We start from the raw sequence: 57,671 nt of genomic DNA on the forward strand, positions 1-57,671 counted from the left end.
ACGAAAACGCCCGCCTTTTTTCGGAAATCAATATGGGAGCAACGGCTATCGGCACGGGCATAAACAGCGAGCCGGGTTATGTTGAAAAAGTAACCGCGCACTTAAAAAACATTACGGGTATGCCCCTTGTTTCATCGCCCAACCTTATCGAAGCCACGCAGGACACCGGCTCCTTTGTTATGTATTCGGCTTCGGTAAAGCGGCTTGCCCTAAAACTTTCCAAAATCTGCAACGATTTACGGCTTTTGTCGTCGGGGCCGCGCTGCGGCATAAACGAAATAAATTTGCCGCCCGTGCAGCCGGGTTCGTCCATTATGCCCGGAAAGGTGAATCCGGTTATTCCCGAAGCGGTTAACCAAACCGCCTTTAAGGTTATCGGAAACGATTTAAGCGTAACCCTCGCCTCGGAAGCCGGACAATTGGAATTAAACGTGTTCGAGCCCATCATAGCATTCAGCCTGTTTCAATCGCAGGATATGCTGTGCCGCGCTATGGAAACCCTGCGCACACGCTGTATAGACGGCATTACGGCAAACGCCGAGCTGTGCCGCGATATGGTCTACAAGAGCATAGGCTTGGTAACCGCCGTAAATCCGTTTATAGGCTACGAAGCGGCTACCGAAATCGCCAAAACCGCCCTTAAAACGGGACGCTCCGTATACGAGCTTGTATTGGAACAGGGTTTATTGACGCGAACGCAGCTTGACGATATTTTGAATCCCGAAAACATGACCCACCCGCGGAAGATACAAAAGTAAAAGGGCGCGGCGGGGAAAGAGCGGCGTTCACCAAGATGAATAGTATCGAATTGCAAAAAAATAAGCCGGACTCCGTTATACCCTCACGCGGCTCAACTCATCCATCATTGCGGGACGATTTTTATACTTGATACGGAACTCTTCCAAAATACCTTTTACGATTTCTTTTCCGCCGGAATAGGACTTCATCCGCTTTAAATAACCGGCAATTTCCCCGTAGACGGCTCTTCCCGAAACCGGCTCAGCCATTGAGCGTATTACGGCTTCATATTTTTTCAGTATCCCTTCGGGATCCAAATCCCTTATTTTATCCTCATAGTATATAATATAATAGAGTCCATCCTGATGTAAGGCTTTATCCAAAATCCTTTCGTAAAGCCCCTCATAGTCATAGAGTGTATACACATTTCTTGCGCAGGCAAAAATCTTTTCGCGTTCGTTTTCCCATTCATCTTCGGTATACAGAATTTTCAGTTCTTTATATATTTCAAAATCACCCCTAGCATATTTCAGCACCAGATTCCATAATTCCCGTTTATAATCTTCCGCTCGATTTGTTTTTAAATACAGGTCTTTTAATATGTAACTGTACTTATGCACAATGCCCGGAAGATTTTTAAATAGCTCTTTGCCCTCATCAAGAAGCACGATCGCTTCATCAAGGCGCTCTGTCCTTATACATTCTTCAATATAGTATGTTCTTATATCGGTAAAACCGATATATTGCTTACAATATGCATCTATATCCTCTTGCGCAAACAAAAGTTGTTTCATCACCTGAATACGATACTGAACCCATTTGGAAATATTGTAATCATCCGTAGAAAACAATGACTCGATATATGAGGCACGCTCATTTTGAGAATCACTGCTTGGTTCCGATAAAAGACGTATATGTGTGTCGCATAAAATCAGTTTATCATGTAAAAAGTCATTTTCGGAAAAATTATCAAACAACACTCTCTCGATATACTCTTCCATGTAATCGGGAATATCTTTTTCAAGTATTTTTTTTATCTGTTTATACATCGCTTGCTTTAAATCCGTACCGCAAAGCAAAAATAAATCACGCCACAAATCAGCACAAACCAAAGCCAAAGAGGAGAGAACACCGTCCGAATCGTCAATATTAACACTGCATAATTTCATAAAAGAGTAGCGGATAAGTTCAAAAGCGGGATTATATGCCCCCCTTTGAATCAAAGCCCCCACCTTCTCTTCCAAAAATTCATACAATTCCCGCTCAAAATACCGTGCATCACTATATGAAATAAAACCGTGCCTGTCGGCATTGCGCTTACAAACGGAATTTATTTCTTTTTTTAGGATTTTAACATCGATATCGGAGATATCGGGATTACACAGTATTTTAAATTTTTCACGCAGCATTTCATTTTTTTTTAAAACATCAATTACAAAGCGTTTTACCGTTTCGGCATCGGCATTTTCCACAAGGGTTTTGACGGAATCGTTTTTTGCAACAGACGGAGTATCAGTAGAAGGAGTATCATCAAAGGGATTCTCATCCGCACGGTATAAAACCGCCGCCATGTGTTTGCACGTGTGTCCTTCGGATGCATAGGGACAGGAGCAATACATATTGCTTATGCGGCCGCAGGATAAGATAATTTCAACATCATAAACCTCATTGCCGACAACGGAAGCGGTAATGGTATTGCCTTCTTTTTTAAATTTTTCTACTGCTCCTGCATTATAATAATCAAATCCGCGTGCCGTTACTTTATCGGAAAATAAGTTTTGCCAATCCATATAACCCTCACATTATAATTATAAAAATCTGAATAAATGTGAGTTCATAGCTCATTTTTATTCCGATATCGCTTAATGAAAAATTTTTGTTCATAAAAGGACTCCTAATATTCTTACAAAAAAACCGCACTAAAACCCACTCCATAATAACGGCTTTTATATTTTAGCACCTTAGGCTTATGGCTAATCATTTTTTTTAAAAATAATCTGTTGTTCCTTCAGAGAGGATATCAACATACTGTCTATATACATATTGTTTATACCTCTGCTTATCTTCAACCAATTCTAAAATTTTAAGTTCCGTTAAAGTTTCCAACAGTTTATTTACAGTCGGTTTACTTAAACTTAATAAGTGTCTAATATCTTCCGTTTTTACAAAGGGATGTTTCAACACATAATCATATACTGAAAGAAGATTTGAAACACTACCCTTTTGTATGGTACGAATTTTTTCCGTATCGTCATTTTTTAATTTTATAATCTTTTGTATTGAGAAAATTGCATTTTCAGATACTTCGCATATTCCTTGCATAAAAAACTTAATCCATGCTTCAAACTCTCCCTTTGTACGGACATTGTTAAGGAGTTCATAGTATCTATTTCTATTGTTTTTAAAAAAGTAGCTCAAATATAAAACAGGATATTCTATAAGTTTTTCCTTTTTTAAAAACAATATGATGAGCAATCGTCCCATTCTTCCGTTTCCGTCTAAAAAGGGATGGATGGTTTCAAATTGATAATGGATTAATGCAATTTTTATTAGAGCGGAAATTAAATTATCCTCATACATGTATTTTTCCAAATCATTCAGTGAAGCATTCATCTCATCAGGGGAAGGAGGAACAAAACTTGCAGCGGTTAATGTACATCCTGCAGAACCAATCCAATTTTGAGATTTTCTAAACTCTCCCGGTGCTTTTTCTTTGCCTCGCACATTCGATAAAAGAATAGCATGAGTTTCCTTGATTAAGCGCATGCACAAAGGTAATTCCGCCAATCGTTGGAATGCATAATGTGCGGCTTTTATATAATTGACTATTTCTTCCGTTTCTTTTATTTTTTCGCTATTCCTGTTTTTTTGCAAAACATCAATAAGCGAAGCTTGCGTTCCTTCAATTTGTGAGCTGATAACCGCTTCTTTTTGCACATACATGGATACAAACAGGTCTATATCAGGTATGGTAATAGCCATACCGTCCAATCTTCCTAAAAGAAGATGGGCTCTATTTATCAAAAAATTCATTTCATCATCTATATCAATTTTTATATTTTTTAAATTATGAGGAATAAAACATTCATAATCGGTTTGTGTTCTTTTTAATTTTCCTGCTCTGTTTGTTTCCAATTTCATGATTTTTACCTTTTAAGTAAAATTCTCTTTACTTAGAACAAGTATACCAACTCTAAGTAAAATAATCAATCATTTTTTTTACTTAAAATAAATTTTTTTTATAATATGCCGGCCCGTTCCGGTGAAAAACCGCATAAGCAAACCGGCACGTCTATCAGGATAAGATAGACCTGTATAAGTTCCATATATTTTTTACCTTTTATTAAGGTATCTTTAATACGAAAAGCTCATGCGCTGGATGGGAGAGGGGCCGATTTCGCGGCAGATTTTGCGGTGTAAGGAGGTAGGATAGCCCTTGTGTTTTTCGTAGCCGTATGCGGGGTACAGTTGTGCGTAGGCGCACATAATGCGGTCGCGCTCGGTTTTTGCCAAAATAGAGGCGGCCATAACGGCGGGGATTTCGGCGTCGGCTTTAACGCGCGCTTCGCATACGATGTCGATATGTGCCCCGTCCGTATGTACACCGGTTAGCTTTATAGAACCTATATCCGGCCGGGCATTGCCGTCGGCTATACAAAGGACTGAAAAATCGCAGGCAGGAACGCCCGTATAAGAGGGCGCACACAATTTTGTATACAGTTTTTCAAGGGCCTGCTCAAAGGCCTGTTTCATTGCGAGTAAGCTTGCCTGCAAAATATTGATGCGGTCTATTTCTTTTTCGCCGACCGAAGCGACGGCCCAGGCAAGAGCTTTTTCTTTTATAAGGACTTCGGCGGCAGAACGCTTTTTTTCGGACAGTTTTTTTGAATCGTTTAAAATTCCAAGGGGAAAATCGTCGGGAAGAAAAACCGCCGCAGCGGTTACCGGTCCTGCAAGGGGTCCTCTTCCCGCTTCATCCAAGCCGCACACAAAGTTCATAGGCTTTTTTTAACCATAACATGCAGAGAAGTGTTTTTATCGTATTCTTCCCGTTCGTTTAAAAAAAAGGCACAAACGATATAGTACAGTGCTTTATCCGAAAAATGCATTTTTACTTGCGGCTTATCGGAAACATAGTCGATGCTGACGGCTTGCAAAACACCGTCATCGGAAAATACCGCTGCAAAAGCAGGAGCGGCCAGCCATTTTCCTTTAGGCGTACACAAACCTGCCGTATATACCCCCTGTTCGTCAGGACTGAAAACCGTAAAACATACCAATGCCTTGTCGGTCAAAACGGCGGGCACCGCTTCGGGATTTTCGGCGTCAAAAAGCAATGCCGGCACGGGTAAAGCAAAGGTTTGCGAGGAACGAAGCCATTCGGAGGTTTTTTCACGTATAAGATCGGCGGCTTGTACGGAAGGGCTAAAAAGCGTTTTGACGTCAATGCTTTCTTTTACATTTAAAAAATCGGCTTTGTCGGAATGCCGGTTTTCAAAACGTACTTCATATAAAGAGCTGTTTTTCCCTCGAAAAATAAACACACCGTTTTTAACGGCCGCCTCGCCGGACGGATATACGGGCGACTGCAACGATTGTAACACCTTTCCCGTCTTTATATCCAACACGATTAAAGAAGGACGGGCATCCATAAACACAATCGAATCGGAAAATAAACAGGGCGGACACAGTATCGGATATTCCGAATTATATGTCCATGAAGAATCGGCATATATTTTTCCGTCATAGTGAGCATCCAACCGTTCAAACATACCGGTACACACAAGGCGGTAAAAATCATCGCTGAGCGAAAAACGAAGTTCATGCCGTTCAAAAAACGGCTGCATAGAAAAAAGAGTTGCACCGTTGTCGGTACAGGGATAAAAATAAGGCGTATAAGATGCAATTGGCGGTTCTTCTATACGCAAAGGCGGTAAAGAAGGTAAATCAGCGATTTTTTCTTTGTGCCCGATATGCCGTACAAAAAAAACGATTAAAACTGAAAAAATCAAAACACACACCGTTATCAAAAAAACCGCAGCTTTATTTTTCTTTTTACTCATCTTTTCCGCCTAAAGGATTTTTTGTACATCGCCCCGATACGCCAGTGCATTGATACGGGATACATATAAAAATCCGCATACGCTCACATAATTCAAAAATCGGTTTAACCGGTCAAGATCGTTTAAGGGTAAACTTTGTACGGCAACGGGAGCATTTTTCACATATGCGTATAAACAGCCGATTTTGGAAGGAAGCAGTTTCTCCGGATTAAAACCGTATAAACGCCCTTCGTATTCGCTCCGTTCGACCAAAAAGCGGCTTGTATATACGGCGCGCGAATGCGGTTTTATATCGCGGCTTACGGGATTGCCGAAAACCGTACCGTATTCATCGATTGTACTTTGCCATTTTTTTTCCGCTTCCTCATATGTATCGAAATTGCATAATACGTAAACGGCGGCCGGATTGTCCGAAAATTCTATTATATTTTTTATTGAAGGCCCGCCGGCTTTTATCAAACGTTCGACGCAAAAAAAAGCATGAAGGAGCAAAGAACGCTGCTCTCCCTGCGAGGGAATTTCAAAAACCGCTTCCGTTTGCTCGGTTTGCTCGGTTTGCTCGGATTGCTCGGACTGTTCTGACTGTTTATTTTGTAAAAACGAAAATAATGCGCGCGCCGTATCGGAAAGCGGAACTTCCTTCATACACAGTATACGGGAATATGTTTTTAAAAAACCGCTAAAATCTTCATCCGCAGGAATATTTAAATACGTGTTTTTTTGTACAAAATCCGTATAAAATAAAATCTCGCTTACGATAAAGGGGATAAGATGCGTATTTTCAGTTTGCGGCATGCGGACATATGTTTCAATTGCGGAACGCAGCTTTGTTTTATACGTGTTTAAAGCCGAAAGCGCTTTTTCCGTTTTCAATCCGGAATCCGTCCGGTATATATCGAAAAAAGAATTCCATAAATTATGCAATTCATAAAAAACGGCGATATCGGAAAAATCGTTCAATTCCGCCGAAAAAACCGATTCGGACAGCAACCGGGAGCAGTCGCTAAGGCCAAAAGACGGCACGAATTCGAATCCTTTTTTTTCACCCTCAGCGATATCGTCGGCAATATCGTCGGCGGACACTGTAAAAAAAACGAGTACAAAAAAGAATATGTAAAAAAAGCAGTACTTCAATCTTTTTTTCATAACAACTCCGCTTTAAAATCCGTTTTTGTTTTTTTAATTTTTCGCTTTTTAATACAGAGAAGAAAAACCGCTGTATGTATTTTCTTCCGAAACTTTTTTTTCGTCGGCCGTTATGCCGTAGTCGGACATTCCCGAAGATATATTGTCCCATACGGCGGCAATGCCTTTCATGTTTTTTTCGGAAATAAAATTATTATTATCGAGCGTAAAATTCGAATCGACAAACTCAAGGGCACGTACGAGCTTACCGGAAAGCCTAAACGAAGAATCCTTAATCGAAATTGAACTTTGTACACTTTTTAAGCCGATCCCCGTTTGTGCAATAATCAAGCTGCGTACATTATGCAAATTGACTGTCGATTGTTCGGCACTTACCGCATCCGCATATACGGAAGCTTCGACGGTAATTCCGCATTTTTCCATATCCGCCGATGAAGCGCTCAAGTTTAAACACGAAGCCGTATTCGGATCTTTACAAATAAGTTCGCTTCCGGAAAAAGAAAGAACGGCACATTCGGCGCTTATAAGATGATTTTGAAAAACATCGCTTATGCCGCCGTAATTTTGTTCGAGGGTACAATCTTTGAGAGAAAAAAAAGCATTGCGCACAATAAGGGATGCGCCTTTTTCAAACTGAAGTCTGGTTTTGCCGTTTCCGCAAATTTCCGTATCCCGTTCTATAAGCAAGGACTGTATACCGCTGAAAGTTCCGTCCGCTAGACAACGAATAAAGGGAGCATCCGATTTTTGTACGGCGCCGTACAGTGATAAAAAAGTATCGAACGGTTTATCGGGCGAACCGTCGGCTTTTTCCGTACTGCGGTCGGGAAGAAGGCGGTCGGAAACATAATAATTGACGGTATCTACGACGGTTTGAAAGCGCACCGTTTCACTTTTATTACCGGCGGCGTCAAGACTGTATGCATATACGGTGTATAAAAGAGCTTCCGTCCGGGAAGAAGGCAGCGTAAGGATTTCACCGTCGAATCGTTTAAAATCGGCGGGGTTTACAGGCGTTACGGATTTATCCAAAGTTTCAATATCGGAACGGAAAAAACCTTTTTGTGATTGTATCGGAGGCGGAATATAATAATAAATAAGGGCCCCGCCTTGGATATCCAGATTGACGTTTTTCCGTGCGTAAAAATCGCTTTCGGAAGCAACAAAAACGGGTTGTCGAGGCGGAATCTTGTCTATTATAAAAGAAGGACGTACGCTTCCGTATTTTACGCCCTTATACAGTACGTCTATATCTTGCGAAAAACCGAACGCATCCCCTTCCAAAGCCTCTACGGTAAAAACGGGGGAATACAGGATACGCCCGTCTTTTGTTTTGACGCAAAATAAAAAATCTTCATTGCCGAAAGACAATTCCACAGTCGTATTTACGGCGGGAAATTTCGGCAGCCCCTTTAGGTCGAAATGTACGGGAACGGAAGCATCGAAAACGGTATCGCCGGTTTCGGCGGTCTCGGCGGCAAGACTTCCGCCGTCCCCTCCGGTATGTAATACATAGCGGTAAGGAATCTCACCGTCATAAACGATAAGCGGCACGTAGCGTTCGAATACCGTCGGCGAACTTAGGGCAAGACGCTTGCCGGAAAACGGCACGCCCGTATCCCCGAGCGTATACGAAATCTCCTGCGGTATATCAAGATATGAAGACGAATCGATTCGTATAAACGGATGTATGCCATTTAAAGTGCCTGTTCCGTTTACCGTACTTAGCCCGCTTGCTGCCGACGAAAAAGTATGGGCGGCTTCAATATAAGCGGGTGTTTCTTTAAGCACTACCGTATAGTTAATTTTCGAAAAACTTCGTTTACCGTTACGGTCTATCGTTGCAACCGAAAGCTGCACGTTGCCGGCAATGTTCAGTACAACCGGTCCGTCGTAAGCCAGTCCCGAAACGGACGGATCTTCTCCGTTAAAAGAATAAAAAGCTTCGGTTCCTTCGGGCAAATCAAGCACTAAGCTTTGGTAATTTGCCCATACACCCGCAGCGGGATTTAAAATACGTATGCCGGACTGAGCGGAAACGGGAATAAAAAAAAAGGCGTTTAAAAAAAACGAGTATACGAAAAAACGTAAACGGAAAAAGGGGCTGTGGTTCATAGTCTTTCTCCCTGTACCGTACTCAAGTTGATGTGCTTTGCTCCGCAAACAAAGGCTCCAACACTTCGCGCAATTCCGGATCCGAAGCGTAATAATATTGTTCGCGTTCTTCGGCCGTTAAGCCTACCAATTCATGGCTCAAATAATGCAGCCAGCCGTCTTTTTCGCGGTTGGTTAGGGTAAATTTGCGGCACCAATAATCGGGCTGAATGGGAAGCTGTTCTTCATCCGTAAAATACTTGTAATCGTGAACGGCAACCTTTATGTCTTTGCGCGGAATTCCTTTTTCAAGCAAAATTTCCACTAAGTGATTGATTGTTCGGCCGCTGTCGAAAATATCGTCCACCAACAAAATACGGTCTCCGTGTCGCAAATGTTCCGGAGAATACGTCCACCCGTCAACCATAACACGGCTGTGGCAGCGTATATCCGAATAAGAACGGGCAACGACGGCGGCATATAAAACCGGATGCACATCTTTGCGGGCAAGTTTAAAATATTCGCTTAACACATTGGCAACATAGGCTCCGCCGCGAAGCGAAACATAGATAACATCGGGTATAAATCCGTCCTGAACGATACGATGAGCCAATTTTAACGCATTATTACGTATCATATCGGACGATACAAATTCTTTCATTAAATCATACTCCTGTACCTATCATACCACAGTAAACCCTGTTTCGGCAAGATGAAAGTCCGTACTCACTGGAAATAGGACACAAGCGAATTTTTTTGTGTATAAAACATAGCCTCAAATTGTTTTGGAGTCAAGAAATCCAATCCTTCATGTGGGCGTTGGTTCTCATACTTAAAAATCCACTCGTCAATGCTTTCCTGCAACTCGTGCACATTCATCGGTTCGCAATGATAATCCGGGCACTCAGTCTGTAGCGTTCCGATGAACCGCTGCCTGATTTTCTGTAAGGCTGTTTTTCCTGCTGCAGAAGAACAGTTGCTCGATACATGCACGACAGGACGTCGGGTATATTGGCCGATTCCGCACATTGATTTAAGCCGATACCAATCTATGATTTTAAGCCTCTGCTGTACCTCTTTTGACAGCCTATAATTTCCGGCTGCCAGTTGCTTTTGGTACGCTATTCGTGTTACCCTGTGTATGGACATCCTGTGTGCATGTGTGCCTCCGTGTGAATATTTTTTGCCTTAAAACATTCTACCATGGAAGCTCTTTTTTTGCTTTAGGGTGTCCTATTTCTTTGTGAAATCGGACAGAACACAGGCTTCCCATCCCCCTTCTTTTTCACCGCCGGCACGGACGCCGGTTAAAGCCTCACATCCCCGATTGTTAGGCGGTGTAGCCGTCTAATAATCGTTGCTGAAAAGCGCACAGAATATAAGCTTGCAATCCCCCGTCTCTTTCACCGCCGGCACGGATGCCGGTTAAAGCCTCATATCCCCGAGTTTTGTACTTTGTACAAAACTCGTTGCATACAATCGGACAGGAAGTCCGATTGTATGCCCTTTACCCTTTCCGCAATCTATGGTACAATATCGCAGTATTTGCAAGACTTTACATACAAATCAAATATAAAAGAGATACTATGGACTTTAGCGAATTGAATTTAGATACCGCTCTGATGGAGGGTATACAAAAAGCGGGGTATGTAACCTGCACGCCCGTTCAGGAACGGGTATTAACGGGCGCCTTTGAAGGTGCGGACTTATATGTCCAATCGCAAACGGGCACGGGAAAAACCGCAGCCTATTTAATTACCGTTATTCAGCAAATGCTCGCCAATCCCAAAATGACCGGCAAAAAAGCCCTTGTTATGGTTCCCACGCGCGAGCTTACGGTGCAAGTGGAAGAAGAAGCGAAAAACCTTTTATCGGCGACAAAACTGAAGGCCGCAAGTTTTTACGGCGGTGTCGGTTACACCAAACAGACAGCCCTTTTAAAAAAAGGCGTAGACATCATTATCGGAACTCCCGGCCGTCTTATAGACTTGCAGGAATCGGGCATTATGGATTTGAGCACGGTGGGTTTTTTGGTTGTCGATGAAGCCGACCGTATGTTCGACATGGGCTTTTACCCCGATTTACGAAAACTCATCAAAGTGCTGCCTAAAACCGAAGAGCGGCAAACCATGCTTTTCAGTGCGACTTTAAACACCTATGTAAAAAATCTTGCATGGGAATACACGGACAACGCTCAGGAAATTACAATAGAAGCCGAACACATTACGGTTGACGAAATCGACCAAATGCTCTTGCACGTTTCAAGCGACGATAAAATCAAACTTTTGCTGGGCATCTTAAAAAAAGAAAAAGCCGAAAGCGTGCTGATTTTTTGCAATACAAAACGAAGCTGCGAAGTGATTGCCAAGCGCTTGGGCCTTAACGGCATAGAGTCCGAATTTATCATAGGCGACTTACCGCAGTCCAAACGCCTGCAAGTACTCAACTCGTTTAAAAGCGGCTCTCTTACCTGTTTGGTGGCAACCGATGTTGCGGCCCGCGGTATAGATGTCAACGACCTTGCTATGGTAATCAACTTCGATTTACCGAACGAAGCGGAAAACTACGTACACCGCATAGGAAGAACCGCCCGCGCGGGAAAAAGCGGCAAAGCTTACACCTTTTGCTCCGAGCAGGACGTATACAATTTGCCGGCTATCGAGCGCTATTTGGGAAATCCGATTCCCTCCTCCGTTGCCGGCGAAGAACAGTTTGCCGAAGATAAAAGCGCCGGCGTATATATTAAAACCGGCTTTTACCGTGAAGACGGCGATTACGAAGGCGGCCGCGGCGGAAGGCGTGCCAAAGGACCGGGTTCAAAATCGGGACGCTTTGAACGCTCATCTTCCGGACGCTCTCAAGGACGCTTCGGAAAAAGAGGCGGCGATTTTGCAGGCGGATTCAAAGAAGGCAAAAAACATTCGAAAACGGATTCGCATTACGCCGGCACGTCCGCAGCCGACAAGTCCTACAAATCGGCACGGGATATCAGCAGCCTTTCGTTTGAAGAGCGCATGAAGTTTTACCGCGAAAAATACGGCGGCGAAGGCGGCGCTTACAAAGCGGACGAAAACCGCACAAGCTTTGATGAGCGCGGTAAAAAGAAGGGTAAAGCTCAAGGCGGTTTTAAACGCAAGGGCGGAAAAAGCGAACGCTTTACCAAAAAGCGCGACGGAAAAAATTACGCAGGTGCCGACAGTGCCGCGGCAAAGGCCGCATATTCGGGCAATGCGGATAAAAGAGCCAAAACACCGGCAAAGGGCGCTCAAACTAAAGCCGGGACTCCCGCCAAAAAAGGACTTTTTGCAGCTATCAAAGGCTTATTCGGCAAAAAAAAATAAAGCGGTAATCGGTACTGAAAAAACGGCGGCGCTCATAAAACCGTATATAAATCGGCACAGGAGAAAGTATGTTACACGTAAGTGATATCAGTTTAAAATTCGGGGAACGTTCCCTTTTTAAAGACGTAAATCTTAAATTCACACCGGGCAACTGCTACGGTATTATCGGCGCAAACGGCGCGGGAAAATCCACCTTTTTAAAAATCCTTTCGGGCGAACTCGAACACGATTCGGGTCAAATCATTATGACACCCGGCGAGCGCATGGCGGTTCTCAAGCAGGACCACTTTGCCTTTGACGGGTTTTCGGTAAAGGACACGGTAATGTCGGGCTTCCCGAAACTGTACGAATGTGCCAAAGCACGCGAAGCAATTTACGCAAAAGAGGACTTCAGCGAAGAAGACGGCATCCGCGCAAGCGAACTTGAAGCCGAATTTGCCGAATTGGGCGGCTGGGAAGCCGAAAACCAAATCGAGCAAATGCTTTCGGGTTTGGGACTTGAAGAAGAATACCACAACCGCATGATGAGCGAGCTTGACGAAAGCCAAAAGGTGCGCGTTTTGCTTGCCCAAGCCATTTTCGGAGAGCCGGATATCCTCCTTTTGGACGAACCGACCAACGGTTTGGATTTGGAATCCATTACCTGGCTTGAAGATTTTTTAATCGATTTTCCGAACACCGTCATTGTCGTCAGCCACGACCGCCACTTTTTGAATTCGGTATGTACCTCTATTTGCGACATCGATTACGGTAAAATCAGCCAGTTTACGGGTAACTACGACTTTTGGTATCAAATGAGCCAAATTATGCAGCGCCAGGCAAAGGATCAGGCTAAAAAGCGCGAAGAAAAAATGAAGGATTTGCGCGAGTTTATTTTGCGCTTTGCCTCAAACGCCGCAAAAAGCCGTCAGGCGACAAGCCGCAAAAAAATATACGACAAGCTGGCCTTGGAAGAATTGCAGGTTACAAGCCGCAAATTTCCCTATGTAAACTTTAAGCCCTCGCGCGACATCGGCAACAATGTGCTGCGTGTCGAAAAACTGAATTACGCTCACGAGGGAATCACCCTTTTAAAGGACTTCAGTTTGGTTGTCAATAAAACCGATAAAATAGCCTTTGTCGGTTTGGAACACAAGTCAAAATCCGCCTTTTTCGACATTATAAGCGAAACGATTAAGCCGGATTCGGGAGACGTCTATTGGGGGCAAACCTGTACCCACGCCTACCTTTCGATAGACAACTCCGAACATTTTGAAAACGATTTGAATATCACCGATTGGCTTCGCCAATATTCGCCCGAACAGGACGACGCATACGTGCGCGGATTTTTAGGGCGCATGCTTTTTACCGGAGACGAATCCTTAAAGCCCGTTCGCGTATTGTCGGGAGGCGAAAAGGTGCGCTGTATGCTGTCAAAGCTTATGCTTTCCGGCGCCAACGTATTGATTTTGGACGAACCGACCAATCACTTGGACTTGGAAGCCATCACCAGCTTAAACGAAGCTTTAACCGATTTTCCCGGCGTTATACTGTTTAACAGCCACGACCACGAGTTTATAAGTTCGGTTGCAAACCGCATTATAGAAATCACCCCCGCAGGCATTATCGACCGCATGATGAACTTTGACGACTACCTTGCCGACGAGCAGGTAAAAGAACTGCGGAGCGAATACTATAAAGACAGCGGCAAAAAGGTGAAGTTTAATATATAAGCCATATTTTAACCGCTTTTATATTTTCAAATGTTTCCCGTGCGTATATATTCTTCTATAAATTTTGACGCACAAGCACCGTCGGCACAAGCATTTACAATTTGACGCAGAGGTTTGGTACGGACATCCCCTACGGCAAACACACCGGGAATATCGGTACGGGTTGTTTCATCTGCAATAATATAACCGCTTGCATCCGTTTTGAGAACATCTTTAACCAATTCCGTATTCGGAATGCGGCCTACCGCAACAAAGACACCGTCACAGGCAATATCGGAAAGTTTTCCGCTTACCGTATCTTCAACGGTAATACCCGTTACGACATTTTCATGTAAAACTTTTTTTACAACCGCATTCCATACAATCTCTATGCGTTCTGCTTTTTCCAAAGCGGAGCCGTATACGGAAGCGGCGCGCAATTCATTGCGGCGGTGAATAAGATATACCTTTTTACATATATTGCTTAAATATAAAGCATCTTCTACTGCGGAATTTCCGCCGCCGATAACGGCAACCGTTTTATTTTTAAAAAACATACCGTCACAGGTAGCACAATAGGCAATTCCTCTGCCGGCAAGAGAATCTTCTTCTTTTAATCCCAATTTTCGCGGTGAAGCCCCCGTTGCGATTACTACGGTTTTCGCTTCAAATACACCTTCAGAACTTTCAATCTTTTTTATATCCGATTTTAAATCCACCGAAAACACTTGTGCAAGCAGGGTTTTTGCACCGAAACGGTCTGCACAAGCTTTCATTTTTTGTCCCAAATCGAATCCGTCTATACCGTTTTCAAATCCCGGATAATTATCGATAACTGAAGTAACCGCCATTTGACCGCCCGGCGACAGTTTTTCGAGTAAAAGTGCGCTCAATCCGGCACGCACGCAGTACAGGGCAGCGGTATAACCTCCCGGACCGCCGCCGATAATAACAACATCGTATATCATTGAAGTTCTCCTTTGAGCCACTGATCGATTTCATTTTTGGACGAAGGTTCGGTGATTCGTGAACCGTGGGTTCCGTTTTTAAAAACAAGCAAAGTCGGCAGCGCTTTTACCGCATAAGTTTCCGATAGAGCGGGAGCCTTGTCGGTATTAACTTTTATTATATCAAAACGCTCCGCATTGGCTTCGGCAATTGCATCCAAAGCCGGCATAATACGGCGGCAATCTCCGCACCAAGGCGCATAAAAATCGACAAGAACCGGTTTTGTCGATTTAAGTACTTCTTTTTCAAACATATCCGCACTTATTTCTTTAACAGCCATAAATTCTCCTTAGGATAAATTCAATATATCGGGGAGCTTATTGTAAAAGTTTATCGCGTTTTGAACAAGAGGTATATCAAGCGATATCGGGATACCCGAATATCAAAGGCAAGCATACGGCGCTAGCCCTTCACTATTTACCTTTTTTGCTTTATACTTAAAGGGATGGAATACGGATTTTTCAGGGTTGCCTGTGCAAGCCCGCGCCTTAAAATTGCGGATTGTAAGCACAATGCGGATGAAATTGTCAAGCTGCTCAAAAGGGCCGAAAAAGACGGCGCTGAATGTACGGTGTTTCCGGAATTGTCGATTACGGGAGCAACCTGTGCGGACTTGTTTTTTCAAACAAACTTAATACACAGTGTCTGCCGTACCCTGACGGAACTTGCGGAGCGCACAAAGGACTGTCCGATTCTCTATGCGGTAGGCGCTCCCCTTCTTTCAGGCGGTGCGCTTTTTAATTGTGCGGTTTTTATATACCGGGGGCGCATTTTAGCGGCGGTGCCTAAAACGCATATCGGCGGCCGAAGCTTTTACAACGAACGGCGGTATTTTACCTGCGGTTCGGCGGCCGCCCCCGGTTTTCCCGCCGGGCACGGCCAAGTTATCAGTATCGGCTCCCATACCGGCATTCCCTTCGGAACGGATATCCTTATACGGATGTCCTGCGGTACAAGCGGAATAAACGGAAGCGGAGAACGGGACATATATATCGGAGTCCTAATCGGAGAAGACGTGTATGGAGCAGGTATCAGCGCCCTTCAAAGCCGCGTGTACGCACATGCCGGTTTAACGGCTGCGCACATTATACTGAACCCGGCGGCCGAGCCCTTTATTGTAGGAAGCGCAAAGCGGAAAGCATGTGCCCTGTGCGCCCTGTCCGAACGGTGTGCCTCTGTGTGCGTTTGTGCCAATGCGGGAAGCGGAGAATCGGCAACCGATTTTGTGTTCCGCGCCCACAACGGTATTTTTGAAAACGGCACGGTTCTTGCACAAAGCGATTTTCGAGCCGATTTCCGGGCAAACGGGAATGGGCGCAATAACGACAAAACGGGCGCACTCGGCGAAGCGGACGGCTATCTTGTGCAGGATGTCGACATAGAACTTCTTGAAAATGAACGGCTTCGCCGTTCTGCCGAATACGGGCGCCTTTCGGCTTCGCAAATACCTAACATGCACATTATCGAAGCCGCTGCGCCCGAACCCGCAAACGGTACGGATAAGGATGTGCAAAACCGCAAAAACAAAACGGCCGTAAAACAGGGACTGAAGCGGCACATTTCGCGGCTTCCCTTTGTTCCCGAAAATCCTGCGGAACGAAAAGAGCGCTGCGAAGAAGTGTTGTCCATTCAAGCTTCGGGTTTGGCCGAGCGGCTTAAAAACACGGGTATAAAGAAAGCGGTTATAGGTCTTTCGGGCGGTTTGGATTCAACCCTTGCACTCCTTGCCGCAGTCGATGCATTTAAAATCTGCGGCCTTTCCCCCTCGGCAATACACGCTTTTTCGATGCCCTGCTTCGGCACAAGCTCTCGGACAAAAAACAATGCCGAAAGGCTTGCTTCCGTTTTAGGCGTAAGCTTTAAAGAAATCGATATACAAACGGCCGTAAGGGCGCACCTAAACGATATAGGCGCAAGCGAGGACGTGCACGACAGCGTGTACGAAAATGCTCAAGCGCGCGAACGCACGCAAATACTTATGGACAGCGCAAACAAGACAGGCGGCCTTGTTATCGGTACGGGAGACCTTTCCGAATCGGCGCTCGGCTGGTCAACCTATAACGGAGATCATATGTCGATGTACAATGTAAACGCTTCGATTCCCAAAACACTTGCGCGGGAACTTGTGCTGTATGCGGCCGAACTTGCAGCAGCGAAGTTGGCGGCAATCCTTACAGACATTGTGCAAACGCCCGTAAGCCCCGAACTTTTGCCCGCCGAAAACGGACACATTGCGCAAAAAACCGAAGATATACTGGGTCCCTATGAGCTGCATGATTTCTTTTTGTACTATGTTGTAAGGCGGAACTTTTCGCCGCGCAAAATACTGTTTTTAGCCGAATGCGCTTTTCAAGGTGAATACAAAGCCGGCTATATAAAAGAAAAACTTGCACTTTTTTACCGGCGTTTTTTTACAAACCAATTTAAACGCTCGTGCATGAGCGACGGTATATCGGTCGGAACGGTATCGCTTTCGCCGCGCACAAGTTTTTCCATGCCCAGCGACGCACAGGCTTCGTTGTGGCTTAAAGAACTTGAAAATCCGACTTGACAAAAGTCGGACACCATTTATTTCGGCGGTAAAAAAACAATCGCCCGATAGGAGGAATATAATGAACAATTTTAATTATTGGACACCCACAAAGGTAATTTTCGGAAAAGATGCCGAAAAACAAACGGGTGCGCTCGTTAAAGCGCAAAACTGCAAAAAAGTACTCGTACACTTCGGAGGCGGAAGTGCAAAGCGTTCGGGCCTTTTGGACAGAATATGCGATTCTTTAAAAGCCGAACACATCGACTATGTACTTCTCGGCGGCGTTGTGCCGAACCCCCGCCTTTCTTTGGTGCGCGAAGGTATAGCCTTATGCAAAAAAGAAGGGGTTGACTTTATTTTGGCCGTCGGAGGCGGAAGCGTTTTGGACTCGGCAAAGGCTATCGGCTACGGAGTTGTAACAAAAGGAGACGTGTGGGACATTTTCCTCAAAAAAGTAGAGCCTGCAGGCTGTCTTCCCGTCGGTTCGGTACTGACGATTGCGGCGGCCGGAAGCGAAATGAGCGATTCTTCGGTTATTACAAACGAAGACGGATGGCTCAAACGCGGTTACAGTTCCGAATACGGACGCTGCCGTTTTGCCGTTATGAATCCCGAATTGACGGCAACCCTCGACGAATGGCAAACGATGAGCGGCTGTACCGACATCATTATGCACACCCTTGAGCGCTATTTTTACCCTGCACATGAAGTATCCGGCGAAAATATGATTACCGACAGCATTGCCGAAAGCATAATCAAAACCGTTATAAAAAATGCCCTGATTTTAAAAGACAAACCGAAAGATTATAACGCGCGTGCTCAAATTATGTGGGCGGGAAGCCTTTCTCACAACGGATTAACCGGCTGCGGCAACGGAACCGGCGACTGGGCAACCCATCAAATCGAACACGAATTAGGCGGTATGTTCGACATTACCCACGGTGCGGGTCTTGCCGCAGTATGGGGAAGCTGGGCACGCTACGTCTACAAAGAAAACCCCGAGCGCTTTGCGCAGCTTGCACGCAATGTCTTCGGCATAAGCGACACCGGCAGCGAAAAAGCGGCCTTAAAAGGCATCGAAGCTATGGAAAACTTTTTCCGTTCAATCAATATGCCCGTTTCGGTAAAGGAAATGAACATCGATTTAACGGAAGAACAAATCGAAACCCTGTCCTTGAAATGCTGTTTCGGAAAAACAAGAACGGTCGGCTCTTTTAAAAAACTGCAATATGAAGACCTTGCAGCAATTTACAAGGCTGCGGCAAAATAACGGATAGACACTGACAAAGGAATTTGTAACAAACATGCATATTTTGGTTATTGACGGACAGGGCGGCGGCATCGGAAAGCAGCTTGTAGAAGAGATCCGTAAAGCCCTGCCCGAAGTATCTATAACGGCGGTAGGAACAAACAGTATTGCAACCTCGGCAATGATTAAGGCGGGAGCCGATAACGGGGCTACCGGTGAAAACGCAGTCATTGTCGGCTGCCGCAGTGCGGACATTATCGCAGGGCCGATGGGAATCGTTATAGCCGATTCTTTGCTCGGTGAGATAACTCCTGCAATGGCGGCTGCCGTCGGACAAAGTCCTGCCCTGCGTATTTTACTGCCGGTCAACCGCTGTAAAAATTCGATTATCGGTATTGCCGATATGGATATTGCAACAATGATAAAAAAAGCGGTTGAAGAAATAAAAAAAACCGCACAAAACTGATATGCCGTATTTCGGTTCAAAGCGCAGGGCGCTGCTTGACTTTTTCCGTACTCATCCTAAGGCCGCCCTCGCCTTTTCAGGCGGTACGGATTCGGCATATCTTTTATATGCGGCGCTCAAAAACGGAGCGGACATTCAGCCCTATTTTATAAAAAGCCCCTTTCAGCCGCAGTTTGAATTGGAGGATGCACAGCGTTTGTGCGCGCTGTGCGGCATAGGCTTAAAAATTGTCGAAGCCGATACGCTGTCGGATGCCTTAATTGCCGAAAATACGGACAAGCGCTGTTATCATTGTAAAAAACTGTTGTTTTCGCTTCTCAAAAAACGGGCGGGCGAAGACGGTTATACCTTGGTTATCGACGGTACAAATGCTTCGGATCTGGCATCCGACAGGCCGGGTATAAAAGCTTTGGAAGAGCTGGGTATAGTGTCCCCCTTACGCGAATGCGGCATTACAAAGGCGGACGTGCGCGTACTTTCAAAAAAAGCGCATTTGTTTACGTGGAATAAAAGCTCGTATGCATGTTTGGCGACTCGCATTCCCTGCGGAACGCCCATACGGGAAGAAAAACTGCGCCTTATGGAAAAATCGGAAAGCAAGCTCGCCCGCTTGGGTTTCAGTGATTTCAGAATCCGCCTTGACGGAAACACGGCGCGTATAGAGGTGCGCGAGAGCCAAATGAAAAAGGTAGTGCGCGAAAGGGAAACGATACGCTCACTTTTGGCGGACGATTTTTCCGCAGTTGTGTTGGATTTAAAAGGACGGTAAAGGAATTTATATGGCAGCACAGGATATTTTGGCGATTTTGGAGCAGGTTGAATCGGGAAAGCTTTCTGCAAAGGATGCTCATCTTTTATTAAAGAAAAAACCCTTTGACGATTTAAATTTTGCAAAGCCCGATCATCACCGTGCAATAAGACAGGGAGAAGCCGAAGTTATTTACGGCGAAGGGAAGACTGCGGAACAAATCGCTTTTATAGCCGACTCTCTTTGTGCAAACGGTGAGACCTCTGTGCTTATAACGCGCTTATCCGAAGAAAAGGCCGCAGTACTGCAAAAAACGCATAAAATGCACTACGATACAATCAGCCGGCTGGGCATTATCGGTACCATGCCCGAAGCCGAGGGAAAAGGCAATATCGTAGTAGCTTCGGCCGGGACGAGCGATATGAGCGTTGCCGAAGAAGCCGCCCGTACCGCCGAATTTTTCGGCAACAGGGTTGTGCGCCTCTACGATGTCGGAGTTGCCGGCTTACACCGCCTGCTTTCCAACCTCGACTGCATTATGAGTGCGCGCGTTATTATCGCCGTTGCCGGTATGGAAGGAGCCCTTGCAAGCGTTATAGGAGGTTTGGCCGATTGCCCGGTTATCGCGGTTCCGACAAGTGTCGGCTACGGCGCTTCGTTTAACGGTTTGGCAGCCCTTTTGGCCATGCTCAACTCCTGCGCAAGCGGAGTCAGCGTAGTAAATATAGACAACGGATTCGGGGCCGGTTATCTTGCCGGTATGATAAACCGTATGAGTCAATAGGAGAAATCGATGAAAACCTTATACCTTGAATGCGCGATGGGAGCTTCGGGCGATATGCTTGCAGGCGCCCTTTTGGAATTGATTCCGGACAGCGCGGAATTTTGTACAAAACTGAATGACATCGGCCTGGAAGAAGTCCGTTTTTCGGCCGAAAAAAACATAAAATGCGGCATAACCGGAACAAAATTCAAGGTATGCGTAAACGGTGAAGAAGAAAAAAGTATCGATGCCCCCGGCCATACACATACACATGAACACACACACAACCACGAGTACTCTCACAATCATGAGCATCCGCACGGCCATGAGCATATACATCCGCACGACCACTGTCATGAACATTCGCACGAACACGGACACTCTCACAATCATGAGCATCCGCACGACCATGAGCACACGCACAGCCATTCGTCCTTTGCCGATATAAAAAAACGCATTGCCGCCTTACAAGTAAGCAATAAAGTTAAAGCCGATATTGAAGCGGTATACGCTTTAATTGCCGAAGCCGAAAGTTATGTTCATAATACAAGTATCGACAACATTCATTTTCACGAAGTGGGAACTGCCGATGCATTGGCCGATATAACCGCCGTTTGTATGCTTATCGATGAACTTTCCCCCGATACAATAATCGCTTCTCCGGTTAATGTCGGAAGCGGACATGTGCACTGCGCACACGGTATCCTGCCCGTCCCGGCCCCCGCTACAGCCCGCATTTTACGCGGTATTCCTGCATATGCCGGAACGGTTCAAGGCGAATTATGTACGCCGACGGGAGCCGCCCTGCTCGCTCATTTTGCGGCAAGTTTTGAGAGGCTTCCCGGAATGAAGATTTCGGCAATCGGTTACGGCATGGGGACAAAGGATTTTCCGCAGGCAAACTGCCTTCGAGCCTTTTGGGGAACGGTTTGCAAAGACGCAGCCCCGCAAAATACGGAAGCGGCCGAACATACCGAAAATGCCGAAAACACGGAACGGATAATAGAGCTTTCCTGTAATATAGACGATATGACGGGCGAAGCCCTTGCTTTTGCCGCGGAAATCTTATTCGAAAACGGTGCCTTGGACGTATTTACAACTCCGATCGGTATGAAAAAATCACGGCCTGCAGTAATGCTTACCTGTCTTTGTCTGCCTGCCGAAAGCTCGCGCATGGCGGATCTTATACTCCGTCATACCGGTACGCTGGGCGTACGCGAAAAATCCTGTCTGCGCCGTATGCTTCCCCGAAGCGAAAAAACGGTACAAACGCCCTACGGCAGTGTGCGCATAAAAACCGCTCAAAGCGGCAGCATACAAAAAAGCAAAATCGAATATGAGGATGCCGCCCGTATTGCGCGAAGTCAAAACATTCCCCTTGCCGACGTATATACGGAAATAGAAAAAACTGTAAACCGGCAGTAAAAACCGATTATACTTTTTTCCGCCGAAATATCGGCACCCGCCGGAAAAACGTCATAAAAGCCGTTTTTCCGGATATTAAAAAAATCCTTACACCTTTGACGGCCTGTTTTTTCCCTTATCGGGCGACAAAACGGATTCGACAAAACGCAGCGGTTTTTTTGCGGTAATAACCAATTTGCGCTTTATCGCATGTTTTACAACTGAGGGGCGTAAATCCTTTAACTCGACGGCTCCCCTATCGTATTTTTTAACGAGGGAAATCGCGTCGAATTTACAGCGGGTTACGCACTGGCCGCAGCCGACGCATATATATTCGTCGGTAACGGTCGCGCCGCAGCCCAAACAGCGTTCCGTTTCTTTTTTGATTTGCTCTTCGGTAAAAACGCCGCGCGTATCTTTAAACTTGCTTGAAGAAGCCGTTTCTGCGGGCTTTTGCCGGGGCAAGCGGTCGTAGCCTTCAAGCTTTAAGTTTTCTTTGTCGAGCGGGCGGTAATCGCGCTTAATGCGTCCTAAAACCAAACTTTGACCGGGCTGCACAAAGCGGTGAATCGAAATCGCCCCTTCCTTTCCGACCGCAATGGCGTCAATAGCGAATTTCGGGCCGGTTAAAGCATCGCCGCCTGCAAAGATATCGCTTTCAGCCGTTTGGAAGGTTTGCGCATCGGCTTTGACGGTATTGTTGCGGTTTAATTCAACCTTACTTCCCTTAAGCAAATCGCCCCACTCTATCGCCTGTCCGACGGACAAAAGCACAAAATCGGCTTTAACCGTTTTCGTTTGATTTTCGTCGAATACGGGATTAAATCGCTTGTCTTTATCGAAAACCGAAACGCATTTTTTAAACTCGACTCCCGCAACGCGGCCGTTTTCGACGATAATGCGTTTAGGCCCCCATGAGTTATTGATTGCAATATGCTCGGCAAAGGCTTCTTCGATTTCTTCTTCGAGGGCGGGCATTTCTTCGCGGCTTTCGAGGCAATACATATCCGTTTCATCCGCACCGACACGGACTGCGGTACGGGCAACGTCTATGGCGACGTTTCCGCCGCCGATAACGATAACCGTACCGTTTAATTTTAAATCGGAACCCGAATTGACTTTGCGTAAAAAGTCAACGCCGGTCATAACGCCTTCGGCGTCTTCGCCTTCTATATTCAGTTTACGGCCGCCCTGCGCCCCGATTCCGAGGAAAAAGGCTTTGTACCCTTGAGAGCGCAGTTCGTCAAGCGTTACATCCGTTCCCACATTCGTATTTGTCTTGAATTCGACTCCCAATTCACGCAAAATATCGATTTCCGCATCCACAACCTTTTTTTCAAGGCGGAATTCGGGAATACCGAGGGTAAGCATACCGCCGAGACGGTTTTCTTTTTCAAAAACGGTTACCGAGTAGCCTTCAACCGCAAGATAGTACGCGCACGAAAGACCGGCAGGGCCTGCACCGATAACGGCGATTTTTTTATCGCTGTAATCATGCTTTTTGCGCGGAACAAAGCGGTGTTCGGTATTCATATCCTGTTCGGCGATAAACTTTTTAATATCGTCTATTGCAATGGGCTCGTCAAGATCGCCTCTCGTACATGCCGATTCGCAATAGCGCGGACACACGCGCCCGCATACCGCCGGAAAGGGATTTTCAAATTTGATAAGCTCCAATGCTTCTTTGTATTTTCCCTGTGAAGCAAGCTTTATATAGCCTTGAATACCGATATGTGCGGGGCATTCGGCCTTACAGGGGCTCGAACCGCCTTCTTCGGCAACCTTCGCATTGGTACGGTAATCGGTGTTCCAATCGGCAGGCCCCCATTCGCGGTCGCGGGGAGTCGGCGTTTTTTTCTTTTTAACGGGATTGACCGTACACAGCTTTTGACCGACCTTGAGGGCGTTTACGGGGCAATGTTCGACACATTCGCCGCAGGCAACGCACTTGTCTTTATCGACATGCGACACATAGTTTGAACGCACCATATCGTTGTTGTAAAACATCGTTGCGGTACGAAGAGAAAAGCATGAACAACCGCAGCAGTTGCAAATAGCATGTGTTTTACCCGGCCCGTCCGTATTCGGAATCTGGTGCATTAAGCCGTTTTCTTCGGCGCGCTTGATAATTTCAAAAGCTTCTTCGCGCGTAATTTGCCGTCCGCGTCCCGTTCTTATATAGTATTCGGCGGCGTGCCCCAGTTGAATACACATATCTTCTTTTAAGTGGCCGCAGCCCTCCCCCATAATTTCGCGGGCGGTACGGCACGAACAATCGGAAACCGAAAACAAATCGTTTTCGTTAAGATACATCGAAACTTCTTCATAAGAGGCGCGCCTCGTTTCTCCGGAAATCGAATGTTCAATCGGAATAACGCGCATTAAGCCCATACCGACGGGAAACAAGCCTGCGGTTTTAGGCCCGCGCACCCGGCCGTATGCTTCAAAAGCTTCGGCTATTTGCGGATATTTTCGCACGTTTTCTTTATGGTTAACCATCATTTCCATAACGCCGGGAATCCACAAATCGAGCCAATACTTATCCGTACCGTCGATTTTATTTATAAAGCATGCGCCGCAGTCGGCCAACTCCCACAGCAGTTTTGAAACCTCTTCTACGGGCTTTCCCGATAATAAAGCAACTTCTTCTGCGCTTTTGGGTTTGCGCAGCTCAAGAAACATCCCCACATCGGCCATTTCGTTCGATACGACCGGCTCCAAAATTCTGTATTCGGGATCGGTTTCGGTAATCGCGCCCTTTGCGCCCCTTTTCGTCCTGTTGATATGATTGGCAAAATCCAATACCCGTTCTTTTACCATAATTGTGTCTCCTTTTTGTTTAACCTATAATCCTTTAATCCTTTTGCCATAAGCGGATTTCCGTCCGTAAATAATCCGCCCATGTATCGATTCCCTCACCGGTTTTTGCCGAAATCGGAAAGATTTTCGCATTCGGGTTCAGTTTTTTGATATGTCCTTTAAAAACATCCATATTGAAATTGAAAAATTCGGCTGCGTCGATTTTATTGACAAGGATAACATCTACAACCTTAAACATAAGCGGATATTTTAAAGGTTTGTCGTCGCCTTCGGGAACGCTTAAAATCATTGCGCTTTTTACCGCCCCCGTATCGAATTCGGCCGTACAGATAAGGTTTCCTATATTTTCCAAAACAACCAAATCCAGTCCCGAAGCGCCCAGTTCATCCAAGCCCTGTTTTGTCATATCGGCGGTTAAGTGGCACATACCGCCCGAATGTACTTGAATAACCTTTGCGCCCGTAGAAGCGATTGTGTGTGCGTCGACGTCCGAATCGAGGTCGGCTTCTATAATGCCGATTTTCATTTCGTCTTTAAGCGCTTCTATCGTGCGCATCAACGTCGTGGTTTTTCCCGAACCCGGCGACGACATTAAATTTAGTAAAAAAACCTTGTCTTTTTTTAAGTCGCTGCGCAGCGCATCCGCACGTTTTTCGTTGCTTTCATACACGCTTTTTTTAATTTCGATAACCTTGAATTTTTCCATAAAACTCCCCGCCGTTTCATACGGCTTTTATACAATTATGTTACGGTTTTTACGCATATGTATCTTCAATACCGAAAACGGCCGCAACAAGCTTTGAACCGCTTTGCTTCATACCGAAAAGGCGCGCACAGTTAAAAGCAAGGGATTTCATCTTTTGGATACGTTCTTCGTTCGACAATTCGATAATATCTCCGTGCATAACCGTGCTTATGTACGAAACAATCATTTCCAAGCTTTCATACGGATATTCGGTTGCAAAAACTCCTTCTGCAATACCGTCTTTTATAACGGATGTCAGTACCGAAGGAATTCCGCGCAATAAGACTGCCTGAATTTTACGGTGCATAAGCGCGTTTTGCGGCTTGTGAATATGCTCAATAAGAGGGGCGTATCGGCCGCCGAAATCCAAGGCAATAAGAGCTTCCAATAAGCGTTTGTAAGCGGAAAGCGATGTATCCGAAGCGGCTTTTTCGGCATCCGAAAGCATTTTTTGCGTTATGCGGCCGATTATGCCGTCAAGGATTTCTTCTTTTGATCTAAAGTGATAATAAAGGGTGCCGCGGGCAATGCCGCATTTTTCAAGGATTGCGTTTGTAGAAGTATTATCGTAGCCGTTGGTAAAAAACAGTTGTTGCGCCGCATCCAGAATTTCATTTTTTCTTATATCGGCATCTTTTATAATGCGCACCCCTTCCCCCTCATGTACTTTTTGTCCGCTTTATTAGACCGTCAGTCGGTCTAATAAGAAAAACCTAACGGACTTTCAGATAAAAGTCAAGCGGAAAAACGGTTTTTTATGAAAAATAACTGACAATTTCACAGGTTAAGATTACAATAAACTATGATACAACTGCCTTCCTGGTCATTCGTGGTACTGCGGTTTAGCCCTGCTGATAGCTCCGACTGCCTGTGCATTCACTTTGGGTAAGGGCGCATGGCTTCAGCACCGCGCACAAACATTGGCATTGTGGTGTATGTTTGCGCAAACCTTCCCCCTCTTTTTGGACGAAGGCCGCTTTGCCGTACAGTCAACATATAATGAAACGATTTATTTTATAATAAGCCTTGCGGCTCTTTTAATAAATGCCACGGTGTTTGTTTATATGATTTATAAAATGAAAAAAACAAAGCGCAATCCTTACAAAGCCGAACTGTATACCGATTTGGAGGCATACAAAACGGTAAAGGCTCTTGCCGAATAATACGTATGCATAAGGGCGGGCCGTTCCGAAAGCCGGATAATTTTTCGGCTGCCCTGCCCGAATGCCGCACTGTTTTATTTTTTATCCAATTCATCAAGCCGTTTTCGGGCGAATTTCTGTATCCGAGTATCCGGATCTTTAAGCATTCTTTTGTAGTATTTTTTTGCATTTTGTGTATCGCCGTGATCCGCATACCATTTTCCTATATTTCCCAATACAATCCCGTCGGAAGGATTGACTTTTTCGGCCGCTAAAAAAGCTTCCAAAGCCTTTTTATCCTCACCCGTTTGCATATAGACTGCGCCTAAAAAATTGTAGGCATAGATATTTTTCGGATAGGCTTTTGTCTGCGCCAAACAAACCTTTATTTCAGCTTCTTTTGCCTTGGTATCCTTTGCCGTCAATAAAAGTGCATGATAATCGTTTATGCTTTCAAGCATAATATTTTCGGCGTCATTGCCCATCGGCTCATTATTAGACCAAAGCCACTTATGATTTATTTTTTGTGCAACGCCGAATACTTCAATAATTTTTTCGGCCATACGATTATATTCTTTCAGTTCGCCCAAAATCGTTATTTGACCGAAATGCATATCCAAGCGTTCAGGCGCGATTGCCAAGCCCTTATTTAAATATTCCAAAGCCGTTTCGGTATGTGCCCTATCGTATGAAGTTTGTCCGCCGATATAGCCGACCGTTTCTCCGGTATCGGGATCGCTGAAAGCTATTGAAGTTCCCGACTCCGGAGGGACCGTATCTATCGTTAATCCGGAACTGCGTCCTTTTAAAAGATAGTAGTTAAAATAAGCGATAAACATTTCCGGATTATTCGGTTCCGCTTGTTCCCATTGGGGGAGAATAGACTCAAGCTTTTCGAGGTTTTCGCTTCGGATATACAATTCGTAATCCGATTTAAAATCGGCAAACAAGGGGAGTAAAGATAAAGCGAAAATAAATAAACACGGGATAATTTTCTTTTTCATAAAAAAATTGTAGCACAAAGAGCCGGATAATACAAGGTTTAAACCGAGCGGTTAAACAATAACGCCCATTAGACGCATCTCCCATTGTTTTATGCTTGACCTCTTTACGCATTCCGTTTACAATTACTATTCAATTATACGTATGAAGCGTATATGTTTTCCGTGAACGGACTGTATTAACACACATTTCAATTTTATATTTCTACACCAATCTTAGCATGGAGCTATGGGCGAAAGATGAATCGGCCGCCATTAATGTACTTTTTTATTTTAAACGGAGGTCGTTATGAAAAAAATCGTCGGTATTATTATTTTAGTTGTAAGTTTTGTATCTCTTAATGCAAAAGATATAATCGTAACCGATATGCGCGGTGTAAATGTTTCCGTTCCGGATAATCTTGAACGCATTGCCACTATCAGTGACGGTTTTGTTGAAGGAGTTATGACTCACTTAGGCGTCATAAACAAGGTGACGGTTATCGGATCATGGTCGATGAAGCGTGACTATAAATACAGTTTTACAACAGTCGGCGGAGAAGAATATACGCTGCGCGGTTGGAATACTATGAAATATCTGCATCCGTGGCTGAACGATTTACCCTGCATAAATTCACCACAAGGCAATATTATAAATTACGAAACGCTTGCAAGTGCAAATCCGCAGCTGGTTATCCTTCGTGTCGGCGATTGTACATTGCGCGGCGCAAATCCCGAAGCTGTTGAAAAAACTATCGGTACGATTGAAGCATTAGGCATTCCGCTTGTAGTAATTTTTTCGCCGAATTACTACAATAAAGCCGAGCTTTCCTCGATGAGGGAAGAAATGCGGGTTCTCGGCGATATATTCGGTCAAAGAGAAAAAGCTTTAAAATTATTTGATTATTTGGACTCAACCGAAAAAATGATCCGCAAACGAACCGCAACTATAAAAGAAAAGAATAAAGTCAGTATGCTTTATTTGGGATTAAACCCGAATGTAAGAAAAAAAGGTGCGGCCGGTTCCGTTTCCGGCGTCAACACACCCGAATCGTATATAATTGAAGGAATCGCAAATGCAAAAAATGCCTTTACCGGTAAAGGCTCCGGCGTCATTATGAGTGCCGAACAATTATACTCATTGAATCCCGATGTAATTGTGCTTCCTACATCAAACGGGTATCACCCCCCGCGCGAATTATATGAATCACCCGATTTTCAAATTTTGCAGGAATTAAAAGCGGTAAAAAATAAACGGGTCTATGCAATGCCCTGGTCACCGATGAATTGTGCCCGCCGCGTTGAATACCCCATAGACATGCTGATTATTGCAAAAGCGGCATATCCTGATAAATTTAAAGACATTAAAGTTCATAAATTTGTTTTACAGTTTTATAAAGACGTATATAACGTAAACGATAAAGATGCCGAGGCATTGAGAAGCGAACAAATATTGGACTGGACTGTAGAATATGATTTTTAATTCGGCCGCAATAAAACAAAAAAAGATTTTTATTGCTTTATTGCTTCTTATGCTTATTGTATGCATTGTCTATGCACTGACAGCCGGAAATTATGCTATTTCTCTTAAAAAAATCGGGGAAATTCTGCTTTTTAAATTTTTCGGACGGAAAAACACTGCTATAACGAAAATGGATGAAATTGTTTTTTGGACAATACGTTTCCCCCGTGTTTTAAATGCAATGCTTATAGGCTTTGCTCTTTCGGCTGCAGGAACCGCATATCAGGGCTGTTTCCGCAATCCTCTTGTAGAGCCCTTTATTTTGGGAGCTTCTTCGGGAGCAGCCTTCGGTGCTGCAGTCGGTATTGTTTTTAACACATTCTTTTTAAGTGTTTCAGTCAGTGCATTTATTTTTTCGCTTGCAGCGGTAGCAATTTCTTATTTGCTTGCGCGAAATAAAAGCGGAGTACCGGTTGTGGCCCTTATTTTGTCGGGTGTTATAGTCGGTTCCATATTTTCCGCCTTTGTTTCGCTTATCAAATATGTAAGTGAAGATACGCAATTACGTGAAATAACATTTTGGATGATGGGCGGACTATATTATTCAACATGGAGTGATATACAATTAAACGCTCCCTTTATATTGGCAGGCTTTTTTTTGATTTGGATTCTTTCGTGGAAACTTAATCTTTTATCTTTAGGCGACCGCGATGCGCAAAGCTTGGGTATTCATCCGGAACGTTATAAATTCATTTTTATTGTTTTAGCAACCCTGCTTACTTCCGTATCCGTTTCGGGAGCCGGAATTATCGCATGGATAGGTTTAATGATGCCACACGCGGCACGGCTTTTGATGGGACCGGATAATCGTTTTGTTGTCCCCGTGTCCGCAATATTGGGCGCCTTATATTTAATCCTTTGCGATACATTGGCACGAACCCTTACAACAGCTGAAATTCCTGTCGGAATCATCACATCAATCGCCGGAGCCCCCTTTTTATTATTCCTTCTGCGCTCCAATCGTAAAGAGTTGTCAAAATGAACGAATTTATGCTTCAATCTTCCGAATTGGAATTCTCATACACAAAGACCCCTATCCTTCAAAAAGTAAGCGTAAATGTACGCAAGGGTGCCTTATGCGGTTTTTTGGGACCGAACGGCAGCGGAAAAACCACTTTTTTCAAATGCTGTTTGAATTTTTTAAAACCCCACGCGGGAGAAATTTTTATCGATAATCACAATTCTCTAGAACTGAAACCGGCCCATATGGCCCGCTGTGTATCATACGTTCCGCAGGATACCGCCGTTTCCTTTGCTTTCAGCGTTTTGGAACTGGTGTTAATGGGACGTTCACCTCATATGGGCGGAATATTCGGAGTAGCAAAAAAAGATTACGATGCGGCATATGAGGCTATTGAAGCGGTCGGGCTAAAACCGTTCATACACACACCCGTTACCGAATTAAGCGGCGGTCAGCGGCAGCTTGTTTTTATAGCACGGGCATTGGCGCAAAAAACTCCCCTAATGATTTTAGACGAACCGGCGTCCGCTCTTGACTTTAAAAATCAAATCTTACTTTGGAGACTGCTCACGGATATAGTAAAAACCGGAAGAACCGTTATCGTATGCACTCATGACCCGAATCATATTTTATGGTTTTGTACCGATGTCGTTGCATTTTATGACGGAAAAGTTGCAGACCAAGGTATAGTCGATTCAACAATGAAGCAGAATTTATTATCCCGATTGTACGGAGATGATTGCCGAATTCATACAATAGGAGATGATAAAGTTATCTATCCGGAACGATACCGATGACCGACAGTACAATACAAGCCGAACATATTGATTATTCATATCCCGAAGAAAACACGGCTCCCGCCCTGCAGGATATAAACTTTTGTGCACAAAAAGGCGAGTTTATAGCCTTTATCGGTGCCAACGGAAGCGGAAAAACGACTTTTGCACGGCATATTAACGGCTTGCTTAAAATCCGAAAGGGAACATTAAAAACCGCCGGTTTCGATGTAAGCAATCCCGATTGTTTATGGGAACTGCGGAAACACTGCGGTATGGTATTCCAAAATCCGGACAATCAATTCGTTTCGCCGCTTATCGAAGAAGATACGGCTTTCGGTCTTGAAAATTACGATTGGCCGACCGGCGAAATTCCCGGTTTGGTACATAAGGCATTGGAACAAGTCGGTTTGGCCGGTTATGAAAAAAAATCTCCGTCCATGCTTTCAGGCGGACAAAAGCAAAAGCTCGCCCTTGCGGGAGTGCTGGTTATGAAGCCGGACATTATCATTTTCGATGAAGCGACCTCTATGCTCGACCCTTGCGGTAAAGCGGAAGTTATGAATGAAATCCGCAAAATGCATGCCGAAAAAAATAAAACCTTGATTATCATAACGCATTCAGCCGAAGAAGCCGCTCAAGCCGACCGCATTCTTGTTTTTAACAAAGGGCGAATCGTGGCCGACGGAAAGCCGTGCGATATTTTTTCCGATGAAAAGCTTTTGCAGTCGGCGGGATTGGAACCTCCCTTAAGCGTGCGGTTTTATCTGGATTTGAAAAAAAACGGCATTGAGCTTACAAGCTGTCCTCTAACTGTGGACGAATTGGCGGAGCAATTATGTGCATTGATGTAAAAAATATTTCATACACATATCTTAAAAACACCGAATTCGAACACAAAGCCCTGCAAAACATAAACATAAAAATCAACCGAGGCGAGTTTTTGGGGATTATGGGAACAACGGGAAGCGGTAAAACAACCTTTTTACATTGCCTTGCCGGTTTAATCACTCCCGAAACCGGCTCGATAGAATACGCCCAAACAAAAGCGAAAACGGGATTTATATTTCAGTATCCGGAACACCAGCTTTTCGCCTCAACCGTTTTTGCGGACATTGCATTCGGATTAAAAAAATATAAATTGCCGGCCGAACAAGTGAAGGAAAAAGTGTATGCGGCAATGCGGCAAGTACATTTGGCGCCTGAAATATTTTCGGAGCGCTTCCCCTACTCATTGTCGGGCGGGGAAAAACGCAAAGCCGCTATTGCAGGCGTTCTCGTATCCGAACCCGATATCTTGCTGCTTGACGAAAGCGCCTCAGGCCTTGATGCTTCTTCGCGCAAAAGCATATTCGGCTGCATTAAAAACATACACAAAAAGGGTAAAACCGTGGTAATGATTTCTCACGCTCCGGACTGTCTTGCCGAATATTGCAGCCGTATCGCCGTATTTAAAGAGGGGCGTATAGTAAAATGCGATACCCCGCAACACATACTGTCGGATACGGCCTTATTACAAAAAAGCGGAATTGAAACATCGACGCCGGCAAAAATCGTACAAGCTTGTGCCGAAAAAGGCATACGGCTTAAACCGCACATCGGGTATACAAGCCTGTTCGATGAAGTCCTTTTACGGATACAAAAAAAAGGAGGTGCCCGATGCAACGCATAAATATCGGAACATTTTACAGCGGCAGCTCTTTTATGCACGGCTTGGCGGCGCAAACAAAAATCGTTTCGCTCCTTTTTTTTATTGCCGCCGAGGTGTGTACGCAAAATCTCACAGGTTTTGTAATATTATCGGTACCCGTATTTTTTTCGATTGTACTGTCGAATACCCCTCTGCGTCTTTTATTTTGCGGCCTCAAAAACACCCTGATTTTTTTATGTGTGATTTTTATCTTAAACAGCCTTTTTTACGGCACAAGCGGCAGTTTGTGGAGTTTCGGTATTATACATATTACAAAGGACGGTATCGTACAGGGGCTTCGGATAGTATGCCGCATTATACATATCGTTATAGCTTCATCGATTATAAATGCGACCACCGCTCCTAAAAAGATAAGCGACGCTTTGTGCCGCCTTCTTTATCCGCTGCGTTTTTTTAAAATTCCGATAGAAACCTTTGCTTTGATGATAAACATCGCCGTACAGTTTATTCCCGTTATTTTAGCGGAAACCGAAAAAATTATAAGTGCGCAAAAAATGCGCGGCGCTTTTTCGGACAAAAAGGCGCTTTTGTACGGCGCAAAGCACAGGTTCCGTTTGCACAATGTTTTACAAGGGAAAAATATCTTACCCCTTATTTTACCCGTTTTTTTGACGGCATTTCAGCGTGCCGACGAATTGGCAATCGCAATGGAAGCGCGCGGCTACAGAGGAGAACGGAAGCGGAAAATTCCGCCTGAAAAAAAGCGTTTACGCGATTACGCCGTTATGACCGGTTCGGTTTTGTGTTGTTTTGTTGCGATGCTTTTTTTCAGATCATCTTAAGCAAAGCGGAAAAACCTATACCCGGTCTTTGATGAGGAAGCAGGGGGCCGGCACAAAACCGACGTTTTCGGCCAGCCCCTTACTATACGGGAAATTGTAAAACCGGACGGTTTTGTTCCCGCAATTTTTTTTAAGGAGGACACTATGTCTTTTTCAAAACAAATTGTTTTCAGCGCCGTATGTATAGCGCTCTGCGTTGTACTTCCCATGGCCTTTCACGCAATTCCCGGCGGCGGAAGCGTATTTTTGCCCATGCATATCCCCGTTCTTTTATGCGGGCTTATTTGCGGCTGGCCGTTCGGCCTTGCATGCGGTTTGGCAGGCCCGCTTTTGTCGAGCTTGTTAACGGGAATGCCGCCGGCAGCTTTTTTGCCTAAAATGCTGTGCGAACTTGCCGTATACGGATTTGCAAGCGGTTTATTTGCAAAACTCATTCATACAAAAAATTTTTTTGCCGATATGTATATAAGCCTTATCGCTTCCATGCTTTTAGGACGCATTATTGCAGGTATATTGAGCGCACTGATTTTTGCACCCGGTAAATACTCGATGGCGGCATGGACAACCGCATACTTTGTAAAATCGTTCCCCGGAATTATCATTCAAATTGTTTTAATTCCGTTCATCGTTTTTGCATTGGAAAAATCGAAATTGATTCCGAAGCGCTATTAAAAAGCACTCTGTTAAAACGGTAACGGCGGAGGAGATACTGTATGAATAAAAAAACGGTTAAAGACTTTTTTGACAATCTTGCAAAAGATTGGGATACTTTTGTAAAACCCGATTCCGCCGTTATCGAAAAGATTCTCGATTATGCCGATATCCGAAACGGCTGTTCCGTTTTGGATGTTGCCTGCGGTACGGGGATTTTATTCCCCTATTATCTTAAACGCAATCCGCTTTCGGTTACTGCCGTCGATTTATCGGAAAAAATGTGTGCCGCCGCGCAAAAAAAATGCACCGACAAACGCATACACATTATCTGTGCCGACATTCTCGATACAAAAACCGCCTTCGATAAAGCCGAACGCTGCCTTGTATTTAACGCTTTCCCGCACTTCGGAAACGCAAAAAATGCGGTTCAAGCTCTGTGCCGCCGTCTTGTACCCGGCGGCATTTTAACGGTTGCACATTCGGAAAGCCGCGAATCGATCAATAAACGACACAAAGAACGTGCATTTTCCGTTTCCGAGCCGCTTCCGCCCGCCGCCGATTTAGCCGATATTTTTTCGAAGCACACGGAAATCATTCATGCCTTTGAAGACGAATCTCTGTACATCGTTTCCGGCCGTATATAAAACTGTTTTACCTATCCCGCTTTGAGTTTTGCAGCTGACGGACACCGTGCGCTTCGTAATACGGCTTAAATTGAGCTAATTGTTCTTGTGTTTGCTTCGGACAATCTTCATCATATATAGGTTTTGCATTCCATATAATTTCTTTTTCGGCAGCCGTCAAAGGCGGGAGTTCTTTGAGTTCATCTAAGGTTATAGTTACGATAGTACTCATCGGTTTCCTCCTTATCCGCTTTTCTTGCAGATATAATTCGTATGCGGCTGTTGACTTCCACATATACAACAAAAAGTATATCCTCAACCTTGCCTATCACATTCCAACGATCCTCATATATGGTCGAATGTTCCGTATCATATTTATCAAGACGTTTTTCATCAAGAAAAACCCGCACCGCAAGTTCAAAGGAAATACCGTCATGCTTTTTTTTATTTATACGGTTTTTATCCTCATCCCATTCAAATGTCATAGGCTTCCTATATTAAATGTACACCGATTCCTGCAATTTGTCTACAAAAAATTACGGATAAATCCTCTTTCACCGAATCCGGTACAGTTGCCCGTCCGCACTTATGATTTTTTCCGCTGCAAGGGCACAGGCGGCTTTTTCCAAAAGTTCGGGGTCTATGTTTTCTTTTTGCGCAATGTCGTACAAGGCAGAACCGGAAGCCGAGTTTACAAGACAGCGGATAATCGCGCCGCGCGCTTGGCGCAACGAGCCTTCAAAGCGCGACTGTTTTGTATAGTGGCGGCTTTTGCGAGACGGATTTTCAACCTTTTTTTTAAGTGCCGCCCCGTAATCCATAAGCGCATAGTACCACAGCCGCGGATTTTCGCGGTATAAAGTTTGTTCGATAAGATAAAGCAAATCGGTATCCTTTACCTCACGACCTGCGGCATCGGGAAAAAAGAAAAAGATATATACCGAACGTATGTTCGTTTCTATAAACACTTCGGGTTTGTTAAAGGCAAAGGTACATACCGCACGGGCGGTATAAGGCCCTATGCCGGGAAGGGCGTCCAATGCTTCGGGAGTGTCCGGAAAGCGGCTCGTTTCTTTGAGTATTGAACCGAGCCGTTTGGCCGCCTCGTGTAAAAAACGCGCGCGGCGGTTATAGCCCAAACCGCTCCACAGGGCTAAAACATCGGCAAGAGGAGCGGCGGCAAGACTTTCAACATCGGGGAAACGCCCAAGCCATGCAAGGTATTTAGGAAGCACGCGCTCGGTTTGCGTTTGCTGAAGCATAATTTCGGAAACAAGAATCTCATAGGGATTAACCGTATGCCGCCACGGAAAATCCCGCCCTTCGCGCTCATAAAAGTCCAAAATGCTTCGGCGGAACTCGGCTGTTTTTTCCGTATCAAGAGTCACGGACAATCAATCCTTTTTTTTCCAAAGCTTCCAAAATCATATCGACAATTTGTTCGGGATTATATTGTTCGGTATCTATAATCAAATCGGCAAAGGAAAAATCATCGTTATCTATATTGTAGAGTTTTTTATAGCGGCCGGAATCTTCGGCATCGCGCATGCGCGTAAATGCCTTTACTTTTTCAATATCGCCGCATTCGCGCTTACAAATACGCCTCGCACGCACATCCTCGCCCGCACGTAAATACACTTTAAAGTCCGCTTCTTTAAGCATCCATATGGCAAGGCGCGAACCGAGTACGCAGGATTGTTTTCGGGCAAGCTCTACCTGCCTTGTATCCACCGCAATATCGAAACCGTCATCGGTTTTCGCGCGCTCTATAATTTCGGCAAGGCTTAAACCCGTTTCTTCGGAAAGGCTGCGGAAGGTAAAATTAATCATCGTAATACCCAAGGCGTCGGCAAGCAGTTTGCTTACAGTTGTATTTCCGCAGCCGCTTTTTCCCGAAACGGCAATACGCAGTTCTTTTCCTGCGGGGATTTTGTGTATCATGCGCTAAGGCTACCAAAAAAAGGGCTTTTATTCAATAAGGCAGCTTCAGATACGCCGTAAGCAGCTGGCCAAAACTTCTTTTTCACATGTTTTTAAGAGGGGGAGCAGCCCCTTCTGCTTGCGGCTCCCCCCGGCTTCAGCCGCGCTTGAAAACACCTAAACGCGCGTCTTTCGCCGCCCCCTCGCCCCCTACAATTTTAGCACTCCCTTTGACTTTTCACGCTTTTTGTGGTACAACGGCATAGATGACGGATGCACAATACATATTCGGCCCCATTCCTTCCAGAAGGCTCGGCCGCTCGCTGGGCGTAAGCCCCGTTCCCGAAAAAACCTGCAATTATACCTGCGTGTACTGCCAGCTCGGGCGCACCGCTCACATGATAAACGAGCGGCGTCTTTTTTATCCGGTCGATGCGATTATCGGTGAACTCAAAACCTTTTTGCAATCGGGTATTCCCTTTGATGTTATAACCGTTGTCGGCGAAGGAGAACCCACCCTGTACAGCGCACTCGGAGAACTTATCGGGCACATCAAGCTTTTATCGCAGGCACCGGTCGCCGTCATTACAAACGGGGCACTAATGGGCGATAAGGCGGTGCGCGAAGACCTTTCCCGCGCCGATATAGTGCTTCCCTCCCTCGACGCCTTCGACGAAGAATCGTGGAAAAAAATCAACCGCCCCTATCCCCGCCTCGATTTTAAAGCGGCGCTCGAAGGGCTTATACAATTCGGCAGCGAATATGCCGGAGAAATCTGGCTTGAAATAATGCTTGTAGAAGGCATAAACACATCGGATGCCGCCCTTGCCGCCTTAAAAAAGCTCTGCGGTTCGATACGGCATGACAGGCTCTACATAAATACGGCGGTGCGCCCTCCTGCCGAAAACTGGGCAAAACCGGCTTCAGCCGAAACGGTACAAAAAGCCGCAGCCTTATTAAACGGCATTTCTATAGACAGGCTTTCGGACGGCGGCTTTTACAGCAATATTGAAGATATCTACGAAGCCGTCATCAGCATTATACGGCGGCACCCGATGAACCGCTTTGAAATACAAAGCTTTTACGAATCGCGCCGCACATCGGATGCGCCCTCCGTCTCCGCAAAAAGCGGTACAGACATAACAGATACCGACACACGCACAAACAGGGCGGAAAATCCGGCCGGAAGCAAAGCCGCCCTTGAAAACATATTTTCGCGCCTCGATACGGATAAGCGGGTTGTCCCTTCGGTATACAAAGGCATTGTAACCTACCGCTTACAGTAACGCAAAAGAGCGGCGTCGTACTAAAGAGCCTGTAATAAGGAGTATAAAACATGCAGCCTACGGTAAAAAGAACGGCGGCTATTCACGATTTATCGGGATTCGGCCGCTCATCGCTTACGGTTATCATTCCCACCCTTTCGGTTATGGGCATTCAAGTATGTCCCGTTCCCACCGCAGTACTGTCCACCCATTCGGGAGGCTTTACCGATTATCTTTTTCACGATTTAACCGACATTATGCGCGATTACACCGCCCATTGGAAAAAAACGGGTTTAAGCTTTGACTGCATTTATTCGGGTTTTCTCGGTTCTCCGCGCCAAGCCGCCATCGTATCCGACATCATCGACGACTTTAAAACAAAAGACAGCCTCACCGTCGTAGACCCCGTTATGGGCGATAACGGCAGTCTGTATAATTCCGTGTCGAAAGATATGATACCCGAAATGCGAAAACTTATCGCAAAGGCCGACATAATCGTACCGAACTGTACCGAAGCCGCCCTGCTTTTGGGTAAAGAACAAGCCGATTTTTTGGACAAAGCCGAAATAAAGCAGTGGCTTCAGGAACTGTCGGATATGGGGCCGGAAACCGTCGTTATTACAAGCGTTCCCGACGGAAAAAATGCCGGACAGATAAACACCGTTGCATACGAAAAAAAAAGCGGCTCGTTTTGGAAAGTATCGGCGCAGCGGCTTCCGGGAATGTATCCGGGAACGGGAGACACCTTCGCCTCGGTTATGATAGGAAGCCTCCTTCACGGAGAAAGCCTTCCCGTTTCAATCGACAAAGCGGTACAGTTTATATCCCAATGCATACAAACAAGCAGAGGCTATACCTACCCGCGAAAATACGGTACACTGTTGGAACAAAAACTGCACTTGCTTTTGGAGCCATGGCTTATCGCCGGCTTTGAAGATTTATAAATAAGTACGGAGAACATAATGAAAAGCGCCTTTGATACAGCTTATAAATCGATGATTTTGTCGGCATCAGGCTGGCGTATGGTATTCGCTTCTTCGGGAAATGAAGAAGACGCAAGTCCCGAATTAACCGAAGAAAAGGGGGCAATCGCCGTTTTGGCAGCGCACGCCTTTGCAAAATATATAACCGATAAAAAAGGAAAAAACTGTACCGTTGTCGTCGGTACCGACACCAGACCCACGGGCAAGGCTATAGCCGACCGCATGATACGGGGCCTTGCAGCCTCGGGCGTACAAGTGCGTTTTATCGGCGTGAGTGCGGCTCCGGAAATTATGAGTTATGCAAAAACGGCCGACGGCTTTGCATACATTTCGGCAAGCCACAATCCGATCGGCCACAACGGTATAAAATTCGGCCTTGCCGACGGCGGCGTTATTCCCGCCGAAGAAGCCTCGCAAGTAATTCAATTTTTTAGAACCCTCTGCGAATCGGACAATCCCGAAGCGGAAGCCGAACGGATTTTTGCCCTCTGCCCCGCCGAAGCGGCCGATAAAATATACGCCGAAAGCCCCGCATACAAAAAAGAGGCGCTCGGCTACTACCGTAATTTTACGCGCCTTGTCGTAAGCGCACAAAGCGAAAAAACACAACAGGACGCTTTTTTTACCGAAATAAAAACCGCCCTGCAAAAATCCCCCCTTTCGGCCGTCTGCGATATGAACGGAAGCGCACGCTGTCTTTCAATCGATAAGGATTTTTTAAGCGAAAACGGAGTCGGTTTTTATGCAATCAACGATACGGCCGGCAGCATAGCGCACGCAATCATTCCCGAACCGGAAAACCTTGTGCACTGCGCGCGCGAAATGGAGCGCTTACAGCGGGCGGGAACGTCAAGCGCCCTTTTAGGTTATATGCCCGACTGCGACGGCGACCGCGGCAATATAGTGTATTGGAATGAAAAAACACAAAACTGCGAAGTTCTTGCCGCTCAGGAAGTTTTTGCCCTTTCGGTGCTTTCCGAATTGGCATTCCGCTGCCGCCAAAACGGGGCGGAAAAAACGGCCGTATCGGTAAACGGTGCAACCTCAATGCGCATAGACGAAATTGCGCGCGCTTTCGGGGCAGAAGTACACCGCGCGGAAGTCGGCGAAGCCAATATCGTAAACCTTGCCCGCTCGCTTCGCAAAAGCGGATACGCCGTTCCCATTTTAGGCGAAGGTTCAAACGGCGGCAACATCACCCACCCTGCCGCAGTGCGCGACCCCATGAACACCCTCTTTGCCCTTATAAAACTGCTTACGATTAAGGACAGCGAAGGGCACAAGGGCTTGTTTCATCTGTGGTGTTCGCTTTCGGGCCGCGAACACTTATACAAAGAAAACTTCAGCTTTGCCGATATCATTGCAAGTCTTCCCGCCTATACGACAACGGGCGTGTCCGACCGGCGGGCGCTTATGAAGATACGGGACAAAAACCATGCCGAATTAAAACGGCGATTTCAGCGCATATTTACCGAAGAATGGCCGCAAAAAAAAGAAAGCTTGCGCGCATATGGTATAGAATCGTGGGAAGCTGCGGCAACGGTCGGCACAAAAGAAATAGTGAATCCCGAAGATTTCGGCGTATCCGGTACGGGCGGTTTAAAAATCATCTTTAAAGACGGACAAAACAAAAAAACCGCCTTTATGTGGATGCGCGGCAGCGCTACCGAACCGGTATTCCGCATTCTCTGCGATGTACGCGGCACAAACAAAAAAGCGGAAGCCGAACTTATCGACTGGGAACGCTCTATGCTTGCAAAAGCCGACACTCTATGATACACTTTTTACATATTTTGAAATAAAAAAGGCGGTTTTATATGGGCGCACGGGGTGAATTGTTTACCACGCAAATTGTACTGGAAAACAGATCTTATTTTTTTAACGTAAAGGAAAACCGCACCGGCGATGTGTTTTTACAGATTGTCGAAAGCAAAAATAAAAACGGTGAAGCGTTCGACCGCCATCAAATAGCGGTGTTTGCCGAAGACATGCAAAAATATCTTCAGGGCTTTGAAAGCGCCCTTTCCTTTATTCAAAAACACGAAAAAGAAAAACAAAAGCTCGACGCCCAAAAAAAGCAGGCTAAAAAAGCCGTATACCGCAGCAAGGCAAAAGAGGCGGATACCCCGAAAGCCTCCGGCGCACGAGTAGATTCGGCCCAAGTAAAACGTACCGGCAGAGTTCACGTCGTTTCCAAACGAAAAAAAGACGATTAAAAAATCGGGCACATCCGCTGTGATGTGTACCCCCCATCCGCTCGGGAGAGCCTGACCCATCCGCTCGGGAGAGCCTGACCCATCCGCTCGGGAGAGCCTGACCCATCCGCTCGGGAGAGCCTGACCCATCCGCTCGGGAGAGCCTAACCCATCCGCTCGGATGGGCACCCCTATTTTTCTTTTAGACAAAGTCCAAGCCGCCGTCGGCACTTTTTACGACGCGCACGGTGCTTCCTTCAGGATAATCGCCTGCAAGGATTTTTTTTGCAAGCGGGTTTTCCAAATAGGTTTGAATGGCGCGTTTTACCGGGCGCGCACCGAACAGGGGATCGTAGCCCGTATCGGCAAGCCAGCCGACCGCTTCGTCGGAAACGTCCAGCGTTTGGCGGCGCTCGGCAAAACGTTTTGCAAGGCGTTCCAATTGGTTGCGCACAATGGATTCCATACAGCTTCGGTCAAGGCGGCTGAACGTAATTATTTCGTCTATGCGGTTTAAAAACTCGGGACGGAAGCGCGCTTTTAAAAGCGCATCTATATCCGAAGCGGCCGCATTCAGTTTTTCGTTTGTGTCGGCTTGTAAAATCAAATCGCTTCCGATATTGCTTGTCATAATGATAATCGTGTTTTTAAAGTCTACCACCCTACCCTGACTGTCGGTTAAGCGGCCGTCGTCGAGCACTTGCAAAAGCACGTTGAATACGTCCGTGTGCGCCTTTTCGATTTCGTCAAAAAGAACGACGCTGTAAGGCCGGCGGCGCACGGCTTCGGTTAACTGGCCGCCTTCGTCGTAACCGACATAGCCCGGCGGCGCTCCGATAAGGCGGCTTACGCTGAACTTTTCCATATATTCGCTCATGTCGATGCGCGTAAGGGCTTTTTCGTCGTTGAATAAAAAGTCGGCAAGGGTTTTAGCCAATTCGGTTTTGCCGACGCCCGTCGGGCCTATAAACAAAAAGCTTCCCAGCGGGCGGTTTTCGTCGCTTAAGCCTGCGCGGTTCCGCCTTATGGCGTCGGCTACGGCTGAAACGGCTTTTTCCTGACCGATAACGCGCTTATGCAGTACTTTTTCCAACTCGAGGTATTTTTGCTTTTCGCCTGCAAGCATTTTGCTCACGGGTATTCCCGTCCACGTTGACACAATGCGCGCAATATCTTCTTCGGACACTTCCTGGCGCAAAAGGCGTTCGGGACTTGCCGCTTGAACGGCCGATCCCTGTGCAGCCGCACCGCTTGTGCCGTCCGCTTGAGCATTTTCTTCTTCAAGGGCTTTTTGCAGTTTCCGCTCTATTTCGGGAATACGGCCGTATTTTAATTCGGCGGCTTTTTCCAAATTGCCCTCACGGGTATAGCGCACTTCGTCGGTATGAAGCTGTTCGAGTTCTTCTTTGAGTTTGCGTGCCGTATCTATGCGGCCTTTTTCGTTTTGCCACTGCATTTTCATCGCGTCGCGGCGCGCGGTGTGTTCGGCCAATTCTTTATTCAGCTTTTCAAGGCGCTCAAGAGAAGCGGCATCCTTTTCTTTGCTTAAAGCCTGTTTTTCTATCGTAAGCTGAAGGATTTTCCGCTCTTCCTGATCAAGCTCGGTGGGCTGGCTTTCGATTTCCATTTTAAGTTTACTGGCCGCCTCATCCACCAAGTCTATGGCCTTATCCGGTAAAAAGCGGTTGGTAATATAGCGGTTCGACAAAACGGCGGCGGCAACAAGGGCATCGTCGCGGATACGCACGCCGTGGTGTACTTCGTACTTTTCCTGTAAGCCGCGCAAAATCGCAATCGTGTCTTCTACGGAAGGCTCGGCGCAGTACACTTGCTGAAAACGGCGCTCCAATGCGGCGTCTTTTTCTATGTATTTGCGGTATTCGTCGAGGGTGGTCGCTCCGACTGCGCGGAGCTCTCCGCGCGCCAAAGCGGGCTTTAATAAATTGGAAGCATCCATAGCCCCCTCCGTCGCTCCCGCTCCGACAAGGGTGTGAAGCTCGTCTATAAAGAGAATGATTGAGCCCTCGCTTTTTTGCACTTCGTTTATAACGGCTTTTAAGCGCTCTTCAAACTCGCCGCGGAATTTTGCTCCCGCAACAAGGGCGCCCAAATCGAGGGCAAGAAGCCGCTTGTTTTTTAAACTGTCGGGTACGTCGGATGCGACAATGCGGCGGGCAAGGCCTTCGACAATGGCGGTTTTCCCGACGCCCGGCTCTCCTATAAGCACGGGGTTGTTTTTTGTGCGCCTGCTCAAAACCTGCATAACGCGCCTGATTTCTTCGTCGCGCCCGATAACCGGATCTATTTTTTCCCGGCGCGCAAGGGCGGTAAGGTCGCGGCAGTATTTATCCAAGGCTTGCATTGTCGCTTCCGGATCCTGATTCGTTACACGCTGATTGCCGCGCACCGCTTTTAAAGCGTCCAAAACGGCATTGCGCGTAATGCCGCGCTTTTTTAAAAGGTCGGCAACGCTTCCGCTTGAAGCAAGCATTGCCAAAAAAATATGTTCAACCGATAAATATTCGTCTTTTAAAGCGGAAGCTTCGCGTTCGGCCTTTGCAAGGATTTTTGCGGCCTCCGAAGAAAGCGCCATTTGAGCGTTGCCGTGTATAACCGGACAGCGCGTTAAAAGTTCTTCAACATCATGCAAAAGAGAAGCCGGTGCAATGCCGATACGTTCGATAAGGGGCGGAACAATGCCGCCTTCCTGCGTAAGAAAGGCGTACAGTAAGTGTTCCGCACCGATTTCGCTGTGGTCTTTTTGCTGCGCAAGAGTACCCGCGCTTTGCAGGGCATCCTGAACCTTAACGGTCATTTTATCGTAATTCATACTATGAATGTACGATTTTTAAAAGCAAACGTCAAATAAAAAGTGCTGTAATCATATCGCGGCAAGCGGAACTATTCCGCGGACGCTTCCGTTTGCAAACGGAACATCCAATATCGAACAGTCAATATGAAAAAAGTCGCGGATATTTTTTTCGGTTATAATAGCGGCGGAATCTCCGAAAAGATATTTTTTTAGCCCCATAAACAAGGCTTTGTCGGAGATTTTAAGCGCGTTTGCCGGAAAATGCGTATTGAATAAAACGGCTTTTTTATCTTCATGAGCAAGTTTTTCGACCGTATCCAATACCCGCATTTGATTTCGCATATCGAGATTCGATTCGGGTTCATCCATAATCAATATATCCGGATTTTTCACCAGAGCGCGCGCAATCAGCACCATTTGGAGTTGTCCTCCGCTCAATTGATTGCAGGATTTATCCCGTAAAGCGGCAATTCCCAAGCGATCCAACGCTTCATCGGCACAGGCATAATCGGCTTTCGAAGGTGTTCTTCCGAAGCCGACAAAGGCATTGCGTCCCATAACAACCATTTCCCGTACTTTGTAGCCGAAAACATTTTTTTTTGCCTGCGGTACATAACCGACCTTAGTCCAAAATAGGGAATCGGAAAAACCGCTTGTTTTTTCGTCTTCACCGATAAAAACCTTCCCCTTTTGAAAACCGAGAAAGCCCATAATGCATTTTATGAGGGTTGTTTTTCCAATACCGTTTGAACCCATCACCGCAAGTATTTGTCCGCGCTCGATGCTGAAAGATAAGTTTTCAAACAGGGGCGATTTATCGGAATACGCAAACGAAACATTTTCGATTTTAATCATACCATCCGCCTCCGCTTTTATTTAAAAGGGTTGCAAAAATGGGAGCGCCGACCAAAGCCGTCAAAATGGACAGGGGTATTTCCGTAGCCGTAACGCTTCTGGCAAGCGTATCTATGACAATTAAAAATACCGCTCCGAGCAAAATACTCGTTAAACAATTGTATTTATGATCGGTTCCGATTATCATACGCGAAAGGTGGGGAACCGCCAAACCGACAAAACCGATTACACCGCAATGCGAAACGGTTAAGGCGGCAATAACGGCAGTAGCCGCAATAATTAAAGCTCTGGTCAAATTAAGGTTTACGCCCAGCGATAAAGCTTCTTCACGGCTTAAAGAAAGTACATTCAACCGCCAGCGTAAAAGCCATAAAAGAAAAACGGCGGCTCCTAAAAAGGGTACGGCCTTAATAATATCGTCATACGATACTCCCGCTAAACTTCCCATAAGCCAATACGTAATGGCAGGCAGCTTCGATTCCGGATCGGCAACGAATTTAACCAATGAAGTTAAAGCTTCAAAGGCGGCGCCTACAATAATGCCGGCAAGAACTAAAGTTAAGGTGCTGCGCTGTCCTTTGCGTTTACTGAGCCGATAGGTAAGAGCCATACCGAAAAGGCCGAACAACAAAGAGCTGGTTTCCACCAAAACAAAATTTGAAAACAACAAGATTCCGAAAGCCGCCCCGAAGCCGGCACTGTAGGAAACGCCCAACACATGGGCGCTTACCAGGGGATTGCCGAACATCGCCTGCAAACTTAAGCCGGCGGCGGACAATCCCGCTCCTACAACGGCAGCCATGATAATACGCGGCATGCGTACCGTCCATATAACCGTATCCAAAGCGGGATTGTTTCCGTAATTAAAGGCCGAACGCAGCACATCCAGCGGATTCATTGTGTATCTTCCGATACACAATGCCGCCGAACTTACGAGAATCAACAGGATGAATAAAAAAAAGTTTAACCTATGTTTCTCATTAATCATTATCAGTGCTTGCCTCCGAACCCTGCACCCTTGGCGGCTTCGGGGTTGGCCGATAAAATACCGTTTACCTGTTCATCGGTTAATTCATATTGATAGAATTTTTTATAGTAGTCTTTAATTTCTTTTTTCATATCGTATTTAAATACATCGCCTTGCATAAGGTTTGCCATCCACATTGACATAAGCGGGGCATCTCCGGAAGGCGGAAACCAGCGGTATACACCGAGGGGTTCTTTATATACTTTTTTATTTTTAACGGCCTTTACGTTACTCCAATTTTGCCCGCGTATTTTATTTTCATATAAATCTTCAGGCATGGTCGCCGTAAAGGTGGTTAAAATAATGATATCCGGATTCCACTTATAGATTTGTTCCATATTGACAATCGAATGTCCCTGTATTTCGCGCGCAGCGTTGATTCCGCCCGTATTTTCAATCCAATTACCGCCGTAAAAACCGTTGCCGCTTACCGAAATGGAATCGGAGCTGTGGTTGAATACATACAAAACCTTCGGTTTTTTGTCGGCCGGTATTTTTTCAACTTTTGTTAAAATATCCTTTTGTATTTGCTTGCCGAACGCCAAAACGGCATCGACTTTTTTACTTTTTCCGAACATATCTCCCATGAGGGTCAGCCAGCTTTCCATAGTTACGATTACATCGCCGCCGCCTTGCGTTTTAACGCCTACAGCCGGAATACCCGCCGATTTAAATAATTCATACTGGTTCATATATTCGGCCCAATACATAACCGCATCGGGGCGCAGTTTCATCAGCTCTTCGATGTTTATATCGGTTCCGTTTATGAAATTAGACGGCACTTTCAAAAGCTGGGGAAACATAACGGACATAACCGAATTTTTTATGGCGCTGGTTGACCCCGGATGCATACCGACCAGTTTTTCTATGGGCTCACCCGTTAAAGCATAGATACTCGGTAGCGGAAGGGCGGTAAGAACGATTCTTTCCGGTTTTTTGGGAATCGTAACTTCCATATTGTTTTGGTCTATCACCTTTATAGGGGCGGAAGCGTCCTTAGCTTTTTTTTGACTATAGCCGGCTGCGGTGAAAAGCAGAATACACAGCGCGGCAGCACAAACCGTTTTTTTCATACAATAACAACTCCTTGAAATTTTGTTAGTTATAACTAATAAAAGAGAAATTATCATATTTTTTTAAGATAGTCAATAAATACGGTTTTTATATAAAATCCATCATATCGTATTCGCCGTATTCGCAAAAGGAATTTTCAATATATGCGGATTCTATAAGCTCAAGCTTTTTACCGTTTTTTTGAAAAAACTTCAGTTCTCCCGTCCCGTTGCCGCAGCTCCATAAGCGGTTGTGATATTTGGATCCTTCGGGAGATTCGTAATTCATAAACACCGTATCGGTTTTGCGGCAAAAAATATCTATATCCAATAAATATTTTGCCGTTTCGGCGCATATAAGCCAATGCAAATCTTCGGCCCCTTCACGGAAATTGAATGTTACCCTGCTTTTTTTAGCAAAACCGGTTACATTAAAGTCATAGCGTATGCCTTCATAATAAAAGACGGCTGCATACAGGGGTAAATTACGCGGTCCTTTTTTCTTTGAACAGCCGCAGCCCACGGCAAAGCAGGTATCTTTTAAAGGCCGGCTGCTTATATCGCTGACTGCATTTGAAGCGGACAAGTACATAAGAGGACTGGTAAAATCTTTTCCCCAAAACTTATCGGCATAACCGAATGATTTTTCAGGCCTTACGATAAATTCCTCATCATTATATACAACCCGCCCTTTGTAAGCGGTTTTTATTCCCTGCGCGTGCCAATTTATATCCTTAAAATCGGAGGCCAGTTCTTTTTGCATCGTCAAATCCCAAGACATGGAACCGGCATCGCTCATGTACTCGGGATGCAGCAAAACGTTTTGCTCGCTCATAAAAACCGAACCTTGCAGCTGTTCTTCGCTTATAACCAAAGAGTTGAGCCGTAAATTCAAAGTTTTGCGGTCAACTTGCAAATCGCAAACGGGATAAAACTCATGTATTTGTTTTGCCTGTTCGCCCCATGTACCGGCTTTTATCATAATATATGACGGAAAATACTTTTTAATTTTTTGTTCATACAATTGTCCGAATACGGGTTCTTGCGGGGAACGGGAAGGATTTATTATAAAAAATTCGATAAAAAAACTTTTTTGCAAACCTGTCTTAATATTAAAACCGGTAAAAACGTGGCGCCAACATATAAAACCGTGTTTTTTATGTAAAGCACCGAACATTTTGCGATTTTTACGTAAACTGTTTTTATTCATATGCAATTCCGCTGTTTACAAGATATAAAATCATAAAACCTATATAAAATTTACGCTATCCGATATTACGGTTTTATTATAACGGCAAAGGAATAATTATTCCAGTAGAACCCTTATATTCTCCGCAAATAAGCGATTTTTTTATTTTATGCATTCGCTCGGCAAAAAAAGCGGCGGCCGCTCGGATATCCGAAGCTTGGGCACTTAAAAGTATATCGAGTTTTTTTTCGCGATCTTCGTCCCGTATACCGTAAAGAGTCCTCATAAAGCCGGTAAAACCGCGGGATGAAGGAGAACGGGGCTGCACTTCTTTACTGTAAGCGCCGGTAATAGTGCGTTCAAGAACGCTTTGATTTAAGTCCGCCGCAAAAGATTTTTGTAGACATTGTATAAAAACATCCAACGAGCGCAAGGGATCGGGATCTCTGTATGTAAGAAACGAAAATACGCCTTCCATCGCATCGGTATACGCAAAAGCGCCGTATGCGCCGCCGACGGTGCGTATTTTTTCCCATAATACATTATTGGTAAACCAATGCGCAAAAAGCGTTTCATATACGGACTTTTTTGTTCCGAAAACCGAGGACGGCAAGCAAGCCGCAGCAAAACCCGTTTCCGACGGGGCCGTATACACACAGAGTTTTTCAATATCTTCATTATAGGTATCTATGCGGGTTAAGGGGAAAAAAACGTTATCGGAAACGGCGGAAAAACGCGGCGGCGTATAATTTTTTAACCGTGCCGATAACGCATTTTGTGCAGGCGTCAAACCTTCCGAATCGGCGGTAATATTTACGCAAATTCCCGCCTTGCTCAGTTGTGTATGTATATGCTGCAGACGTTCCGAAATTTCATCGGTATGCATGGCGGCAATATGTTGTGCCGTATACAGTTGACTTAACCCGCTCCAAATTTCTTCTACAGCTTTCGGACGGCTGAAATACCGTGTGCAGCGGGAAAGCGCGTATCCGTGCCCGGCCGGTACGACAGACGACATAAAGTCGTTGCGGTATTCGAGTGCAAGGTCGCGGATTCTTTTTGTATCAAAAAAATCGGGCGTTTCAAAACAGTCAAAAAGTAAATTCACACCTTCGGCCGTATATTCGGCAAGGGTTTTAAGGCGTAAAAAAAGCCAATCGCGTCCGATAAAAGGTTGCGCCGAAACAATTTCCCGTTTTTTTGCCCATTCCGTCATTGACGAAGTAAAAACGGAAGCACCGAAGCCGCCGGTAATATGAGCAATTTTTGTTGCGCTTTGAATCCAATTCATACCCTTAAAGCCGACATTCGTAAGCACTTGGGCATAAAAGGGTAAAAAGGGATATAAAGACGGATCCAAAATATCGACGGGAACGGCGGCAACAATATACACAATACCGTTTACCGCTTCGTTATGTATAAAAACGGGAATACCGGCAATATCCTTTTGTTCGGTACGGATACAGTCGATTGTTTTTTCAAGTTCGTGCGGCCTCAAATGCGGAATTAAAGAACGCAATGTTTCATCGTCCGTATGCTGAAAAGTACGCAATGCGTTTTGACTTTTTCGAATATTGTCGATACTTTGTCCGCATGACGCGCTTTGCATTCTATATGCGTTTTCGCGCTCTTTATCATAGGCTTTATCCGGTACGACGGTTAATAAAAGCCGATGAGGATTATCGATAAGCAATTTTTTTATAAGCGCTTTCAAGTAGGCTGCACCGTCTTCGGACATTATACGGTTTTTTATTTTTTCAAAAGCTTCGCGCGTTTTAAGCGAGGAAAACGGATCCGTTCCGTTCAGCCAGCCGCGGAACGCACGCCGCATAAGCACAAGCGACCAGGGGCCTGAAGAACGCTGTACTTCGCGCTGAGAAAAATCAACGGACATAAGGGCGGCTTTAATATCATCTTCATGTATACCGTTTTGAACAATATCCGATAAAACCTGCATAATGCAGCGTTCGATTTTTAAAGCGTTTTCCGGTTTGACGCCGCGCATACCGCAAGAAAACATCAAGCGGGCAAGCTCGCATTCCAAACCGGTATTCGGAGCGGTATCTTCGCCCAAACCGGAGTCAAGCAAAGCCTTTGTAAGCGGAGAGGCGTCATGCCCCGTTAAAAGCTCGGACACCACAACGGCTTCCATCAATTCCCGGCTGTCCGAAGAGGGGCCGAACACCCAATTGAGTAAAACGGTTGCTCCTTTTTCTCCTCCGGCGGCGGGACCGAAAACCTTTAATTGTTTTGGAGAATCGAAGGTACAGGTATATAAACCGGTTTCAAGACTTTTTTCGGTATCGGTTGCAGAAATCATTTCTCGGCAGCCGGACAAAAACCGCTCTTCTATAAAATCAAGCTGGGTTTCGGTGGGAATATTCCCGTACAAAAACAAACGGCATTTGGACGGACTGTAATGCGCCGCATGAAAAGCGCGCAGTTTTTCCACGGTTAAAGAAGGAATACACACCGGATCTCCGCCCGAATCGAAGGCATAGGCCGTGTCGGGAAAACAAAAGCGAACGGCATAATCGGAAACAATTCCGTCGAAGCTCGAATAAGCGCCCTTCATTTCATTGTATACGACTCCCTGTATCGAAACGCCGCCCTTATCGTCAACCTCGAAACGGTGGGCTTCCTGTGCAAATATTTCATTTAAAAGCAGGGGGTTAAAAACCGCATCGCCGTATACGGCCATCAAATTAAAATAGTCGGCTTTAACCATGGAAGATGCCGGATACAGGGTTTTATCCGGATAGGTCATCGCATTTAAAAAGGTTTTTACGCTTTGACTGTTTAACTGCATAAAGGGGTCTTTTAAAGGATAGCGTTTTGAACCGCATAATACCGAATGTTCCAGCACATGGGCGGCACCGTCCGAGCTTGCATTTAAAGTTTTAAAACCGAAGGCAAAGAGGTTTTCTTCGTCATCGTTTAAAAGATGGAATACTTCCATACCCGTTTTTTTATGCCGCAGCCAAAGCGCCTGCGATTTGTATTCGTCAAAGCGGCCGCTTTGCAGCACATCCCAATTATCATACGTAGACATCGTCGTCCCTGCCCTTTATAACCAATCTTCCTTCTTCCCACGCACGCCTCAAAGCGCTGAAAAAAGTATGCGTAACCTCGTCGCTGTCTTTTTTGCGCACGGGAATTTTAAGCTGTTCTTCTTCCAAAACCGTATCTCCCCTGCCCTTCGACATGTTTTGTAAAATCTTAGTGCGGAATTTTTCTTCTTTGCCCGCAATTAAAACGGCAATATGCTCGTCGCTCATGGAGCGCAGCAATTCCTGTATAAAACGGTCGTCGGCATTGACAATATCGTCAATCGTAAATAAGCGATTGCGTAAATCTTCGCTCAATTCGGGGTCGCTTTCGCCGAGTATGGATAAAACGGATTTTTCCGAAGCCGGATCCATCTTTTTTAAAATAGCGGCCAAGGTAGACCGTCCGTCTATAGCGGAACCCGTCTCGCCGCTGATGTTTTGCAGTTTTTCGCGCATAGCGCGGTCAACCCGCCGCACTACATCGGTAGACACGGCAGGAAGCTTTGCCATACGGCTGATAATTTCTTTTTGCCGTTCTTTATCGCAGTCTTTTATAAAGGCCGCGGCAAGAGCGGATTTTAAGCGCGAAAGCACGAGGGTTTGCACCGGAGCGGCCTCATCCTTTAAAAGCAGAGTAAGGCGTTCGGCGCTTATTTCCTGCAAATAGTCGAAGGGCGTACCGTCGGGAAAGGGCACCGCTTTGGAAAGCATTGCCTGCGCCCGTTGTTCGCCGAAAGCTTTTTCCAAAATGCTGCGCGCCGTTTGAACACCGCCTGCTTGACGGCTGCGTTCAAGCAAAGAACGGAATTCGGCAAAAATAACGGAAGCTTCATCCGTATCCACGCTGCGTATTGAAGCGATTTCGGGAATGATTTTTTCGGTTTGCTCCGGCGTTAAATGCGGCAGTACCTTTGCCGCTTCGTTTACTCCGATAAGCAGCAAAAATTTGGCAACCCTGCGGTATACCGAATCCGCTTCAAGCGGCGCAGCGGCCGTTCCTTTTTCCTGTGATGAAGATTTGCTTTCGGAATGCTGTGAAGTTTTTACCAGCTTTAAAAGCCCGTCGCGTTCCATAAGTTCATCTATATGCGTACGCATTTTTTTTACGGTCGTATCGCCCTTTCGGGGATTTGTTTCTGCAGAGGCAGAAGACGCCTGTAGATTTTGCAAGTCTTGCAGGCTCTGCCGCTTTTGCACCTTCGGCGCAACGGAACCTGCCGCCTGCCGCCCGTTTTTTTCACCCGCCGTTTGCTTATACGCCTGTATGCGCTTATCGTTAAGATTCATACTGCATAATAGCAGTTTGCGGAATAACAGGCAAGGGTTAAAAGAAAAACTGCATTTTCCCTTTTGTTAAAACGTAACGCCCGAATACAATATTACATTGGCAAAAGAAGTACATTCTCCGGTTCTGACAACTGCAACGCATTTTTCCGTTGCCCTTTTCAGTTCTGCATGCGAAACAAAAACAACTTTTACATCGTCATCAAAACGTTTTAAAATTTCGGAAAGCATAGCGGGAGAAACGGCTTTAATTTCCTCTGCAAGGACGATCTTTTCTACGCATAGTTCAGAAAGCACGGCATCCAAGGTTTGAAGAAAGGTCGGAATATTTTTTGTCAAAGCAACATCAATACGCTCAACATTACCCCGTATCGGCAACCCGCAGTCGGCAATCGCAATACCGTCCGTATGCCCCATTTTAGATATTGCCGATGAAATATTTGAATTAAGCAACATGTTTTTTTTCATATTTCAGGTTCCTTTTGCCAATCGTTTATTTTTAATAAAATCGAGATATACCGCAATGAGGATGACAATTCCTTTTACGATATATTGCCAAAAACTATTCATACCCAGAAGATTTAAACCGTTGTTAATAAAACCGATAATAAAAGATCCGAGCACTGTTCCTGCAATCGCTCCTTGTCCGCCAGCCATAGATGTTCCGCCAAGAACAACTGCAGCAATGGCATCCATCTCCGCTCCCGTAGCCAAACTAGGCTGCAGCGATGAATTACGACTTGTTAGAACAAGACCGGAAAGGGAAGCTAAAATACCTGAAAGTGTATAAATGCCGATTTTTATTTTTGTTATATTTATTCCAGCAAATTGAGCAGCTTTTGTATTCCCGCCGATAGCATAAAGATGCCTTCCGAATTTAGTATAATTTAGAAGAACAACCACAATGCTTACAACGATTATCATGTATATGACAGGATACGGAATCGGTCCCAACGAAGCCCCGCCGAAGGCAAGAAAACTCTTATTTGTAATACGATACGTTCCGGCAGCAGTAATAACGTAAACCATTCCGCGCAAAATTATCTGTGTTGAATACGTTACGATAAATGGCTGCAAATCGGTTTGAGAAACGATTAGGCCGTTTACAAAACCGGCAGCTGCTCCGACAGCAAGCCCGCCCACAATACACAACGCAAAAGGGATTCCCGACAAAGATAAGTACGCAGCCGTCATACCGGAAATCGCCATGACTGCACCGATTGAGAGATCGATCCCTCCGGCAATCAAAATAAGCGTCATACCGCAGGCAACGAATACATTTGTCGTAACTTGGCGCATAACATTGAGTAAATTACCCGTTGTTAAGAATACTTTCTTTTGGTCGGCAATAGTTATGACAACAAACAATATGGCGATAAATACTAATTGCCCCGCATAATGTAAAAACCAGTGTCTTAAAGATTTATTTTGTTTCATGATATACTCCTCAAATATCCACATCAACAGCATATTTCATTATTTCTTCTTGAGTGATTTGATCATGTTCAAGCAGTTTTGAAATTCTTCCGTCCCGCATAACAATCACCCGATCACTCATGTTGATTACTTCCGGAAGGTCCGAAGAAATCATGATTATCGAGATTCCCCGCATTGCCAAAGCGTTCATTAACACATAAATCTCGGCTTTGGCACCGACATCAATTCCTCTTGTAGGCTCGTCCATAATTAAAATAGAGGGATTTGTAACAAGCCAACTTGAAATAACTACTTTTTGCTGATTGCCTCCCGACAGATTCTGTATAAACGCATCGGGAGATGGCGTTTTTATTTTCATCTCTTGAATAAATCTTTCGGTAATATCGTACTCTTTGGTAAAATTAACCTTAACCCCGCGAATAAATTGATTCAGTGCTTTAATTGTTAAATTGAATTTGACGGACATCAGGGGGAAGAGACTCTCCTCGCGCCTGCTTTCGGGAATAAAACCGATTCCGTTTGCATAAGCATCGGCAGGTTTATTAAACCGGCATTCAGTACCGTATATTTTAATTTTTCCAGATTTTATTTTATCAAATCCGAGAATCCCCAGCACGGTTTCGGTCCTCCCTGCACCGACCAGCCCCGCAAAACCGAGAATTTCTCCTTTATGCAATGTAAAGTTAATATTTTCTACTTTCGTTGTGGTGAGATTTTCAACTTCCAGAGCAACTTGCCCTTCGATATGATGAGTTCGTGAATAATAGTTTGTGATTTCCCTGCCGACCATCAATTTTACAAGTTCGTCATTGGACGTTTCCGAAACGCTCAAAGTCCGTATGCTTTGTCCATCACGAAGAACCAATACTCTATCAGCAACCTGCCAAAGTTCTGAAAGCCTATGTGATATATAGATTATACCGATACCGCGAGATTTTAAATCCTTAATACATTTAAAAAGTGCAGCAACTTCTTTGTCCGAAATAGAAGACGTCGGTTCATCCATCACTATGATTTGCGACTTAAAAGAAACGGCTTTTACGATTTCGACCATTTGCTGCTGCGCAATCGGCAGTGTTGAAACTTTAGCATCGGGATTTATCGACAACCCCAGTTCATTTATAAATTGGGCGGCATTGTGGTACAACTTCGGAAAATCTATCAGTCCTGCTTTGCCGACCGGTTCTCTATTTAAGAATATATTTTCCGCTACCGTTAAATGAGGAACAAGACAAAGTTCTTGGTGTATGATACCGATTCCGGCATTACGCGCGTCGAGAACATTTTCAATAGCAGTTTTTTGACCGTTTAAATATATTTCTCCTTCGTTTTTTTTATGAATTCCGCCAAGTATATTGATAAGCGTGGATTTACCGGCACCATTTTCTCCGATTACGGCAAGAACTTCTCCTGCGTGCAATTGCAGATTCACACCTTTAAGGACATATACCCCAGGAAATTTCTTGTGAATATTTTTCATTTCAAGCAGAAAATTATCCATCGCTCCTCCTCGCAGATAAAAAGAAACACAGGGCTGCTTCAAAAACGGATTGCTTTTTCGGCAACCCTTATTCTCTTTAATGTCAACGATTAAACAGTATCAAAAACTCATGACCAATTTTTAAGATCCATTTTTTTGATGTTATCGGGGTCAATCAGCCACATATTAACAAGCGTTTCTCGTTCATAAGATTCACCTCTTATAATTGAGATTACGGCATCGACAGCGGCTTTAGCAAGATCAATCGGAGAATATACACCGGATCCTGTCATTTCACCGGCAGCGATAGCCTGCTTTGCGGCAGGAGATCCGTCAAATCCGAATACCATAATGTTTTTTTTGCCCATCTGGCCGCAAGTGCTTGCACAAGAGAGTGCCGTGTTATCGTTAAGGCACACAAAGGCACTGATATCCGGATTAGCCATCAACATATCTTCGGTATAAGAAGAAATAGCGGAAAGATCAGTACAATCTTTGTTGATAATCGTAACATCGCTTCGCCCTGCATCTTTAAGCGCAGCAGCCAAACCGTCAAACCGAACAGCAATTACGGAAAGCTGCGGATAATTCAATGCACCTATTTTAGCATTTCGAACAAGCTTATTCGAAAGATACTTTCCAATCGCATAGCCGCCGGAATAACAATCTGCAGTAATAAAACATGATATAAATTTTTGATCGTCTTCAACAACTTTGGAATCCGCATCGACGATTTTTACGCCGGCATTATAGGCTGTTTTTAAAGCTTGACCGAGAGCGGTATAATCGGCAGGCAAAACAACCAAAGAATCAATACCAAGCGAAACAAGATCTTCGATTTGTCCTACTTGATTTGAAACATCTTTGTTTGCATCGGTTACCGTCACTTTACAGCCTTTTGCTTTAGCGTATTCAACAAACGTGTTTTTAAACTGAACCGCCCACGTTTCCGTTTGATTGTGCATGGCAAGCCCGATAAAAGGAGCACCGGCTCCGTTTTTTTCCTTTTCCCCGCCTGCAAATGCCACTAAGCAGATACAAGCAGCCATCAACAAAACTAAAAGTTTTTTCATTTTGCCCTCCTTAAAATTTGGTTTATATTCATTCGGTTAATAAAAACCGATGTATAACTATTGCATTAAAAATTTACATATCCGATCCAGTGCGGCAAATGTTTCTTCATATGTGCGCAGAATAAATGCATGGGGCATTCCTTTATAAATATGAAAAGAAACATCAACACCGCTGTCTTGCAAAGCTTTTGCATAATACAAACCGTCATCGCAAAATGCGTCGCACTCCGCTAAAATAAAAAGTGTTTTCGGCAAACCGGATAAATCATCGCCAAAAAGTGGTGATATCATAGGATTGTGCACATCTGTACCGTCTGGAAGATACATCTGTAAAAAAGAAGGAGACGATTTTTCTCCGTCACAAGAACCGACCGGTGCATACACTTCGGCGGAACGCTTTGGAATATCATTCGACAAATCCGTAACGGGATAAATTAAAACTTCTTTACAAAAAGCAACTTCTTTATCTTGCTTTGCCATTTGCGAAAGAACCGCCGCAAAATTTCCTCCGCTGCTATCGCCGCCTACCGCAACCTTGGCAGCGTCGATTCCGATTTTTTCGGCATTTTGTATAAGCCACTTCGCTGTGTCATAACAATCTTCAAGACCTTTCGGAAATTTAAACTCGGGAGCAAGACGATAATCTATGCTAAAACATATACAACCGGAATGTGCTGCTATATATGCGGGAACAAAATTATGTGTTTCGACTGAGCACGTTATAAAACCGCCGCCATGTATAAAAATAAACGCAGGACGCACACCCTTTGTATTTACCGGCCGATATACTTTTACCGGAATTGCAAACCCGTCCCGTGCAGGGATACCGATAAATTCCGTAATAATATGCGTATCAACTGAGAAGGGCTCGGTTATACGGTGATAAAAATCGGCTTCCGCTTTTACAATTTCTTTTCTCTTTTTGGGGTCAAACCCGCTGAAAAAATCCGGTTTTAAATCAACTTTTTCAGCCAATTTACCGAATTCACATTCACAAATAGGTTCGTAGTCTTTAATGTGTTTCATATTTAACACCCTCCTTTTGGGGAGTTAAGCACTGTACTTTCACGGACAATCAGTTGATAATCA

Annotated in this window: 52 protein-coding genes and 1 pseudogene (2 of these 53 only partly in view); 22 read left to right on the top strand and 31 right to left on the bottom strand. The window is 45.2% G+C overall.

Features of this window, described 5'->3' with window-relative positions; genetic code table 11:
• Nucleotides 1-758 carry the 3' portion of an aspartate ammonia-lyase gene (gene aspA / locus H0R92_RS02575; RefSeq protein ID WP_432960863.1) on the top strand. 640 nt of this gene lie to the left of the window's left edge, so only the last 758 of its 1,398 coding nucleotides appear in the window; its start codon lies off the left edge, out of view; it ends in the stop codon at nt 756-758.
• Nucleotides 759-833: 75 nt separating this feature from the next.
• Here aspA and H0R92_RS02580 read toward each other — a convergent pair whose 3' ends face one another.
• The 8 genes from H0R92_RS02580 to H0R92_RS02615 form a co-directional block, all read right to left on the bottom strand.
• Nucleotides 834-2,528 (bottom strand): SWIM zinc finger family protein, encoded by a 1,695-nt coding sequence (locus tag H0R92_RS02580; RefSeq protein ID WP_432960865.1) that lies wholly within the window; start codon nt 2,526-2,528, stop codon nt 834-836.
• 196 nt (nt 2,529-2,724) lie between these two features.
• Nucleotides 2,725-3,879, bottom strand: a complete 1,155-nt coding sequence (locus H0R92_RS02585; RefSeq protein ID WP_432960867.1) for a Fic family protein — start codon at nt 3,877-3,879, stop codon at nt 2,725-2,727.
• 213 nt (nt 3,880-4,092) lie between these two features.
• On the bottom strand, nt 4,093-4,737 hold the full coding sequence (locus H0R92_RS02590; protein ID WP_432960869.1) for a ribonuclease HII: 645 nt from the start codon (nt 4,735-4,737) through the stop codon (nt 4,093-4,095).
• Nucleotides 4,734-5,801: a hypothetical protein gene (locus H0R92_RS02595; protein ID WP_432960871.1), complete on the bottom strand. Its 1,068-nt coding sequence runs from the start codon at nt 5,799-5,801 to the stop codon at nt 4,734-4,736. Before H0R92_RS02595 ends, H0R92_RS02590 begins: the two co-directional genes overlap by 4 nt.
• 9 nt (nt 5,802-5,810) lie before the next feature.
• Nucleotides 5,811-6,947 carry a hypothetical protein gene (locus H0R92_RS02600; RefSeq protein WP_432960873.1) on the bottom strand — a complete coding sequence of 379 codons (1,137 nt, stop codon included), beginning with the start codon at nt 6,945-6,947 and terminating at the stop codon, nt 5,811-5,813.
• A 48-nt stretch (nt 6,948-6,995) separates the two neighbouring features.
• Nucleotides 6,996-9,062 (bottom strand): chitobiase/beta-hexosaminidase C-terminal domain-containing protein, encoded by a 2,067-nt coding sequence (locus tag H0R92_RS02605; RefSeq protein WP_432960875.1) that lies wholly within the window; start codon nt 9,060-9,062, stop codon nt 6,996-6,998.
• Nucleotides 9,063-9,084: 22 nt separating this feature from the next.
• Nucleotides 9,085-9,702, bottom strand: coding sequence for a phosphoribosyltransferase (locus tag H0R92_RS02610; RefSeq protein ID WP_432960877.1), 618 nt, complete (start codon nt 9,700-9,702; stop codon nt 9,085-9,087).
• A gap of 65 nt (nt 9,703-9,767) precedes the next feature.
• Nucleotides 9,768-10,190: an integrase core domain-containing protein gene (locus H0R92_RS02615; RefSeq protein ID WP_432960879.1), complete on the bottom strand. Its 423-nt coding sequence runs from the start codon at nt 10,188-10,190 to the stop codon at nt 9,768-9,770.
• A 437-nt stretch (nt 10,191-10,627) separates the two neighbouring features.
• On the opposite strand from H0R92_RS02615, the gene H0R92_RS02620 reads away from it, so the two are divergent.
• The gene (locus tag H0R92_RS02620; protein ID WP_432960881.1) at nt 10,628-12,382 is read left to right on the top strand and encodes a DEAD/DEAH box helicase; all 1,755 of its coding nucleotides are present in this window, start codon (nt 10,628-10,630) and stop codon (nt 12,380-12,382) included.
• A gap of 68 nt (nt 12,383-12,450) precedes the next feature.
• Entirely contained in the window at nt 12,451-14,094 is a 1,644-nt protein-coding gene (locus tag H0R92_RS02625; RefSeq protein ID WP_428771288.1) for an ABC-F family ATP-binding cassette domain-containing protein, read from the top strand.
• Nucleotides 14,095-14,120: 26 nt separating this feature from the next.
• Here H0R92_RS02625 and trxB read toward each other — a convergent pair whose 3' ends face one another.
• Both trxB and H0R92_RS02635 read right to left on the bottom strand, forming a co-directional pair.
• On the bottom strand, nt 14,121-15,041 hold the full coding sequence (gene trxB, locus H0R92_RS02630) for a thioredoxin-disulfide reductase (protein ID WP_432960884.1): 921 nt from the start codon (nt 15,039-15,041) through the stop codon (nt 14,121-14,123).
• Nucleotides 15,038-15,361, bottom strand: a complete 324-nt coding sequence (locus H0R92_RS02635) for a thioredoxin family protein (RefSeq protein ID WP_432960886.1) — start codon at nt 15,359-15,361, stop codon at nt 15,038-15,040. The genes trxB and H0R92_RS02635 overlap by 4 nt, the downstream gene beginning before the upstream one ends.
• Nucleotides 15,362-15,526: 165 nt before the next feature.
• On the opposite strand from H0R92_RS02635, the gene H0R92_RS02640 reads away from it, so the two are divergent.
• The 6 genes from H0R92_RS02640 (at nt 15,527) to larC (ending at nt 22,265) form a co-directional block, all read left to right on the top strand.
• Nucleotides 15,527-17,632, top strand: coding sequence for an NAD(+) synthase (locus H0R92_RS02640; protein ID WP_432960888.1), 2,106 nt, complete (start codon nt 15,527-15,529; stop codon nt 17,630-17,632).
• Nucleotides 17,633-17,693: 61 nt separating this feature from the next.
• On the top strand, nt 17,694-18,884 hold the full coding sequence (locus H0R92_RS02645; protein WP_432960890.1) for an iron-containing alcohol dehydrogenase: 1,191 nt from the start codon (nt 17,694-17,696) through the stop codon (nt 18,882-18,884).
• Nucleotides 18,885-18,918: 34 nt separating this feature from the next.
• A complete protein-coding gene (locus tag H0R92_RS02650; RefSeq protein WP_432960892.1) occupies nt 18,919-19,329 on the top strand; it encodes a DUF3842 family protein in 411 nt (136 codons plus the stop codon).
• A 1-nt stretch (nt 19,330) separates the two neighbouring features.
• On the top strand, nt 19,331-20,098 hold the full coding sequence (gene larE / locus H0R92_RS02655) for an ATP-dependent sacrificial sulfur transferase LarE (RefSeq protein ID WP_432960894.1): 768 nt from the start codon (nt 19,331-19,333) through the stop codon (nt 20,096-20,098).
• Nucleotides 20,099-20,108: 10 nt separating this feature from the next.
• Entirely contained in the window at nt 20,109-20,861 is a 753-nt protein-coding gene (gene larB / locus H0R92_RS02660; RefSeq protein ID WP_432960896.1) for a nickel pincer cofactor biosynthesis protein LarB, read from the top strand.
• A 9-nt stretch (nt 20,862-20,870) separates the two neighbouring features.
• Nucleotides 20,871-22,265, top strand: coding sequence for a nickel pincer cofactor biosynthesis protein LarC (larC, locus tag H0R92_RS02665; RefSeq protein WP_432960898.1), 1,395 nt, complete (start codon nt 20,871-20,873; stop codon nt 22,263-22,265).
• Nucleotides 22,266-22,352: 87 nt separating this feature from the next.
• Here the strand turns inward: larC and H0R92_RS02670 are convergent, their stop codons facing one another.
• The 3 genes from H0R92_RS02670 to H0R92_RS02680 are packed head-to-tail and all read right to left on the bottom strand — an operon-like array spanning nt 22,353 to nt 26,458.
• On the bottom strand, nt 22,353-25,064 hold the full coding sequence (locus H0R92_RS02670) for an FAD-dependent oxidoreductase (protein WP_432960899.1): 2,712 nt from the start codon (nt 25,062-25,064) through the stop codon (nt 22,353-22,355).
• Between the two features lie 34 nt (nt 25,065-25,098).
• Nucleotides 25,099-25,770: a hydrogenase nickel incorporation protein HypB gene (gene hypB / locus H0R92_RS02675; RefSeq protein ID WP_432960901.1), complete on the bottom strand. Its 672-nt coding sequence runs from the start codon at nt 25,768-25,770 to the stop codon at nt 25,099-25,101.
• A 49-nt stretch (nt 25,771-25,819) separates the two neighbouring features.
• On the bottom strand, nt 25,820-26,458 hold the full coding sequence (locus H0R92_RS02680) for a TetR/AcrR family transcriptional regulator (RefSeq protein ID WP_432960903.1): 639 nt from the start codon (nt 26,456-26,458) through the stop codon (nt 25,820-25,822).
• A gap of 169 nt (nt 26,459-26,627) precedes the next feature.
• Here H0R92_RS02680 and H0R92_RS02685 point away from each other — a divergent pair.
• Nucleotides 26,628-26,972 (top strand): annotated as a pseudogene (locus H0R92_RS02685) (DUF5692 family protein); the annotation flags it as partial.
• Nucleotides 26,973-27,046: 74 nt separating this feature from the next.
• Here the strand turns inward: H0R92_RS02685 and H0R92_RS02690 are convergent.
• A complete protein-coding gene (locus tag H0R92_RS02690) occupies nt 27,047-27,955 on the bottom strand; it encodes a tetratricopeptide repeat protein (protein WP_432960905.1) in 909 nt (302 codons plus the stop codon).
• A gap of 286 nt (nt 27,956-28,241) precedes the next feature.
• Between H0R92_RS02690 and H0R92_RS02695 the strand changes: the two genes are divergently transcribed.
• The 8 genes from H0R92_RS02695 to H0R92_RS02730 all read left to right on the top strand — a co-directional run bounded on the left by H0R92_RS02695 (nt 28,242) and on the right by H0R92_RS02730 (nt 34,981).
• Nucleotides 28,242-29,414: an ABC transporter substrate-binding protein gene (locus H0R92_RS02695; RefSeq protein ID WP_432960907.1), complete on the top strand. Its 1,173-nt coding sequence runs from the start codon at nt 28,242-28,244 to the stop codon at nt 29,412-29,414.
• The gene (locus H0R92_RS02700) at nt 29,404-30,435 is read left to right on the top strand and encodes a FecCD family ABC transporter permease (RefSeq protein ID WP_432960909.1); all 1,032 of its coding nucleotides are present in this window, start codon (nt 29,404-29,406) and stop codon (nt 30,433-30,435) included. The genes H0R92_RS02695 and H0R92_RS02700 overlap by 11 nt, the downstream gene beginning before the upstream one ends.
• Nucleotides 30,432-31,211 carry an ABC transporter ATP-binding protein gene (locus tag H0R92_RS02705; protein WP_432960911.1) on the top strand — a complete coding sequence of 260 codons (780 nt, stop codon included), beginning with the start codon at nt 30,432-30,434 and terminating at the stop codon, nt 31,209-31,211. Before H0R92_RS02700 ends, H0R92_RS02705 begins: the two co-directional genes overlap by 4 nt.
• Complete coding sequence (locus tag H0R92_RS02710; protein ID WP_432960913.1) at nt 31,208-32,044, top strand: energy-coupling factor transporter ATPase; 837 nt, start codon at nt 31,208-31,210, stop codon at nt 32,042-32,044. Before H0R92_RS02705 ends, H0R92_RS02710 begins: the two co-directional genes overlap by 4 nt.
• Complete coding sequence (locus H0R92_RS02715) at nt 32,029-32,862, top strand: ATP-binding cassette domain-containing protein (protein WP_432960915.1); 834 nt, start codon at nt 32,029-32,031, stop codon at nt 32,860-32,862. Before H0R92_RS02710 ends, H0R92_RS02715 begins: the two co-directional genes overlap by 16 nt.
• On the top strand, nt 32,850-33,683 hold the full coding sequence (locus tag H0R92_RS02720) for an energy-coupling factor transporter transmembrane component T family protein (RefSeq protein WP_432960917.1): 834 nt from the start codon (nt 32,850-32,852) through the stop codon (nt 33,681-33,683). The genes H0R92_RS02715 and H0R92_RS02720 overlap by 13 nt, the downstream gene beginning before the upstream one ends.
• Before the next feature lie 144 nt (nt 33,684-33,827).
• A complete protein-coding gene (locus H0R92_RS02725; protein WP_428771479.1) occupies nt 33,828-34,355 on the top strand; it encodes an ECF transporter S component in 528 nt (175 codons plus the stop codon).
• Nucleotides 34,356-34,396: 41 nt separating this feature from the next.
• Nucleotides 34,397-34,981 (top strand): class I SAM-dependent DNA methyltransferase, encoded by a 585-nt coding sequence (locus H0R92_RS02730; RefSeq protein WP_432960919.1) that lies wholly within the window; start codon nt 34,397-34,399, stop codon nt 34,979-34,981.
• Between the two features lie 7 nt (nt 34,982-34,988).
• Here the strand turns inward: H0R92_RS02730 and H0R92_RS02735 are convergent, their stop codons facing one another.
• The 4 genes from H0R92_RS02735 to cmk form a co-directional block, all read right to left on the bottom strand.
• The gene (locus H0R92_RS02735; RefSeq protein WP_432960921.1) at nt 34,989-35,192 is read right to left on the bottom strand and encodes a hypothetical protein; all 204 of its coding nucleotides are present in this window, start codon (nt 35,190-35,192) and stop codon (nt 34,989-34,991) included.
• Nucleotides 35,161-35,445, bottom strand: coding sequence for a BrnT family toxin (locus tag H0R92_RS02740; RefSeq protein ID WP_432960923.1), 285 nt, complete (start codon nt 35,443-35,445; stop codon nt 35,161-35,163). Before H0R92_RS02740 ends, H0R92_RS02735 begins: the two co-directional genes overlap by 32 nt.
• Nucleotides 35,446-35,514: 69 nt before the next feature.
• On the bottom strand, nt 35,515-36,348 hold the full coding sequence (locus H0R92_RS02745) for an A/G-specific adenine glycosylase (protein WP_432960925.1): 834 nt from the start codon (nt 36,346-36,348) through the stop codon (nt 35,515-35,517).
• Nucleotides 36,338-36,901: a (d)CMP kinase gene (cmk, locus tag H0R92_RS02750; protein WP_428771469.1), complete on the bottom strand. Its 564-nt coding sequence runs from the start codon at nt 36,899-36,901 to the stop codon at nt 36,338-36,340. Before cmk ends, H0R92_RS02745 begins: the two co-directional genes overlap by 11 nt.
• 245 nt (nt 36,902-37,146) lie before the next feature.
• Between cmk and H0R92_RS02755 the strand changes: the two genes are divergently transcribed.
• Genes H0R92_RS02755 through H0R92_RS02770 form a run of 4 tightly spaced genes read left to right on the top strand, consistent with a single transcriptional unit; the run spans nt 37,147 to nt 41,344 of the window.
• Complete coding sequence (locus H0R92_RS02755) at nt 37,147-38,166, top strand: radical SAM protein (RefSeq protein WP_432960927.1); 1,020 nt, start codon at nt 37,147-37,149, stop codon at nt 38,164-38,166.
• 50 nt (nt 38,167-38,216) lie between these two features.
• Entirely contained in the window at nt 38,217-39,089 is an 873-nt protein-coding gene (locus tag H0R92_RS02760) for a pyridoxamine kinase (RefSeq protein WP_428771455.1), read from the top strand.
• 18 nt (nt 39,090-39,107) lie between these two features.
• On the top strand, nt 39,108-40,904 hold the full coding sequence (locus H0R92_RS02765) for a phosphoglucomutase (protein ID WP_432960929.1): 1,797 nt from the start codon (nt 39,108-39,110) through the stop codon (nt 40,902-40,904).
• Nucleotides 40,905-40,945: 41 nt separating this feature from the next.
• The gene (locus H0R92_RS02770; RefSeq protein ID WP_432960931.1) at nt 40,946-41,344 is read left to right on the top strand and encodes a DUF3276 family protein; all 399 of its coding nucleotides are present in this window, start codon (nt 40,946-40,948) and stop codon (nt 41,342-41,344) included.
• 181 nt (nt 41,345-41,525) lie between these two features.
• Here H0R92_RS02770 and clpB read toward each other — a convergent pair whose 3' ends face one another.
• The 13 genes from clpB to H0R92_RS02835 form a co-directional block, all read right to left on the bottom strand.
• Nucleotides 41,526-44,153, bottom strand: a complete 2,628-nt coding sequence (clpB, locus tag H0R92_RS02775; RefSeq protein ID WP_432960933.1) for an ATP-dependent chaperone ClpB — start codon at nt 44,151-44,153, stop codon at nt 41,526-41,528.
• A gap of 51 nt (nt 44,154-44,204) precedes the next feature.
• Nucleotides 44,205-44,990, bottom strand: a complete 786-nt coding sequence (locus H0R92_RS02780; RefSeq protein WP_428771181.1) for an ABC transporter ATP-binding protein — start codon at nt 44,988-44,990, stop codon at nt 44,205-44,207.
• Complete coding sequence (locus H0R92_RS02785; RefSeq protein WP_428771179.1) at nt 44,983-45,978, bottom strand: FecCD family ABC transporter permease; 996 nt, start codon at nt 45,976-45,978, stop codon at nt 44,983-44,985. Before H0R92_RS02785 ends, H0R92_RS02780 begins: the two co-directional genes overlap by 8 nt.
• A 2-nt stretch (nt 45,979-45,980) precedes the next feature.
• A complete protein-coding gene (locus H0R92_RS02790; RefSeq protein WP_432960936.1) occupies nt 45,981-47,090 on the bottom strand; it encodes an ABC transporter substrate-binding protein in 1,110 nt (369 codons plus the stop codon).
• Nucleotides 47,091-47,178: 88 nt separating this feature from the next.
• On the bottom strand, nt 47,179-48,279 hold the full coding sequence (locus H0R92_RS02795; protein ID WP_432960938.1) for a hypothetical protein: 1,101 nt from the start codon (nt 48,277-48,279) through the stop codon (nt 47,179-47,181).
• A gap of 76 nt (nt 48,280-48,355) precedes the next feature.
• Nucleotides 48,356-51,310: an insulinase family protein gene (locus tag H0R92_RS02800; protein ID WP_432960940.1), complete on the bottom strand. Its 2,955-nt coding sequence runs from the start codon at nt 51,308-51,310 to the stop codon at nt 48,356-48,358.
• Entirely contained in the window at nt 51,297-52,595 is a 1,299-nt protein-coding gene (locus H0R92_RS02805; RefSeq protein WP_432960942.1) for a flagellar motor switch protein FliG, read from the bottom strand. The genes H0R92_RS02800 and H0R92_RS02805 overlap by 14 nt, the downstream gene beginning before the upstream one ends.
• A 66-nt stretch (nt 52,596-52,661) precedes the next feature.
• Nucleotides 52,662-53,060 (bottom strand): D-ribose pyranase, encoded by a 399-nt coding sequence (gene rbsD / locus H0R92_RS02810; RefSeq protein ID WP_432960944.1) that lies wholly within the window; start codon nt 53,058-53,060, stop codon nt 52,662-52,664.
• Nucleotides 53,061-53,063: 3 nt separating this feature from the next.
• Entirely contained in the window at nt 53,064-54,029 is a 966-nt protein-coding gene (locus H0R92_RS02815; RefSeq protein ID WP_432960946.1) for an ABC transporter permease, read from the bottom strand.
• A 10-nt stretch (nt 54,030-54,039) separates the two neighbouring features.
• Nucleotides 54,040-55,530, bottom strand: coding sequence for a sugar ABC transporter ATP-binding protein (locus H0R92_RS02820; RefSeq protein ID WP_432960948.1), 1,491 nt, complete (start codon nt 55,528-55,530; stop codon nt 54,040-54,042).
• Nucleotides 55,531-55,637: 107 nt separating this feature from the next.
• Nucleotides 55,638-56,582, bottom strand: a complete 945-nt coding sequence (locus H0R92_RS02825; protein ID WP_432960950.1) for a sugar ABC transporter substrate-binding protein — start codon at nt 56,580-56,582, stop codon at nt 55,638-55,640.
• A 57-nt stretch (nt 56,583-56,639) separates the two neighbouring features.
• Nucleotides 56,640-57,608, bottom strand: coding sequence for an alpha/beta hydrolase (locus H0R92_RS02830; protein WP_432960952.1), 969 nt, complete (start codon nt 57,606-57,608; stop codon nt 56,640-56,642).
• Between the two features lie 2 nt (nt 57,609-57,610).
• A protein-coding gene (locus tag H0R92_RS02835; RefSeq protein ID WP_315328373.1) for a LacI family DNA-binding transcriptional regulator crosses the window boundary here: on the bottom strand, nt 57,611-57,671 show its 3' end. It continues 950 nt past the right edge of the window; 61 of the gene's 1,011 nt are visible here — the last part of the coding sequence; the start codon falls outside the window, past its right edge — the gene reads right to left on this strand; its stop codon occupies nt 57,611-57,613.

Source organism: Treponema sp. OMZ 840 (genome assembly GCF_050937815.1).
Classification (GTDB): Bacteria; Spirochaetota; Spirochaetia; order Treponematales; family Treponemataceae; genus Treponema_C.

Bases quoted from the DNA above. Each gene is read 5' to 3' on its own strand.
- H0R92_RS02695 (WP_432960907.1), top strand. From the start codon at position 28,242: ATGAAAAAAATCGTCGGTATTATTATTTTAGTTGTAAGTTTTGTATCT.
- H0R92_RS02600 (WP_432960873.1), bottom strand. From the start codon at position 6,947: ATGAAAAAAAGATTGAAGTACTGCTTTTTTTACATATTCTTTTTTGTA.
- H0R92_RS02670 (WP_432960899.1), bottom strand. From the start codon at position 25,064: ATGGTAAAAGAACGGGTATTGGATTTTGCCAATCATATCAACAGGACG.
- rbsD (WP_432960944.1), bottom strand. From the start codon at position 53,060: ATGAAAAAAAACATGTTGCTTAATTCAAATATTTCATCGGCAATATCT.
- H0R92_RS02730 (WP_432960919.1), top strand. From the start codon at position 34,397: ATGAATAAAAAAACGGTTAAAGACTTTTTTGACAATCTTGCAAAAGAT.
- H0R92_RS02625 (WP_428771288.1), top strand. From the start codon at position 12,451: ATGTTACACGTAAGTGATATCAGTTTAAAATTCGGGGAACGTTCCCTT.
- H0R92_RS02610 (WP_432960877.1), bottom strand. From the start codon at position 9,702: ATGAAAGAATTTGTATCGTCCGATATGATACGTAATAATGCGTTAAAA.
- H0R92_RS02765 (WP_432960929.1), top strand. From the start codon at position 39,108: ATGAAAAGCGCCTTTGATACAGCTTATAAATCGATGATTTTGTCGGCA.
- H0R92_RS02620 (WP_432960881.1), top strand. From the start codon at position 10,628: ATGGACTTTAGCGAATTGAATTTAGATACCGCTCTGATGGAGGGTATA.
- H0R92_RS02710 (WP_432960913.1), top strand. From the start codon at position 31,208: ATGACCGACAGTACAATACAAGCCGAACATATTGATTATTCATATCCC.
- H0R92_RS02715 (WP_432960915.1), top strand. From the start codon at position 32,029: ATGTGCATTGATGTAAAAAATATTTCATACACATATCTTAAAAACACC.
- H0R92_RS02590 (WP_432960869.1), bottom strand. From the start codon at position 4,737: ATGAACTTTGTGTGCGGCTTGGATGAAGCGGGAAGAGGACCCCTTGCA.
- trxB (WP_432960884.1), bottom strand. From the start codon at position 15,041: ATGATATACGATGTTGTTATTATCGGCGGCGGTCCGGGAGGTTATACC.
- H0R92_RS02635 (WP_432960886.1), bottom strand. From the start codon at position 15,361: ATGGCTGTTAAAGAAATAAGTGCGGATATGTTTGAAAAAGAAGTACTT.
- cmk (WP_428771469.1), bottom strand. From the start codon at position 36,901: ATGATACACAAAATCCCCGCAGGAAAAGAACTGCGTATTGCCGTTTCG.
- H0R92_RS02735 (WP_432960921.1), bottom strand. From the start codon at position 35,192: ATGAGTACTATCGTAACTATAACCTTAGATGAACTCAAAGAACTCCCG.
- larE (WP_432960894.1), top strand. From the start codon at position 19,331: ATGCCGTATTTCGGTTCAAAGCGCAGGGCGCTGCTTGACTTTTTCCGT.
- H0R92_RS02605 (WP_432960875.1), bottom strand. From the start codon at position 9,062: ATGAACCACAGCCCCTTTTTCCGTTTACGTTTTTTCGTATACTCGTTT.
- H0R92_RS02755 (WP_432960927.1), top strand. From the start codon at position 37,147: ATGACGGATGCACAATACATATTCGGCCCCATTCCTTCCAGAAGGCTC.
- H0R92_RS02700 (WP_432960909.1), top strand. From the start codon at position 29,404: ATGATTTTTAATTCGGCCGCAATAAAACAAAAAAAGATTTTTATTGCT.
- H0R92_RS02805 (WP_432960942.1), bottom strand. From the start codon at position 52,595: ATGAATCTTAACGATAAGCGCATACAGGCGTATAAGCAAACGGCGGGT.
- H0R92_RS02705 (WP_432960911.1), top strand. From the start codon at position 30,432: ATGAACGAATTTATGCTTCAATCTTCCGAATTGGAATTCTCATACACA.
- H0R92_RS02760 (WP_428771455.1), top strand. From the start codon at position 38,217: ATGCAGCCTACGGTAAAAAGAACGGCGGCTATTCACGATTTATCGGGA.
- larC (WP_432960898.1), top strand. From the start codon at position 20,871: ATGAAAACCTTATACCTTGAATGCGCGATGGGAGCTTCGGGCGATATG.
- H0R92_RS02780 (WP_428771181.1), bottom strand. From the start codon at position 44,990: ATGATTAAAATCGAAAATGTTTCGTTTGCGTATTCCGATAAATCGCCC.
- H0R92_RS02785 (WP_428771179.1), bottom strand. From the start codon at position 45,978: ATGATTAATGAGAAACATAGGTTAAACTTTTTTTTATTCATCCTGTTG.
- clpB (WP_432960933.1), bottom strand. From the start codon at position 44,153: ATGAATTACGATAAAATGACCGTTAAGGTTCAGGATGCCCTGCAAAGC.
- H0R92_RS02650 (WP_432960892.1), top strand. From the start codon at position 18,919: ATGCATATTTTGGTTATTGACGGACAGGGCGGCGGCATCGGAAAGCAG.
- H0R92_RS02640 (WP_432960888.1), top strand. From the start codon at position 15,527: ATGGAATACGGATTTTTCAGGGTTGCCTGTGCAAGCCCGCGCCTTAAA.
- H0R92_RS02690 (WP_432960905.1), bottom strand. From the start codon at position 27,955: ATGAAAAAGAAAATTATCCCGTGTTTATTTATTTTCGCTTTATCTTTA.
- H0R92_RS02585 (WP_432960867.1), bottom strand. From the start codon at position 3,879: ATGAAATTGGAAACAAACAGAGCAGGAAAATTAAAAAGAACACAAACC.
- H0R92_RS02645 (WP_432960890.1), top strand. From the start codon at position 17,694: ATGAACAATTTTAATTATTGGACACCCACAAAGGTAATTTTCGGAAAA.
- H0R92_RS02815 (WP_432960946.1), bottom strand. From the start codon at position 54,029: ATGAAACAAAATAAATCTTTAAGACACTGGTTTTTACATTATGCGGGG.
- H0R92_RS02825 (WP_432960950.1), bottom strand. From the start codon at position 56,582: ATGAAAAAACTTTTAGTTTTGTTGATGGCTGCTTGTATCTGCTTAGTG.
- H0R92_RS02820 (WP_432960948.1), bottom strand. From the start codon at position 55,530: ATGGATAATTTTCTGCTTGAAATGAAAAATATTCACAAGAAATTTCCT.
- hypB (WP_432960901.1), bottom strand. From the start codon at position 25,770: ATGGAAAAATTCAAGGTTATCGAAATTAAAAAAAGCGTGTATGAAAGC.
- H0R92_RS02615 (WP_432960879.1), bottom strand. From the start codon at position 10,190: ATGTCCATACACAGGGTAACACGAATAGCGTACCAAAAGCAACTGGCA.
- H0R92_RS02740 (WP_432960923.1), bottom strand. From the start codon at position 35,445: ATGACATTTGAATGGGATGAGGATAAAAACCGTATAAATAAAAAAAAG.
- H0R92_RS02795 (WP_432960938.1), bottom strand. From the start codon at position 48,279: ATGAATAAAAACAGTTTACGTAAAAATCGCAAAATGTTCGGTGCTTTA.
- H0R92_RS02580 (WP_432960865.1), bottom strand. From the start codon at position 2,528: ATGGATTGGCAAAACTTATTTTCCGATAAAGTAACGGCACGCGGATTT.
- H0R92_RS02790 (WP_432960936.1), bottom strand. From the start codon at position 47,090: ATGAAAAAAACGGTTTGTGCTGCCGCGCTGTGTATTCTGCTTTTCACC.
- H0R92_RS02830 (WP_432960952.1), bottom strand. From the start codon at position 57,608: ATGAAACACATTAAAGACTACGAACCTATTTGTGAATGTGAATTCGGT.
- H0R92_RS02720 (WP_432960917.1), top strand. From the start codon at position 32,850: ATGCAACGCATAAATATCGGAACATTTTACAGCGGCAGCTCTTTTATG.
- H0R92_RS02770 (WP_432960931.1), top strand. From the start codon at position 40,946: ATGGGCGCACGGGGTGAATTGTTTACCACGCAAATTGTACTGGAAAAC.
- larB (WP_432960896.1), top strand. From the start codon at position 20,109: ATGGCAGCACAGGATATTTTGGCGATTTTGGAGCAGGTTGAATCGGGA.
- H0R92_RS02595 (WP_432960871.1), bottom strand. From the start codon at position 5,801: ATGAGTAAAAAGAAAAATAAAGCTGCGGTTTTTTTGATAACGGTGTGT.
- H0R92_RS02800 (WP_432960940.1), bottom strand. From the start codon at position 51,310: ATGTCTACGTATGATAATTGGGATGTGCTGCAAAGCGGCCGCTTTGAC.
- H0R92_RS02725 (WP_428771479.1), top strand. From the start codon at position 33,828: ATGTCTTTTTCAAAACAAATTGTTTTCAGCGCCGTATGTATAGCGCTC.